Annotated in this window: 43 protein-coding genes and 1 pseudogene; 17 read left to right on the forward strand and 27 right to left on the reverse strand. The window is 44.7% G+C overall.

The window, feature by feature from the left end; translation table 11 throughout:
- Positions 1–370 precede the first annotated feature (370 nt).
- The 3 genes from QUA99_RS21980 to QUA99_RS21990 form a co-directional block, all read right to left on the reverse strand.
- Complete coding sequence (locus QUA99_RS21980) at positions 371–565, reverse strand: hypothetical protein (protein ID WP_333240961.1); 195 nt, start codon at positions 563–565, stop codon at positions 371–373.
- Positions 566–639: 74 nt separating this feature from the next.
- Positions 640–957 carry a hypothetical protein gene (locus QUA99_RS21985; RefSeq protein WP_333240959.1) on the reverse strand — a complete coding sequence of 106 codons (318 nt, stop codon included), beginning with the start codon at positions 955–957 and terminating at the stop codon, positions 640–642.
- On the reverse strand, positions 935–1,414 hold the full coding sequence (locus QUA99_RS21990; RefSeq protein ID WP_333240956.1) for an excisionase family DNA-binding protein: 480 nt from the start codon (positions 1,412–1,414) through the stop codon (positions 935–937). The genes QUA99_RS21985 and QUA99_RS21990 overlap by 23 nt, the downstream gene beginning before the upstream one ends.
- Positions 1,415–1,525: 111 nt before the next feature.
- Between QUA99_RS21990 and QUA99_RS21995 the strand changes: the two genes are divergently transcribed.
- Entirely contained in the window at positions 1,526–1,867 is a 342-nt protein-coding gene (locus tag QUA99_RS21995) for a DUF433 domain-containing protein (RefSeq protein WP_333240953.1), read from the forward strand.
- Positions 1,868–2,171: 304 nt separating this feature from the next.
- Positions 2,172–2,534, forward strand: a complete 363-nt coding sequence (locus tag QUA99_RS22000) for a tetratricopeptide repeat protein (RefSeq protein ID WP_333240951.1) — start codon at positions 2,172–2,174, stop codon at positions 2,532–2,534.
- Positions 2,535–2,632: 98 nt separating this feature from the next.
- On the opposite strand, the gene QUA99_RS22005 is transcribed toward QUA99_RS22000, so the two are convergent.
- The 3 genes from QUA99_RS22005 to QUA99_RS22015 all read right to left on the reverse strand — a co-directional run bounded on the left by QUA99_RS22005 (position 2,633) and on the right by QUA99_RS22015 (position 5,748).
- Entirely contained in the window at positions 2,633–4,042 is a 1,410-nt protein-coding gene (locus QUA99_RS22005) for an NAD(P)(+) transhydrogenase (Re/Si-specific) subunit beta (RefSeq protein WP_333240949.1), read from the reverse strand.
- A complete protein-coding gene (locus QUA99_RS22010) occupies positions 4,039–4,332 on the reverse strand; it encodes an NAD(P) transhydrogenase subunit alpha (RefSeq protein ID WP_006633295.1) in 294 nt (97 codons plus the stop codon). The genes QUA99_RS22005 and QUA99_RS22010 overlap by 4 nt, the downstream gene beginning before the upstream one ends.
- Before the next feature lie 267 nt (positions 4,333–4,599).
- Entirely contained in the window at positions 4,600–5,748 is a 1,149-nt protein-coding gene (locus QUA99_RS22015) for a Re/Si-specific NAD(P)(+) transhydrogenase subunit alpha (RefSeq protein WP_333240946.1), read from the reverse strand.
- A gap of 619 nt (positions 5,749–6,367) precedes the next feature.
- Here QUA99_RS22015 and QUA99_RS22020 point away from each other — a divergent pair.
- The 3 genes from QUA99_RS22020 to QUA99_RS22030 all read left to right on the forward strand — a co-directional run bounded on the left by QUA99_RS22020 (position 6,368) and on the right by QUA99_RS22030 (position 10,297).
- Complete coding sequence (locus QUA99_RS22020; protein WP_333240945.1) at positions 6,368–6,880, forward strand: DUF2808 domain-containing protein; 513 nt, start codon at positions 6,368–6,370, stop codon at positions 6,878–6,880.
- Positions 6,881–7,271: 391 nt separating this feature from the next.
- Positions 7,272–8,543: an MFS transporter gene (locus QUA99_RS22025; protein WP_333240942.1), complete on the forward strand. Its 1,272-nt coding sequence runs from the start codon at positions 7,272–7,274 to the stop codon at positions 8,541–8,543.
- A gap of 176 nt (positions 8,544–8,719) precedes the next feature.
- On the forward strand, positions 8,720–10,297 hold the full coding sequence (locus QUA99_RS22030) for a DHA2 family efflux MFS transporter permease subunit (RefSeq protein ID WP_333240941.1): 1,578 nt from the start codon (positions 8,720–8,722) through the stop codon (positions 10,295–10,297).
- Between the two features lie 104 nt (positions 10,298–10,401).
- Here QUA99_RS22030 and QUA99_RS22035 read toward each other — a convergent pair whose 3' ends face one another.
- Both QUA99_RS22035 and glyQ read right to left on the reverse strand, forming a co-directional pair.
- The gene (locus QUA99_RS22035) at positions 10,402–11,184 is read right to left on the reverse strand and encodes an ATP-binding cassette domain-containing protein (protein ID WP_333240938.1); all 783 of its coding nucleotides are present in this window, start codon (positions 11,182–11,184) and stop codon (positions 10,402–10,404) included.
- Between the two features lie 158 nt (positions 11,185–11,342).
- The gene (gene glyQ / locus QUA99_RS22040) at positions 11,343–12,221 is read right to left on the reverse strand and encodes a glycine--tRNA ligase subunit alpha (RefSeq protein WP_333240935.1); all 879 of its coding nucleotides are present in this window, start codon (positions 12,219–12,221) and stop codon (positions 11,343–11,345) included.
- Positions 12,222–12,412: 191 nt separating this feature from the next.
- Between glyQ and QUA99_RS22045 the strand changes: the two genes are divergently transcribed.
- The 3 genes from QUA99_RS22045 (at position 12,413) to QUA99_RS22055 (ending at position 15,834) form a co-directional block, all read left to right on the forward strand.
- On the forward strand, positions 12,413–13,402 hold the full coding sequence (locus QUA99_RS22045; RefSeq protein WP_333240932.1) for a caspase family protein: 990 nt from the start codon (positions 12,413–12,415) through the stop codon (positions 13,400–13,402).
- Between the two features lie 27 nt (positions 13,403–13,429).
- Positions 13,430–15,514, forward strand: coding sequence for an NACHT domain-containing protein (locus QUA99_RS22050; protein WP_333240929.1), 2,085 nt, complete (start codon positions 13,430–13,432; stop codon positions 15,512–15,514).
- A 197-nt stretch (positions 15,515–15,711) separates the two neighbouring features.
- Positions 15,712–15,834 carry a hypothetical protein gene (locus QUA99_RS22055; RefSeq protein ID WP_333381151.1) on the forward strand — a complete coding sequence of 41 codons (123 nt, stop codon included), beginning with the start codon at positions 15,712–15,714 and terminating at the stop codon, positions 15,832–15,834.
- 594 nt (positions 15,835–16,428) lie between these two features.
- On the opposite strand, the gene QUA99_RS22060 is transcribed toward QUA99_RS22055, so the two are convergent.
- On the reverse strand, positions 16,429–16,755 hold the full coding sequence (locus QUA99_RS22060) for an XRE family transcriptional regulator (RefSeq protein WP_333240925.1): 327 nt from the start codon (positions 16,753–16,755) through the stop codon (positions 16,429–16,431).
- A 56-nt stretch (positions 16,756–16,811) separates the two neighbouring features.
- On the opposite strand from QUA99_RS22060, the pseudogene QUA99_RS22065 reads away from it, so the two are divergent.
- Positions 16,812–17,942, forward strand: a pseudogene (locus QUA99_RS22065) (Rpn family recombination-promoting nuclease/putative transposase).
- Positions 17,943–18,116: 174 nt separating this feature from the next.
- Here the strand turns inward: QUA99_RS22065 and QUA99_RS22070 are convergent.
- From QUA99_RS22070 to QUA99_RS22100, 7 genes are all read right to left on the reverse strand, one after another.
- On the reverse strand, positions 18,117–18,404 hold the full coding sequence (locus QUA99_RS22070; RefSeq protein ID WP_333240923.1) for an NfeD family protein: 288 nt from the start codon (positions 18,402–18,404) through the stop codon (positions 18,117–18,119).
- A gap of 113 nt (positions 18,405–18,517) precedes the next feature.
- Positions 18,518–18,805, reverse strand: coding sequence for an NfeD family protein (locus tag QUA99_RS22075; protein WP_333238460.1), 288 nt, complete (start codon positions 18,803–18,805; stop codon positions 18,518–18,520).
- Positions 18,806–19,721: 916 nt separating this feature from the next.
- The gene (locus QUA99_RS22080; protein WP_333240921.1) at positions 19,722–20,192 is read right to left on the reverse strand and encodes a GNAT family N-acetyltransferase; all 471 of its coding nucleotides are present in this window, start codon (positions 20,190–20,192) and stop codon (positions 19,722–19,724) included.
- 68 nt (positions 20,193–20,260) lie between these two features.
- Complete coding sequence (locus tag QUA99_RS22085; RefSeq protein ID WP_333240918.1) at positions 20,261–20,902, reverse strand: type I restriction endonuclease; 642 nt, start codon at positions 20,900–20,902, stop codon at positions 20,261–20,263.
- Positions 20,903–20,945: 43 nt separating this feature from the next.
- The gene (locus tag QUA99_RS22090; protein WP_333240917.1) at positions 20,946–21,995 is read right to left on the reverse strand and encodes a DUF1611 domain-containing protein; all 1,050 of its coding nucleotides are present in this window, start codon (positions 21,993–21,995) and stop codon (positions 20,946–20,948) included.
- Positions 21,996–22,083: 88 nt separating this feature from the next.
- Positions 22,084–22,866: a Uma2 family endonuclease gene (locus QUA99_RS22095; protein WP_333240914.1), complete on the reverse strand. Its 783-nt coding sequence runs from the start codon at positions 22,864–22,866 to the stop codon at positions 22,084–22,086.
- A 35-nt stretch (positions 22,867–22,901) separates the two neighbouring features.
- A complete protein-coding gene (locus QUA99_RS22100) occupies positions 22,902–23,981 on the reverse strand; it encodes a dipeptide epimerase (RefSeq protein WP_333240912.1) in 1,080 nt (359 codons plus the stop codon).
- A gap of 121 nt (positions 23,982–24,102) precedes the next feature.
- Here QUA99_RS22100 and QUA99_RS22105 point away from each other — a divergent pair, with 121 nt between their 5' ends.
- Positions 24,103–24,816, forward strand: a complete 714-nt coding sequence (locus QUA99_RS22105) for a hypothetical protein (RefSeq protein WP_333240911.1) — start codon at positions 24,103–24,105, stop codon at positions 24,814–24,816.
- A gap of 48 nt (positions 24,817–24,864) precedes the next feature.
- On the forward strand, positions 24,865–25,311 hold the full coding sequence (locus QUA99_RS22110) for an NADAR family protein (protein ID WP_333240908.1): 447 nt from the start codon (positions 24,865–24,867) through the stop codon (positions 25,309–25,311).
- Between the two features lie 506 nt (positions 25,312–25,817).
- Here the strand turns inward: QUA99_RS22110 and QUA99_RS22115 are convergent.
- Positions 25,818–26,522 carry a hypothetical protein gene (locus tag QUA99_RS22115; protein ID WP_333240906.1) on the reverse strand — a complete coding sequence of 235 codons (705 nt, stop codon included), beginning with the start codon at positions 26,520–26,522 and terminating at the stop codon, positions 25,818–25,820.
- 617 nt (positions 26,523–27,139) lie between these two features.
- Here QUA99_RS22115 and QUA99_RS22120 point away from each other — a divergent pair.
- Together QUA99_RS22120 and QUA99_RS22125 are read left to right on the forward strand one after the other, a co-directional pair.
- Entirely contained in the window at positions 27,140–27,349 is a 210-nt protein-coding gene (locus QUA99_RS22120) for a hypothetical protein (protein WP_333240903.1), read from the forward strand.
- A gap of 166 nt (positions 27,350–27,515) precedes the next feature.
- A complete protein-coding gene (locus QUA99_RS22125; RefSeq protein ID WP_333240901.1) occupies positions 27,516–28,211 on the forward strand; it encodes a Uma2 family endonuclease in 696 nt (231 codons plus the stop codon).
- 132 nt (positions 28,212–28,343) lie between these two features.
- Here the strand turns inward: QUA99_RS22125 and QUA99_RS22130 are convergent, their stop codons facing one another.
- Complete coding sequence (locus QUA99_RS22130; protein ID WP_333240899.1) at positions 28,344–29,060, reverse strand: Uma2 family endonuclease; 717 nt, start codon at positions 29,058–29,060, stop codon at positions 28,344–28,346.
- Between the two features lie 153 nt (positions 29,061–29,213).
- On the opposite strand from QUA99_RS22130, the gene QUA99_RS22135 reads away from it, so the two are divergent.
- On the forward strand, positions 29,214–30,662 hold the full coding sequence (locus QUA99_RS22135; protein ID WP_333240897.1) for a 16S rRNA (cytosine(967)-C(5))-methyltransferase: 1,449 nt from the start codon (positions 29,214–29,216) through the stop codon (positions 30,660–30,662).
- Positions 30,663–30,685: 23 nt separating this feature from the next.
- On the opposite strand, the gene QUA99_RS22140 is transcribed toward QUA99_RS22135, so the two are convergent.
- From QUA99_RS22140 to QUA99_RS22165, 6 genes are all read right to left on the reverse strand, one after another.
- The gene (locus tag QUA99_RS22140) at positions 30,686–33,286 is read right to left on the reverse strand and encodes a PBP1A family penicillin-binding protein (protein ID WP_333240895.1); all 2,601 of its coding nucleotides are present in this window, start codon (positions 33,284–33,286) and stop codon (positions 30,686–30,688) included.
- Positions 33,287–33,539: 253 nt separating this feature from the next.
- Entirely contained in the window at positions 33,540–34,550 is a 1,011-nt protein-coding gene (gene chlG, locus QUA99_RS22145) for a chlorophyll synthase ChlG (protein WP_333240893.1), read from the reverse strand.
- A 783-nt stretch (positions 34,551–35,333) separates the two neighbouring features.
- Entirely contained in the window at positions 35,334–36,038 is a 705-nt protein-coding gene (locus QUA99_RS22150) for a helix-hairpin-helix domain-containing protein (RefSeq protein ID WP_333343530.1), read from the reverse strand.
- A 165-nt stretch (positions 36,039–36,203) separates the two neighbouring features.
- Positions 36,204–36,551, reverse strand: a complete 348-nt coding sequence (locus QUA99_RS22155) for an NINE protein (RefSeq protein WP_333240887.1) — start codon at positions 36,549–36,551, stop codon at positions 36,204–36,206.
- A gap of 81 nt (positions 36,552–36,632) precedes the next feature.
- Positions 36,633–36,845 carry a hypothetical protein gene (locus QUA99_RS22160; protein ID WP_333240884.1) on the reverse strand — a complete coding sequence of 71 codons (213 nt, stop codon included), beginning with the start codon at positions 36,843–36,845 and terminating at the stop codon, positions 36,633–36,635.
- 185 nt (positions 36,846–37,030) lie between these two features.
- Positions 37,031–38,623, reverse strand: a complete 1,593-nt coding sequence (locus QUA99_RS22165; protein ID WP_333240881.1) for a type II CAAX endopeptidase family protein — start codon at positions 38,621–38,623, stop codon at positions 37,031–37,033.
- A 241-nt stretch (positions 38,624–38,864) separates the two neighbouring features.
- On the opposite strand from QUA99_RS22165, the gene QUA99_RS22170 reads away from it, so the two are divergent.
- The 3 genes from QUA99_RS22170 (at position 38,865) to QUA99_RS22180 (ending at position 42,621) form a co-directional block, all read left to right on the forward strand.
- The gene (locus tag QUA99_RS22170; RefSeq protein ID WP_333240878.1) at positions 38,865–40,226 is read left to right on the forward strand and encodes a histidine phosphatase family protein; all 1,362 of its coding nucleotides are present in this window, start codon (positions 38,865–38,867) and stop codon (positions 40,224–40,226) included.
- A gap of 216 nt (positions 40,227–40,442) precedes the next feature.
- Positions 40,443–41,756 carry a dihydroorotase gene (locus tag QUA99_RS22175; protein WP_333240876.1) on the forward strand — a complete coding sequence of 438 codons (1,314 nt, stop codon included), beginning with the start codon at positions 40,443–40,445 and terminating at the stop codon, positions 41,754–41,756.
- 109 nt (positions 41,757–41,865) lie between these two features.
- A complete protein-coding gene (locus tag QUA99_RS22180) occupies positions 41,866–42,621 on the forward strand; it encodes a 4'-phosphopantetheinyl transferase superfamily protein (protein ID WP_333240873.1) in 756 nt (251 codons plus the stop codon).
- 334 nt (positions 42,622–42,955) lie between these two features.
- Here QUA99_RS22180 and QUA99_RS22185 read toward each other — a convergent pair whose 3' ends face one another.
- From QUA99_RS22185 to QUA99_RS22195, 3 genes are read right to left on the reverse strand one after another with little or no spacing between them, the layout of a single operon-like run.
- Positions 42,956–44,287 carry an adenylate/guanylate cyclase domain-containing protein gene (locus QUA99_RS22185; RefSeq protein WP_333240871.1) on the reverse strand — a complete coding sequence of 444 codons (1,332 nt, stop codon included), beginning with the start codon at positions 44,285–44,287 and terminating at the stop codon, positions 42,956–42,958.
- A complete protein-coding gene (locus tag QUA99_RS22190; protein WP_333240868.1) occupies positions 44,284–44,676 on the reverse strand; it encodes a response regulator in 393 nt (130 codons plus the stop codon). Before QUA99_RS22190 ends, QUA99_RS22185 begins: the two co-directional genes overlap by 4 nt.
- A 22-nt stretch (positions 44,677–44,698) precedes the next feature.
- Positions 44,699–47,452: an ATP-binding protein gene (locus QUA99_RS22195; protein WP_333240867.1), complete on the reverse strand. Its 2,754-nt coding sequence runs from the start codon at positions 47,450–47,452 to the stop codon at positions 44,699–44,701.
- Positions 47,453–47,821: the final 369 nt, after the last annotated feature.

Here is a 47,821-nt window from a genome sequence, read left to right on the forward strand (position 1 = left end):
GATTTTTGGCTGGCATACACTATAACTAATGATTGCTTATTTTTTTATATTATACAATCTAGCTGCGTCTCAGCTTAATCTTCCAGGATCGGTTCTGCTTCGTCATAATCTAGGCCGTCTAGTTGGCGGATGTTAAAAGGTTGATCTGACATAGTTGAAAATTTTTTAATTTAATTGACCTTAGCTCTAAGGTTAGTACAATTTTTGCCTATCTATTAATTCTTTAGAATCTTATTATATTTATTTGAAAATCTCTGTTCGCAGGTATATTTGACTAGCACCGATCGCCCGTGACTATTTAAACCAAGCTAGCATTGTATAGGGCGATCGCCCATCTCCGCAAAAGAGCGATCGCCCTTTCATCATCCATCTACAAAATCTTCTCATAATAACGTTGAATCTGATCGGCAAAAACCGGAACTTCTTCCCTCAACCTGACAAGTAATTCATCAACAGTCAGCGGTGGATTTTTCAAATCCTCAGCTTGCTGCGAAACCAAATTAGCCATCAAATCCGGTGCAACCTCATAAAGTCGATTCAGAAAAACATCAGGGTGCAGCGCCACAAGACCCCAAGAATTGAGAGAATCTGGGGGAAAATCTCGGAGGTTAGACGTAACAATAACTTGAGCTTTCGCAATTACCGCAGCCGCCGCGACATGGCGCCCGGATCGTTAGTCATCTGCTGAATCAAATCCTCCGGGACTTCAACCATTGCATTGGGAAAAGCTTCCTTAAGTGCAGCCTCGAAACGCGCAGCCTTCTGACTCGTCATCCTTCCAGTATTAACAAGATTGCGAGTTGCACCCGCTAAAATTTCTTGCGACCAATACAGATCGTACAGCCCATCTTCGGCAGCACGAAATAGCGTGTCGCGCAAGTACATAGGAAAAATCACGCAGGAATCCAAGACAACAGGATAGGGAGTCAGCCTGCTAGCTGTATACTCTATTCTCATTGAGTTCCTCTTCTTGGCTCAACTCAGCTAATTCTCTCAAAATCTCGCGGCGTTTCACAGTGCGCTGGTTTTTATAGGCCATTAAATCAGCTAAAAAAATCCGCCGTTCCGAGCCTACCTTCACATACTTAATTGCCCCTTCTGCCAACAATTTTAGCAGAAAGGGTTGCGATACATTCAACAAAATAGCAGCTTCTTCAACGGTCATATCTTGTTCGACAGGCACTAAAGACACGGCTCGACCAGCAGCCATTAAATGTGCAGCTTGACGCAATAATTGATAGAGAGATTCAGGAAGTGCGATCGCCTCGCGGCCAACTTGCACAAGATTCACTTTTAATGTCTCAGAATCACCATTTTCTATCTCGTTCTCTAGCACTTTATCCAACAATTTAATAACTTCTGTTTCTTCCTCTGTGGGAAAAACAGGATCTAGGAGTATTTTTTGTCGGTTCATGGGTATGCTTCATAAATTGGTTTAATGCTATTATAGTATCAACTCAAGCTTGTAGCCAATGTGCTACACTCAGTATACACTCAAGACTCACAGGGAAAATAATAAACTATTATGCAATTAGAAGATTACTTTGAATTTTTAACACCAGAAGATATCCGCATCAAAGGAACTCGCGTAGGTATCGAACACGTTCTCTACGAATACATCTACCGCAACCAAACTCCAGAAGCCATAGCTCAAAAATTTCAGACAGTGACTATGGCTCAAGTTTACGCTACGATTTTGTACTATCTGGAAAATCAAAAAACTGTAGGTAAATATGTAGGAGATTGGTTAGAATATTGCCTGAAAGCTGAAGCTGAGTACGATCGCAATCCATCACCATTTGTCTTGAAAATGCGTCAGCTTAGGGAACAAAAAAATAAATCGCAACAATTAAATCGAATTTATTAGTTATCGTTATTTAATGCTATTATAATATCAAATCAAAGTTGTAATAAATTGCCTTTTGTTACCATGCAACCCGATAACAGTGATAGCAGTGAATCTACCAGCGAGCCGCCACGCAAAAGATGCGAATATAGTGGAGAATTCTTGTCTCCAGATCCTACGAGTAACTTTAAAATTTGTGCTTATAAATGCAAGGGTTACGCAGCTTTAGCAACATTCCCTTGGCCAAAAGATCGCCCCTGTCCTCAATCTTTTGACGAAAACTTTCCAGGGCCGTAAAAGTTCACATAAAAAACGGAGAACCAAAATGTCAGACTTAGAAAAAGGTCTAGCCGCTTTTAATAACGAAGATTATACCCAAGCCTTTACCTTGTTAAAACCACTAGCAGAACAAGGAAATGCTGCATCCCAGTGCATAATTGCCAGTATGTACCATTTAGGATTAGGTCGAGAAAAGATGATATTAGAAGCAATTAAATGGTACATCAAATCCGCTGAGCAAGGCTATGGTGTTGCCTCAAACAACTTAGCAGGAATTTATCTTTGCGGTGCTGATGGTGTAGCAGCCGATCGCACTGAAGCAGAAAAATGGTTTCAAAAAGCCAGAGAACAAGGATTTTCACATACACCGATTTCCAGTGAATATGTGAACCAAGCTAGCATTGCATAAAACAACGCCAAAACAAACCCAAAACAAAAACCCGGTTTCTCCAAGAAACCGGGTTTAATCGTCAGCGTTAATCCGCCTTCATCAGCGGTTGCAAAATCCTACAACTGCTTCACCTCAGAAACCAATTTGGCAACCACATCCTTAGCGCTGCCAAACAACATCATCGTCTTATCCTTGTAAAACAACTCATTATCTACACCGGAAAAACCAGCACTCATCCCGCGCTTAATCACGATCGTATGCTTGGCCTTATCAACCTCCAAAATCGGCATCCCGTAAATCGGGCTCGCCGTATCGTGACGCGCCGCCGGATTCACTACATCGTTAGCCCCGATTACCAAAGCCACATCAGTTTCGTCAAACTGCGGATTGATGTCGTCCATATCGTACAACTGCGGATAAGGCACGTTTGCTTCCGCCAACAGCACATTCATGTGCCCCGGCATCCGCCCAGCCACCGGGTGAATCGCGTATTTCACGTCAACACCCATTTTTTCCAAACCGTCGGCTAACTCGCGTACCGAATGCTGGGCTTGCGCTACAGCCATTCCGTAACCGGGAATAATTACCACCGATCGCGCATAACCCAACATCATCGCACTTTCTTCGAGATTGATGCTGCGAACAGTTTTGTCGATCGCACCAGCAGCCCCAGCAGCAGCCCCAGCACTACCGCCACCGCTACCAAAGGCGCTAAACAGCACGCTAGAAAGCGATCGATTCATCGCCTTGCACATGATTTGCGTCAAAATAATCCCCGACGCGCCCACCAATGCACCGGCGATAATCAGCATATTGTTCATCAAAATGAACCCAGCCACACTCGCAGCAATCCCCGAATAAGAGTTAAGCAGCGACACTACCACCGGCATATCGCCGCCGCCAATCGGTAGCACAAACATGATGCCCAGAATATTGGAAATCGCCACCAAACCGAGGAATACCGGCACATTTTCGGGATTCGTCAGCATATAACCGCTGCCGGCTAAAAGTGCGATCGCCAGCATGGCATTAAACGGCTGTTGCAGCGGAAACGTCATAGGCGCACCCGGCAGCAATTCTTGCAGTTTTGCAAACGCCACAAGGCTACCAGTGAAAGTAATTCCGCCAATGAGCACACCCAAAAGGATCGTGATTGTCGCGTCTGGAGTTGGCGATTGGGGGATGCTGAGATAGCGCCAGAATTCGCCCACAGCAACGAGTGCAGAAGCCGCGCCCCCGAAACCGTTAAGCAAACCCACCATCTGCGGCATATCCGTCATCGCCACGGTATTCGCCATAATCGTTCCCAAAATGGAACCGACGATAATGCCGACAGCAATCAATTCGTAGCTGACTACTTGCTTTTCCAGCAACGTACCGACGATCGCAATTAACATCCCGATCGCAGCTAACACATTTCCTTGACGCGCGGTTGCAGGGGAACCCAACTGTTTCAAACCGACAATAAACAAAGATGCGGCAACTAAATAAGCTAGTTGAATGCCACTGGGCAGAAAATCGCTCACGCTTTAACCTCTTTTTTCTTGAACATTTGCAGCATTCGATCGGTTACTAAGAAACCGCCGACTACGTTAATTGTGGCCAGGGCGATCGCGATCGTCCCCAAAATCGAAGTAACAGTCACATTGCCTTGGCCTGAAATCAGAATTGCACCTAAAACCGCAATTCCCGAAATCGCATTGGAACCCGACATCAAAGGTGTGTGCAGCGTCGGCGGGACTTTATTAATTACTTCAAATCCCACAAACGACGCTAGAGTAAACACCACTAAACCTGCAATCAATCCTTCTGCCATGACAATTGGTAATTGGTAATTGGAAATAACTCTTTCCCGGTTTCGTCCCCCAGTCCGCCAGGGAATGAATTCCCTGGCTCAAAGCCAAAGTCCTCTGAAGAGGACTAATAGACATCTCCAATAATTCTTGTGGAACCGGCCGGAAAGCCTGTTCAAAAAAGCCTTTTTTGGAGATATTTAATCAGTTCTTCAGTCCTCATAGCGAGGACTTAAGCTTTGAGGCAGGGGTTTCAACCCTTTCCGGACATTGCCTTGTAACGAGAGAATCTAACTGACGGCTGAAGCCTCAGCCGTCAAAGCAGCCCGCACCCGGTCGTTGCTAATTTCGCCATCGCGGGCAACGCAAGCACCGGCAATGATATCGTCTTCAAAATTCAAATTGAGCTCCTTATCTTTCAGCATCAACTGAACTAAAGCCGAGATATTCTTCGAGTAAGTTTCGCTAGCGTGTATCGGCATCGACGAGGGCAAATTAATTGGACCGATCACATTCACGCCGTTCCATTCAACATCTTTCCCCGCTTCAGAACACTCGCAATTGCCGCCTTGTTCGGCCGCGAGGTCAACAATTACCGATCCCGGTTTCATTTGAGAAACCATTTCTCTAGTAACTAAAATAGGTGCTTTTCTGCCGGGAACTTGAGCAGTTGTAATCACTGCATCGGAAGCGCTGACGTGTTGGGTGAGCACTTGGCGGCTGTATTCTTTAGCCGCTTCCGATAATTCTTTTGCATAGCCCCCTGCTGCTACTGTTTCTTCCTTGAGTTCGACATCAAGAAATTTAGCGCCCAAGCTTTGCACTTGTTCTTTTGTTTCCGGGCGGATGTCAAATGCTTCCACAACAGCGCCCAAACGGCGCGCAGTGGCGATCGCCTGCAAGCCAGCAACGCCCACACCCATTACCAAGACTTTCGCGGGGCGAATCGTACCCGCCGCCGTTGTCAGCATCGGAAAATACTTCGGCAAAGCAGCGGCTGCGATCAGTACCGCTTTGTAACCGGCGACGTTAGCCTGAGATGACAGCGCATCCATGCTTTGAGCTCGGCTGGTGCGCGGGATCATTTCCATGCTGAATGCCGTTACTTTGCGATCGGCCAAACGCTGCACTAAAGCCGGATTTCCCAGAGGATTCAAAAATCCGATGAAAACACCTCCTTCCCGGAGTTGATGAACTTCTGATTCTTGCAATTCCCCGATTTTCACGACGACATCGGCTTCGCCCCACAGCCTAGCGGTATCGGCGATAACCTGAGCTCCCGCTTCTTCGTAAGCAAGATCCGAGAAAAAGGATTTTGCCCCCGCACCGGCTTCCAGCCAAACTTCGACGCCTTGTTTGACTAATCGGGCTACAGCGTCGGGTACTAAAGCCACCCGGCGTTCCCCTGCTTCTATTTCTTTTGCGATCGCTAATTTCATACACTCTCCTTATTTAAGCTTTCCCAGGACGGTTGAAACCGCGCCTACACAGACATGGCGTTTGAAACCTCGTCTACACGAGACTTTACCTGCCTCGGCAAGTTTCTTGAAGTGCGATTTTGAATCGCCCGATGCCTTGCTTTACATGGGAGTCGCCGTTGCCCTAAAGTTCTCTCGTTGATACTAAAGCCGATCGCCCAAATTCGACCCGTATCTTTAACTTATCTTATACATTCAAATTCGCTAAATTGTTAAGTTTGCAGCCGATTATGATATAATATTCTGTCTGCTATTTCTGTAGTTTGAATGTCAGTTATCAGTATTACGCAAAATTACGCAAAAAATAATTGACGATCGAGCAATTGGTTCCGAGGTTCCCAGATTCAGCGTTTCGCAGACTTAGGATGGAGGCACAGAAAAGCCTCGGGTTCTAACCAGCCCCCAGATTCATTCTCAAAGCAGACGGGAGTAAATCTAAAATCTAAAATCTAAAATCTAAAATCTAAAATCGGCTCGCCCTCATCAAATTGCTGAGACATTCGATATATTGTAGGCACGATCGCAAATTTCGGGGGATCGATATTTAAGGTTCACCAAGAGTTTAATTAGAGGAGTTGTTATGCGACGATTATTTTCAGCACTAGCGGTTACAGGTTGCTTGGTGGCTGGCTTGCCCGCCATCAGTTTAGCCCAAGGAATGCCTGGATTCACGATTTTCGGAGGCCCCGAGCGCGCCAATCAGTTAAACTATCGCTTGGATTACGGCAAAGCGGGGATGAGCGGCGATAGATATCGGCTGCGAATTCCTTCCAAGAAAGTAAGTTTGGCGATCGCCCAACTCAACATTTCCTATCCAGACTACTACAAAGGCGAATTCGACCAAAAAGACATTAAAGTGCGCGTCAAAGATAAAACAATAGAATTGCAAGAAGTAATCTGGGACAAAGAAAATCGTTTCATAGAAATTTATCCCAAAGATCCAATTGCCGCCGGCAACAATGTTGAGGTTGTACTCTCCAACGTCAGAAACCCATCTCCCGGCGGAATGTACCATTTCAACGTCCGCATCCGCACCCCTGGGGACGTTCCTTTGCTGCGTTACCTGGGTACTTGGCTGTTGAGCATTGATTAGAAACAGCGGCATCAGGTTGCGAGAATAAAATGCTCGTTTCCTGGTTTTGGAGAACCGAAAATAGAACCTCCGGCTCATATAGCAATCCTAAACGATCGGTAAAATGAGTTTAGGGACAATCCCGCCGTACCATTTGTGTCAACTTAGGATTGAAACCCATAATAAATGTCGTTTGTAGTCGAGTCTATATCTCCCTAAATCCCCCTTAAGAAGGAGGACGAAATATCGCAATCTTATCCCCCCTTATTAAGGGGGGCTAGGGGTATCTCGCAGTTCGATACAAACAAGAGAAACAGAGGGTTTTAGTCTTAATTTGACACCAAGGCGGCGGGGAAACTACCCCTAAAAAATATTGACAAATCCAATAGGATTGCTCTAGCCGTACTCTTGCATGAATCTACTAGCAAAAATCAAAACAATAAAACTTCCTCCAGCGCTGCGATCGAGAAATTATCGCCTGTTTTTTGCAGGACAAGGCATCTCGCTGATTGGCAATTGGATGACGCAAGTCGCTACTGTTTGGCTTGTCTACAATTTGAGCGATTCACCTTGGATGCTCGGCGTGGTGGGATTTACAAGTCAAATCCCCACATTAATTTTACTGCCTTTTGCAGGAGTTTTAATCGATCGCTGGAACCGCCACCGAGTCATTATTGCCACTCAAATATTAGCGATGGTTCAATCCTTAGCGCTAGCATTTTTAGCGCTAACAGGAGTCGTTAACATTTGGCAGATCCTGGTACTGAGTTTCTTTCAAGGCGCCATTAATGCCTTTGACGCGCCGGCACGGCAAGCTTTTGTGCCGGAACTTGTAGAAAAGAAAGAAGATTTAGCAAATGCGATCGCCATTAATGCTTCGATGTTCAACGCAGCCAGACTAATCGGCCCAGCAATGGCAGGTTTGCTGATAGCGACAGTCGGACCAAGTTATTGTTTTCTCATTGACGGACTCAGCTACATTGCTGTAATTGCAGGCTTATTAGCGATGCAGATCAAACCCCGTAAAATTGCAGCAACTAATACCAAACCCTTACAAAGATTAAAAGAAGGATTCGTTTATGCCTTCGGGTTTCCCCCGATTCGAGCAATTTTACTGCTATTATCATTAGTCAGTTTTGCCGGAATGTCGCACACAGTTTTAGTCCCAATTTTTGCCACCAAAATCCTGCACGGCGACGCCCAAACTCTGGGCTTTTTGATGGCTGCTTCGGGAGTCGGAGCCTTTGGGGGGGCGATTTATTTGATTTCGCGCAAAACTGTAGTTGGCCTCGGCAAATGGATTGCGATTTCACCTGCAATTATGGGATTCGGACTGATAGGTTTTGGTTTGTCCCGCGTCTTGTGGCTGTCATTAATCATGATGTTGTTCGTTGGCTTTGGTTTCATTTTGCAATTTGCAGGAGGAAACACATTTTTGCAAACAATCGTTGAAGACGACAAACGCGGAAGAGTGATGAGCATATACACCATGGCATTTTTTGGAGTGACACCCTTTGGGAATTTAGTTGCCGGAGGATTGGCAAATTATATCGGCTCTCCCAATACAGTCATCATTGGAGGTATACTTTGTGTTTTAGGCTCCATAGTTTTTACCAAACAGTTGCCAGCTTTAAAAAACTTAGTCCGACCACTGTATCAAAAAATGGGTTTAATTCCGCACTAGCGATTTAGCGGATCAGCAAAAATGCCAACATTAAACAACATTCCCAAAGCTAATATCTGACTGTAACTCTAGCAATCCTCAACTATATGTAAAATTCTCTCTTCTCTTTCTCTGCGCCCTCTGCGCCCTCTGCGGTTAAAACATCCAAATTAATTACCCAACCAGAGGTTAAACCAATGGCAAATACAACTGCAATACCACAGCAGAGCGATCGCGTTCCCTTAAAAACCTGGATCGGCGTCATGGGAACAATACTCGGCGCTTTCATGGCAGTTTTGGACATCCAAATCACTAACGCATCTCTCAAAGATATTCAAGCAGCTTTAGGCGCAACCTTAGAAGAAGGTTCTTGGATTTCCACCGCCTATTTAGTCGCAGAAATTGTAGTAATTCCGATTACGGGTTGGCTGTCGCAGGTGTTTTCTGTCCGTCGCTACATTTTGGTAAATGCCGCTTTCTTTGTATTCTTTTCCATGTGCTGCGCTTGGGCGTGGAATTTGAATTCAATGATTGTATTTCGGGCTTTGCAGGGATTGACGGGCGGCATTTTAATTCCGATGTCTTTTACATTTTTGATGACAAATTTACCGCCCAAAAAACTGCCTGTCGGCATGGCACTGTTTGCACTGACAGCTACTTTTGCACCATCCATCGGACCGACATTGGGAGGGTGGCTGACTGAGAATTACGGCTGGCAATATGTCTTTTATCTCAATTTGGTTCCAGGGCTGCTGCTGCTAGCTGCTGTGTGGTACGCAGTTGACCCTAAGCCGATGCAATTGTCACTGCTAAAAGGGGGTGACTGGTGGGGAATTGTCTCGATGGCGATCGGCTTGGGTTCCCTGCAAGTTGTGTTAGAAGAAGGCAGCCGCAAGGACTGGTTGAGTTCGAATTTTATTGTGCGTTTAAGCATAATTGCAGCAATATTTCTCAGCGCTTTTTTCTGGATTGAATTAACTCGAAAACAACCGTTTATTAACTTGCGATTGCTGACTCGCCGCAATTTCGGCTTAGCAAGTATTGTGAATATTTCCTTGGGGGTGGGATTGTACGGTTCGGTGTACATTTTGCCGCTGTATTTAGGTCAGATTCAGCAGTACAATGCCATGCAAATTGGCGAGGTGATTATGTGGGGTGGGGTGCCGCAGTTATTCATCGTGCCGATGGTGCCGAAATTGATGCAGCGAATCGATATGCGACTGATGATTGGTATCGGTGTGAGTTTGTTTGCGGTGAGTTGTTTTATGAATGCCAGCATGACTCACGATACGGGTATCGATCAGTTGCGTTGGTCGCAATTAGTCCGGGCTATGGGGCAGCCTTTAATTATGGTGCCGCTGTCAACTATTGCGACTGCTGGTATGGAGAAACACGAGGCTGGTTCGGCTTCGGGTTTGTTTAATATGATGCGAAATATGGGAGGTTCGATGGGGATTGCGGCGTTAGGAACTTTGGTGACGCAACGCGAGCAATTTCACTCGAATAGATTGGGGGAATCTGTTTCTTTGTACAATCCGGCAACGCAGGAGCGAATTAATCAAATGACTCAGTATTTTGTGAGTCGCGGTGCAGATTTAAGCGTGGCAAAAGACCAGGCAATTAAGGCAATTGATAATATTGTCCGCCGTGAAGCTTATGTAATGGCTTTTAATGATTGTTTTTATTTTGTGGGAATTGCTTTGCTGTTAAGCGGGATTGCTATTTTGGGTTTTAAAAAGGCGAAAGCGGGTGCGGGTGCTGGGGGAGCTCATTGATTCTGTATGGCGCGGAGTGCGCTGCATCTTTGGGGCGGGCAGGATGCCCACCCACAAGAATTTTAAGAGTTTTCAAAATGCCAACTAAATGTTTTTTAGCTTATTCACCATTCTTGTTGGGCTTCTGCTTCTGCTTGAATTAAATTTTGCCGCAGTTGCACCCAATTTATTTGATGGGAGGGCAAGTCTTCGATGAGCTTTCCGCGCTGTAAATGCAGAATTTGCGTGCTAAATTGCTCGGCTAATTCTAATTGATGGTTTACCATTACAATTGTGGTTTCGCCGTTTGTTAGCTGTATCAATACTTGCAAAAGGTGGGCGGCTTTTCCTGCGTCTAGGGCGGATGTGGGCTCGTCTAAAAGCAAGATTTTTGGTTGCAGGATGATGCCGCGGGCGATCGCCACGAGCTGTTTTTGGCCTGTGGAAAGCTGCAATTCGGTGCGATCGAGCCATTCTTGGGGTATGTGCAGTTGTTCGATCGCCCCGTTAATTCTCTGAGCAATGTTTGATGCAGTCACGCCCCGCAGCTTCAAAGGATAAGCCAATGCTTCTCGCACCGACATTCCCAAAAGCTTGGATTCTTGCAGGATGAGGGTGATTTGTTTGCGGAGTTCGATCGCAGGTATTTGGCGATATTCTGTATTTTCCAGATAAATCGAGCCGCTGGTGGGACTGCTGAGCCGATTTAGCAGTCGCAACAGCGTTGTTTTGCCGGCACCTGAAGGGCCAACAATTGCCACGCGAGATCCCTTGTGTACCTGAAACGAGATATTTTCCAATAAGTAGCTTGAGGCGATCGGTGTTTTCAAGCTTACACTGTCAATTCGCAGTTGAGGATTTGTTTCTGTAAGATAAGATGAATTAGGATTTTCTGAATAATTAGGCATTCATATTAAGTCCGCTAGCGTGTCTTCATAAACCCAGTTTCTGTATTTGTAGGGTGCGCGCTGCGCACCTTACGCATACATACCACCTCGAAGATTTTGGTGGGCTTGATTCCTAATTAAACAAACCGAGTATTTTAGGCAATCAAGCGTAATTATTGTCAAACTTTTACAGCTTTTTCTAAAGGAAAACCCAGCTTTTCGCGCTGTTCCAAATAAAGCTGAGCAACTCGCCGCGCCAAATTGCGAATTTTGGTAATGTAGCGGGTTCTTTCCGTTACCGAAATCACGCCTCTAGCGTCGAGCAAATTGAAAGTGTGAGAACATTTTAGCACATAATCAAGACTAGGCAAAACCAATCCTTTTTTTGTCAATTGTTCGGCTTCTTGCTCGTACAATCCAAATAGAGTAAACAGCAACTCTGGATTAGAAGCTTCAAAGTTATAAGTACACTGTTCTATTTCTCCTTGCAGGTGAACCTCGCCGTAAGTGATGCCATCTTTCCACTGAATTTTCGTCATCGCATCGACTTCTTGGAGATACATTGCGAGGCGTTCTAGTCCGTAGGTAATTTCAATGGAAACGGGGCGACAGTCTATGCTACCGCACTGTTGAAAGTAGGTAAATTGGGTAATTTCCATGCCATCGAGCCAGACTTCCCAGCCGACGCCCCAAGCTCCGAGGGTGGGCGATTCCCAGTTGTCTTCTACGAAACGAATGTCGTGGTCTTCTGGGCTAATTCCTAATGCTCTGAGGGAGTCTAAATAGATGTCTTGGATATTGGGAGGAGAGGGTTTAATTAAAACTTGATATTGATAGTAATGTTGGAAGCGGTTGGGATTTTCGCCGTAGCGTCCGTCTGTGGGGCGGCGACAGGGTTCGATGTAGGCGACTGACCAAGGTTCGGGGCCGATTGCTCTGAGAAAGGTGTGGGGATTCATGGTTCCTGCACCTTTTTCTGTGTCGTAGGATTGGGCGATCAGGCAGCCTCGATCGCTCCAGAATTTGTTTAAGGTGGCAATGACTGATTGAAAATTCACTGGTTTAAATATGGTTAGCGAGTGTCTAAGCTTATTTAAGCATATACTTGCATGGTGATATACCGAATTTTTTTCAAGATTTAGCTGAAGAAACAGAAAGCCTATTTCCGGTAGTTGTGTTATGTTAATCTTTAGGGAGCTCTACAGATAGACCGCAAAATTTCGATCGGTACAGATAATGAGATAAAAAGATGACTGAACTATTTAATCAAGGCTATGCGTTGCTCGTTGGTGTTGGGGAGTGTGCTTATCAGCCCTTGTCTCTGCCTGTGACGGTTAAAGATACCCAAGCAATTTATGCGGCGCTGATCGATCCTGAGTTATGCGCCTATCCTAATGATGGGGAGCATATCCGGGTGCTGAATAATAAGGAGGCTACCCGCAGTAGGATTTTAGATGGCTTGAAGTGGTTGAAAGAGAAGGCAGAAATAGAACCAGAGGCTACTATATTTGTGTACTATTCAGGTCATGGCTGGTTCAAGAAGGATGACAATAGCTTTTATCTGATACAACATGACGTTAAAATTGGGAAACTAGAGGATACTGCGCTATCAGGGAAAGCCTTTACAGAAGCATTACGAGAAATTCAGGCCCAACGCTTGCTCGTTGTCATTGATAGCTGTCATGCAGCAGGAATGGCAACGTCTAAAGATGTAGAGGAAGCTGATGCGGAATTGTTGAATAAGTTTGACGATTTTCAGCGTATTGCACCATCTAAAGGGTTAATTGATACCTTAAAACAAGGTAAGGGAAGGGTTGTATTTACTTCGTCTGAAGGCGATCAAAAGTCATGGATTAAAAAAGATAAATCCATGAGTATTTATACATTTCATTTTTTGGAAGCCTTACAAGGTGCAGCAAATAAACCGGGCGATAGAGAGGTAAAAGTATCTAATTTGATGAATCATCTGAGCAAAGCTGTGCCTGAGACTGCACGTAAGTTGTATGGAGCCGAGCAAACGCCTCACTTCGACATGGATGCAGGCGATTTTATTATTGCCAACCTTCGCGGAGGTAAGGGGTTGCCGAATAAAGGATGGGACCAAGTTAAGCCCGAAGCGACTGAGAAGAACGATCGAATTGTCAAGAATATTCAGCAACGTGGGAAATCTAATATCATTATTGAGAAAGTTAGTGATGTCAAAAATTTTCACATCGGTAATGTCAATCACAAAAGCTAACTTCTAAAGCGTAAAGCAGAATCAGTAATGGAAATTCCTGAAGACAAACTCAAGCAAATTGCAAATCGGCTGGAACAGAGAGAACAAACCGATGAGGATATTACCGTTTTGTGCCAATGGCTTCGGGCTAGCAATCACCAGCTATCGCTCCAAGTCGGTGAGTACAATGTCTATATTGGTGAAGGACAGAATATTCACATTGGCCATCGCACTTATAACCAATGGGATAAACAAGCTGTACAAGCTCTGATGCAATCGGTTGAAGGGAATCAACAAGCTATTAAAGACTTACTTAAAGAACTGCAAAAACCTAAATCTAAAAAACAACGTTCGCCTGCGGAAGAAAACTTACGGAAACAGGTGGGAGGCAGCATTGGAGAACGTCTAAAAGAATTACCGTATAAAGTTAAGTTAATCAACCTAGACAAGCAATGCCAGCAATATCTAGTAAAACACCCTGACAATGTAGAACTCAACAGTGAGTATCAAAGAAAAATACGGGAGGATGGGAACATCTTGAATATATTCGATGATGCACAAGGGCAACTTCTAATTTTAGGTGAACCAGGATCGGGAAAAACAACAACAATGCTTGTGCTAGCAGAAGCATTGCTTGAACGAGCAGAGAAGCAAAGCGATGCTCCTATTCCGGTTTTACTGAAACTTTCATCTTTTAAAAAAGAGGAAAAAAACCTATTTAATTGGTTGTTGGAAGAGTTGAGGAAACAGTATTCTTGCGGACTAGATAAAAACATTATAAATAAAAAAGTTATCAAGGAATTATTGAAAGGTAAGAAGCTTTTGTTAATGCTGGATGCTCTCGATGAATTAGAAGAGAATAATCGAAAATATTGTGTAGAAGCCCTCAATCAGCTATTAAGAAATCGCGAATACGTAGTATGCAGCCGTCGGCAGGAATATGAAATTTTAGAATTTCAACTAGAAATGAATAGAGCAATTTGCTTACAAGCTCTCAGCGAGGCACAAATTCAAGAATATTTAAGAGACAGGCAACGCGAAGAATTTTGGCAAACTCTAAAAGACCAAAAGGAATTACTAAATGTACTGAAACGACCACTTTTTCTTAAAATAGCATGTGATGGCATGCAAGAAATATCTATTAATGATTGGAAGAATTTCACTTCTTTGGAGGAGCGTCAACTATACTTGTCAAGAGCTTATATCCGATGGTGTTTAAGAAAAGAAGGTAAAGACTCGAAACTAGAAAAAATACGCTGGCTTATATGGCTTGCTCAGCAATTGCAGAACCACGGTCAAACCGAATTTTTTATTGAAAGGATGCAACCTTCTTGGCTACCTCCTGCAACTCTGAAGTGGTATGTTTTACTCGTTCGACTAAGCATAATTTTAATTTTATTACTACTTCTCATGGGAGGCATTTATATCGATTATATCGATAGTAATTTCAATAGTTTAAAGATTGTTAGGTATAGTATATATATTATTGGGAGTTTGGTCACAGCAGTATCAGCTAGTTTACACCAAAAGATAAATCTTTTTGAAGACAACATAGTAAATGCTATATTTGGCAAGCACAACATAAATTTAAGTAATTTCCCTCCAACCATTGTATTTGTTATTTTATTTGCTGTTGGATTAGTGATATTTTTGAGTTTAAGCACTATTCCACATTATGTGGTTAAATTAATCTGTATTATTCTATTTTGTGGTTTATTAATGGTTGGGATGGCTCGCCTAAATGGGCATGAATTACAACAAAAAACTCGTCCCAATCAAGGAATTAGGAATTCAGCTATAAATGCAGGTTGTGTAGCGATACCTATAGCTATTACTGTCGCCACTGGTCTTTCTATTAAGTTTCCTTTCAAGTTGTTTAATTTACAATTTCTATCCAGTCTATTGATGATTGGTCTACCTGCCGGATTAATATGTGCCCTTTTATATGGGGGTTTAACCTGTATTCAGCATTTCATACTACGTTTGATTCTTCGGTGTCATGGGCATCCGTGGAACTATGCCAAATTTCTGGACAATGCTGTAGAAATAAAATTGCTCCGGCGAGTTGGTGGTCGCTATGAGTTTATTCACTCCTTATTAAAAGAGTGCTTTGCTATACTCCCCGATATGTAGAAAATTAAATATAAAATTTTGCAATATGTGGGTAATATAGGTTTACAGCTTGTAAAATATTGCTTAAGATAAAAACAACCAGGTGTGCTGCTTTTATAACGTAGATTAAGCGAAAAGTGAGGTAAAGATGAAACTTAAGCACTATTTAGGCGCACTTTTGATGGCAGGCTCTGTGGTAGCTATCTCCTTTCCTGCAGATGCGAACCCTGGGATACGGTTCTCTCAACGGTTCTCTAAACGGTACGCTGCACCGCTTGTTAAGCGGTACGCTGCACCCCTTGTTAAGCGGTACGCTGCACCGCTTGATAAAATTACTATAATTAAGCCTAATCTTAACAGAAGAATTGGTTTGATTTCCCCAGATCAAGCAAAACTAATAATCGACGATATCATCATCCGCTCGGAAGTTCTACTGAGGATATCCACGCCAGACATTACCTCTGAGTCACCACAATTAGCAATTCCTCCTTCTGTAGTAGCCAGTCCTCCTTCTGTAGTACCAACACAACCAACGGGAAGTGAACAGGAGGCGTTCATGCAAGATATAATACACCGACCAGGAATCGTAGTAGGGGGAGCAATAATAATGGTTTCTAGTGGAGTTGGGCATCTCAATTCACCAAATGGAAATAGTGAAAGGACACCGACCCCATCATCGCTCAAGCAAAAAATGATCCCAATAATGATAGAATTACACAAGGGAGATAGTAAAAGGATTAGTGAAAGGATACCGATCCGATTACCGTTCAAGCAAACAATTGTAGAAATTATACTCCTTCTCATCTAAGTGAGGTACAGAAAAAGCCTCGAAAATCCTCTCATTCACATAATAGGGTGCACCTCATGTTTGTGAGAACCGCTATAGCGATCGCCTCTGCGAAAAAAATCAACAGGGCGATCGTTTCCCCAAAGCCCTATAGCGATATCGCAATTTCAGCAGATTGATTTTCCCCATTACGAGGACAAAGATGTAAGGTAATTTCCGTATCGAGTCGCTTCAGGAAAATCAGTAGCTTGCCCTCGCTGAACCGTTGAAACTCTCCGTTCATTAAATGAGATACTTCTGGCTGTGGAATGCCAAGAAGTTGACTAACTTCGCGTTGTTTCAAGTTGCGTTGTTTCAGGAGATGGATTACTTGAATTCCTATTTTGCCTCGCATAAAAAGTTCATCTGCATCCTTCAGACCGAGGTCAGCGAATACGTTGCCACTGCTTTCTTCAAAAAGTGGTTCTTGTGTCATGGTTGTTTCTCTCTTGTCATGGTATAGTACCCATCTTCGATTCCCATCGACAACTCATGAAAACAGACACCATTTTCTACAGCCTGTTTCAAGAATTTCCCAGCTTCTTCTTTGAACTGATCGATCGCCCTCCAGACGAAGCCACCGCCTATGAATTCACCTCCCGCGAAATCAAACAACTGGCATTCCGCATCGACGGGTTATTTCTCCCCAAAACCGAAGAACCAGAAAAACCATTTTACTTGGCTGAAGTTCAGTTTCAACCCGATGCCGACTTGTACTACCGCATCTTCGGCGAACTCTTTCTCTAGCTGCGACAATACAAACCACTCAATCCTTGGCGCGTGGTTGTCATCTATCCCAATCGCCGCATCGAACACGAACAGATGCTGCAATTTCAGGAACTCTTAACCAGTCAGCGCGTCCAACGGATTTACCTCGATGAATTGCCAGAAGCCGCAGATCGATCGCTGGGAGTCAAAGTTGTTAAACTGGTAATCGAGCCAGCAGAGACAGCAGCAGAACAAGCACGGCAGTCGATCGCAATCGCCCGACAACAGTTGTCCGATCCCACCGTTCTACGCGATTTAATTAACCTCATCGAAACAATTATCGTCTACAAACTCCCCCAGAAAAGCCGCGAGGAAATTGCCGCCATGTTGAATTTAAGCGAACTCAGACAAACTCGATTTTACCAGGAAGTCAAGCAAGAAGGCTTAGAAGAAGGACTCGAACAAGGTAAGCGGCAGGCGAAGTTAGAAGCCATTCGTCGGATGATAGCGTTTGGGATGAATTTAGAGACGATCGCGCAATTATTAGATTTGTCTCTCGAATTTGTTCGGCAAACAATTAACAAAATCCAACGGGAATCGATGTCACTCCCCGAACAAAATATCGACTCGTTTATCGAACTATTAACTCAGCAGCGATCGCTCTTCTCGGCCGAACAATTAACCCAACTAGCGCAGCTAATTGAACCCTTATCCGATGAGATAGATGTCCTTTCACAAGCGATTTCATCCTGGGCTGAAAATTACCCTTCAATTCAGGAAGCTCAAGCCCAACTGCTCGAACCACTACCGCCGGTTAAAGCATCAGAACAAGCAGCAGTCACCGGAGAAAGTAGCGAATCTCAACTTCGCGATCGCCTCAACAAACAAGCTCTCAAAAATGCCATTTTATTGTAGCGCGAGCTGCCATATTTCTACTGGCAAATAAACAGAGGCAGATCTTGCTGTCTTGCGTCAGGTGTTGAGTGGAAGCGATCGCCAAATTGCCACTAAAAAACAGAACAGTCAGAACCCCGACTTCTGGAATAAGTCGGGGTTCTGACAGTGAAAAAGTTGAGATTACTTTCTAGTTTAGTCTGCGGGAGCGAGGGAAACTAACAGAGTGATATTGTCAACGCCGATGACATAAACGGTGTCTCCCGGTGTGAGGGTGATTTGGCGATCGCACCGTGCGGGCCACCAGCTACCTTGGAAGCGGACGCGACCTGTTTGATTCGGGTAAATCGATTCATCAACCACTGCTTCTTCGTTGAAGTAGTGGAAATTGGTGTTGATGTAGTTATCCATTAAGAGATTGTTTTCTGTGCTGTAGGTGTGAGTAGAAAAAATAGAACCGAAAGCTTTTACTACGTTAAACATTTTGTTGACTCCTTTTGTGTTAAAATATATCGAAGTTTAATCGCCTATTTTGTGTTCTTTGAAAAGTAGCATTTCCTGGTTGAAATTGATTACCAGGTTGTTCATGCTCTGATTTAGTCTGCGGGAGCGAGGGAAACTAACAGAGTGATGTTGTCAACGCCGATGACATAAACCGTGTCTCCAGGTGTTAAGGTGATTTGGCGATCGCACCGTGCCGGCCACCAGCTACCTTGGAAGCGGACGCGACCTGTTTGATTCGGGTAAATCGATTCATCGACCACTGCTTCTTCGTTGAAATAGTTAAAATTGGTGTTGACGTAATTTTTGATGAGCATATTGTTAGCGGCGCTGTATCCTTGGGTAGAGAAAATCGAGCCGAAAGCTTTTACTACGTTGAACATGATATTTACTCCTGTGGTGTTAAAATATATGGATGTGTAATTGTCTGTTTATGCTATTTAAGAGGCTGCATTTCCTCGGTTGAGATTGATTGCCCTAATATTTCATTCTTCTTACCTTGCGTCGTTCTATCGGGATAAAAGGCAAAGAATTTTTGAAATGTTGAGGGGGTTTTAGAAGCGGTTGCGGGGAGTCTAAATCCAGTAATTCCGAGGTATTGAATTACGGATTTCGTTGTTGAACCGTTGGTAGGATTTACCTTAAGGGTAGATGTGGTTAGCTACATTAGAGATTGTCTGATTCCGCATTACTGGTGCTGTGAAAATGTTTTATTTTTGGGTTTTATGTTTTGATTGCGTTGTGACTCACTTGCTTTACACTTACTAATTTGCCAGGAGTCGAATGTCTTTGGTGCGATCGCCTGTCCACTTTTCGAGTCTGGTACTGGCACAGGACACTGTTAAAGCCGCAAGCAACGATTTTGCAAAGGTTTTTGCCTATAGAGCGGACTTGTAGCTGTGCCAATTTAGCTAAGTGGACTACCGCGAACAGTGAATTATGAATTTACCTAGTCTCGATCGCCCAATCCGGAATATCCATAAATATCTAGTCCGTAACTTACGCACCAAACCTCTAGAAACCCGGTTTCTGACACCCTGTGCGCCATTAGGGGCCCGTAAGCGGATCTGTGATACAAGCAAGTAAACTTGGCAACTCACCCACCCTCCCCATGCGATATTGATTTGTACCTACCTATTTAGGCCTAGAAAATAGGCGATCGACACTGACGCAGATATCACGAGGCGGTAGGAGTTTTTGATCGATGCAGGTCGATCGCACCCTGTTATCCAATTATTGAACAGGTCGAACTTAAAATCCATTCATAAATTCAGAATCTTAAATTCATAAAAGTCATAATTATAGACAACCTGCTTGATACTGCATAATTGTTACAGGAATTCTGAATAAAGTTTTAGCTAATTGAGACAAACCGAACTTGAATTTAAGCGACTGCGGCAATTCTTGTACGGAAACTTCTACGAAGCCAAAGCGAGTATAAAATGATGCGAGTCGCTTTCCCAAACATTCTAAATATAGCGGTTCTGTAGCTTGTTGAATTAAATATTTTGCGAGGTAGCTTCCCAAACCTCGATCGCGCCAATCTTTCGCCACCACCAAACTCCCCAATTCTTGCGCGCCCGCAAAGTTCCGCAACTGCCCGCAAGCTGCCAATTTCCCACCACATTCGATGACCCAGAATTGCTGCCAGCGCAACTGAGTTGGATCGAGTTTGGCGCTCCACACTAACTTTCTAATTGATTTGATATCTTGAGCTGAAGCTGGGCGGATAACGCATTCAGACGGCAACGAAAAAAAACTTTCATTCATTATGATTTCATAAAAGGAGCTTTAGTAAATTTATTCTTATTTTCCGAGTCGAGTTCCAGGTGGTGTATTTAAGTATAACTGCTGTCACTGGAAATTATACCAGCTAGCCGCTTCAAAATGCGAAAAACTTCGTAAAGTTCATTTCCAGGATTCGCAATATCGAAAAGTTTAGAGACGGCATACTGCGGTGTGTCTCGTTTGGTCATTTTGATAAATCGAAAGCTGCTACCATTTGTCAGAAGCCCAAATGTTACTGGTTCTGGGCTGGGGTCATTCAGCATATAAAATAGTAACTGAGGAAGTCCAGCTTCAACGGAATATTGAGAGCGTTTGGCTTCGATCGCAACTACCCAAAAAGATTTCAGCAATAGCAGGACATCGATGCTACCCCTGACAATTGTATCTTCATCTTCAATAGTCAGTTCTACTGATTTTTCTGCCTCTATGTGAAAGGGACTCAAGTAGAAATCTGCTAAAAATAGCAAGGGAGCCAGTACCACCATTTTTACGGTATCTTCCAGCATCGCGTACTTGACACTGTTGATATAACCTGCTTTTACGTTGTTGAGCGCTCGCTTTTTGTCATCGCTAATTTCCGGTAAATCGTCAATCCACTCCCGGAAGAATTGCTCGTCTTCACAAAGTTGAAAATCAAATTTTGTTTCGACATCTAGCAGGGTCAGTGTTTTTGCTTGAATGCTTTGTGTCATAGTTTTATCTAGTTATTTATTAGTTGTAATTTATTGTAGCATATCAACTGTCGAGCGCCTCCCACAAAACCTCCGCGCCAAACCGCACCGGATCGGTACAAGGCAATCCCGTTTCTGCTTGAACTTCAGCTATTGCTAACAGCGCATCTGCCTCGTTTAAGTGATGAGTGTTGAGAGCGATCGCGCTCACTTTTCCCCCTGCAAAAGCACCCGCAGCAGCAGCCACCATTTCGTACAATACGACCACTTTTGATAACCTAGGAATCGATACGTGCGGGTGATTGCGAATGCTAGTTTGTCCGGCTCTGTGGGCTAAAATTAAGTGAGTTGGCTGCGAACCCCGCAACAGCGGCAGAGTCGCCGTCGAACCCGGATGCAATAGCGAACCTTGCCCTTCTACGTGCAGAATATCGCATTCAGAACCCAATTTTATCGCCATTTGTTCGACAGCACCAGCCGCGAAATCAACTCGTACTGCATCCAAAGGAAGACCTTCATTTCCGATCATTAAACCAGTTTGTCCCGTTGCCAAAAATTTGGAACGCAAACCCCGCTGCAAGCAAGTGCGGTTCAGTTCCAGACTGGTTGACATTTTGCCGACGCTCATATCTGTGCCGACAGTTAATACGCGGCGACAGCTTAATTTAGCGGCGGCGGCAGAGGCGATCGCACCGACAGATTTCGGTTCCTGACGCACGTCCCAAATCCATTGATTTTCGGTTAAAGGAACTGTTATCAAAGGTGCAAGTTTCGCGTGCAAACCGTTGACAACTGACAAACCTGCTGCTACCGCTTGATTAATTTCTGGCAGCCATTCCGCAGGCAAAACACCGCCGGAAGGAGCGATACCAATTAGCAGAATATCCGGCGCAAATTGCAGTGCTTCTGCAACGGAATCAACTATCGGTACTTGTTGAGGAATGCCAGTTAATTCAGGTAAAGATTGTCCAGCACATTGGCGGTCTATTACCGCTACAATTTGTGCTTCGCTGTAGCGCAAAAAGGCTAAACCTGTTTTGCCGGAAGGGCCAATAATTCCTTCGTGGAGCAGGATGGCAACTTTACCATTTTTGATCGGATATTTTTTAGTCATTGATTCACTTTTGAGACGGGCAATTTTAGATTTTAGATTCTCTTTAAAATCTAAAATCTAAAATCTAAAATCTAAAATCGATTGGGTGTTAGCTGTGATTTTGGTTCAGGGTAAGATCATTCGGATCTTCTCCCAATTCTCGCAATCTGGCCTCTAGTCGCGAGGCTCGCTGGCGTTCCTGTTCTGCTTGCTGTTGAGCGGCTTCCGCTTGCTGTTGAGCAGCTTCCTCCGGCAACAAAACTAAATTGCCCGATTCATCGAAAAAACGCACCCAAGTTGCTGTTTCTCGATCGACAATTCCTTCCCAAGTACCCAACCAAAAACCTAACGTTTCGCACCACAGCCAACCCCGCTCGTCGGGCACTAACGGCTGATAGCGCAGGTTGGCATCTAAACGCCATCCTTGCAAAGAATTCGGCTCGAAAGGATCGAAAACAAAGTAATCAGGAGTTCTAAAAACCTGCTCGTAAATATCCTTTTTTTTGCCTGTATCCTGATTTGCCGTTGACGGCGACAGCAGTTCCACAATGACATCCGGGTAACGTCCGTTTTCTTCCCAAACTACCCAGCCTTGTCGGGAAGTATTGCTGTCTACACCCAAAACTGCGAAAAAATCCGGGCCTCGGAAATCCTGATTCCGAATCTGTTTAGCGCTGTAATAAATAAACATATTGCCACCGACAAAAAAATCGTTCCGGTTAGCTAAACCTTGTTCTAAGGAACGGATTAAAACGGTCATTGCTATACGGTGGCGGTTGCTTTCCATTTCTGCACCATCATCAAAAATTAAATCAGTCGGCGGCTTGTGTTCTTCAAAGAAAAGCTTGGCTTCTCTATTAATTTGCTCTCCTATTGATTCTACTGGTATCATACATACTATCTCCAGATTAGTTTTGAGCGATACTTCTATTCTACAATGTCAATTCGCCGCACTCCCAATCCCGATCGCCCGTTTGGCAGCAAACACCCATTTTCGACGATCGCACCTGTGAAAGGATCGTCTATTAAATTTAAGTGACTGTCCAAATCCAAATAGTCAGCTAGCGGTGAAAGTTGTGCTGCTGCAGTATTTGCGATCGCGCTATCTGAATAGCAGCCGAACATTACTTGCAAATTGCAGGCTTTTGCTGTGTGAATCATCCGCATTGCTTCGGTCAATCCGCCTGACTTCATCATTTTGATATTGATGCCGTGCACGCAGTGCGCTAACTTGGGTATATCGGAACTATTAAAGCAACTTTCATCAGCAAAAATTGGCAGGGACGATTGACGGTACAGTTCTGAGAATTCATCCATATCGGCGACGGGTGAAAGCGGCTGTTCTACATAATTTATATTGTATTTTTCCAGCCAGCGACACATTTCGATCGCGCTGGTCAAACTCCAACCGCCGTTAGCATCAACACTAATTTTAAGGTTAGCTGGTGCTTCATCTAGCACTGCTATTAACATAGCTTTGTCGGCTTCTATTCCTTCTGGATTTCCTAATTTAACCTTAACGGCGCGGTATTTGATGCTTCCTGGATCGGTCGCATCTTTGCCAAACCAATCGCGCACTCTTTCTCTTGCACCAGACGGCGAATTAATGCCGATTGTGACGGAGGTGGGGACAATGCGCGATCGATCTAATCCCCACATTTTCCACAGTGGCAAGCCTGCTTTTTTGCCCAGCCAGTCGTGCATTGCCATGTCGATGCCGGCGCGGGCGGCTGAGGGTAAGTTGACCTCTGTTAATACTTGTTCGATTTTTTGGCGATCGAACGGAGTAAACTTTTCTAGCAGCGGTGCAACTTCCTGCAATGCGACTAGAAGAATTTCGGTAGTTTGGGGCCGAGAACCTGTGGAAAAGGGCGATGCTTCTCCCCAACCTTCGATTCCTTCGTGTGCTAATTTTACCCATAAATTCGTACTTTGGGCTGTTGTACCGCGGCTGATGGTAAGGGCAAACCGTTTGCGGAGAGTGACGGTTTCAATTTGAACGTGCATTGTCAGTGATTGGTTATTTTTTGTAGATAAAAATCCGAGGTGGCGGATTGCGCCACTCTTGCCATTTTTAACTTTTTACTTTATAGTTTGATTTTGCTTGTTCTAGTTTATCAAAAACTTGATGAAATTCATTATTTCTGTTTCGCCGAAGAGAGTTGCTTTCTCTCTCAGCATTTGGGTGATCTTCTTTGCTGTTGCTGGTTGCATCGTACAAGTTCTGCGTTACGGTTTTAACTATCGCCAACGCTGGATTAGTTTGTTTAATTTAGACAGCGAAATAAATTATCCTTCGTGGTACTCGTCATTTACTTTGCTGTTTTGCGGGATTTTGCTCGGTATTATTGCTGCTGCTAAGAAGAAGCAGGGCGATCGGTATTTTGGACACTGGAAAACGCTGGCGTTCATGTTTGTACTTTTTTCTGTAGATGAAATATTGAGTTTGCACGAAATATTAATTATTAACGACTTGCGAGAGGCACTGCATTTAGGGGGATTTTTTTACTTCATTTGGGTAATCCCGGGGGCAATTTTTGTTGCATTTACTGCGCTGGCTTATCTCAAGTTTCTGCTGCACCTACCCCGGAAAACAAGGGACTTTTTTCTACTGGCAGGCACTATATATGTGGGTGGAGCACTTGGCATGGAAATGGTTTGCGGCTATTATGCAGATGCGGTAGGTCAGCGAAAATTGATATACGGTTTGCTGGCTTCTGTTGAGGAAATTTTGGAAATGGTAGGGGTGATCGTATTCATCTACGCCCTGCTGTCTTACATCGGTTCCTATCTTGAAAGTATTGATCTGCGGTTGAAGATAGTGGAGAATCAAGAGAGGTAAAGCTGACGATAGACCAAGGTAATTCAAGCGGTTGAAATCGAAGACATTATGATTATTTACTTCTACACCTGTGGCAGCGATTACGGCTGTTTTTCTAATTTTTCCAGTCATGGATTCGAGTTAGACGGAGAATACTGGCCGACTAGCGAGCATTATTTTCAAGCACAAAAGTTTCCGAATACACCTCACTGCGAACAAATTCGCCAAGCAAAAACGCCGAAAGATGCAGCAAAAATGGGACGCGATCGCTCTCGTCCCCTCCGCAAAGATTGGGAAGAAGTAAAAGATGATATCATGAGAAAAGCCGTACTCCGCAAATTTGAAACTCATGCCGAAATTAGAGAAATTTTACTCGCTACTGGCGATGAGGAAATAGTGGAAAATTCCCCTATAGATTACTATTGGGGTTGCGGTAAAGATGGCAGCGGCAAAAATATGTTGGGCCAGATTTTAATGGAAGTAAGGGAAGTATTGCGAAAACGCACGTCAGAGTAAAACTGAACTTAAATTTCCCAAACTAAAGCAGGACTTATTTAATCCTAAGTCCTGCAATGCTCCTCAGCGAGCATTTCCTCAATTTTCTTAAACACTGAACTGAAAAATCGGTCTGAGCAACTGTCAAAACCTGTGCCAATCTCGTCAGGCTGTTCTAGTAGAGGGTTTCGCCTCTCCTCAGAGACTGCGAAGCAGGGGAAACGGTAAAAACCCTGCACCACTTTTTTTGTTTTAACAACTACTCTTAACCGGAATTAACCTTGAGCGTCGCAAGTACAGCATTGTTAGCCAGTCGCCTCCCGGACACCGTTCTCCTGAGGTTGGCGATTCACAGGTCAAACAGCAAAACACCTGTTCTGGTTAAAGTTTGTTTTTTATTTATGCTGTATCTTTCTATTGTGTGCGATTTGTGGAAAGTGTTAGCTGTTGTACAGAATTCTTTACAATTTTTGCCTCGGTAGCCTTTTGCTAAGGGGGGAAGGGAAGGCACTTGTTTAAGTTTTGACCTATTTGCGTGCTGTCGCGGTTAGTTGCCGCATTTGCTGTTGAATTCGGTTAAATTTTTTCTGTTCTTCGTTTAGCAAAGTATTGTCGATCGGCGATCGCATATCCCACTGCAATTCTGACAAAAACAACAAACAGCCGGCCATAATTATGCCTGTGGTTAGATATTGCCAAGGAGCAACTAATGTTAACAGAGGGATGCTAAATAAATGAGTTAGTCCGATCGCGATAAAAGTGCGCGATCGCAAACCCAATCCAGTACAAAAATAGCCGATCGCGCTCAACCCCAACCACAAATCGCATAGATGCAGCAACAAACTTCCCCAACCGGCAAAAATACTGCAATCGGTCAGAACCAAACCAGTTATCATCAAAATCGCCCAAGAGTAAAGAATCCAGCTAACTCGCTCGACTCTTACCCAAAACAAAGTCAAAACAGCCATTCCCGCAGTGCCAACTAAAGTCAAAGTTGACCACAGAATCGCCTGAAAGCTCCAACTGAGGGGGACAAACTGAGCCGTAAAAAAAATCCCCCCTGTCACAAAACCCCAAAGCAGAAAAGTCTGGTCGATGCGGGTATAAAATCCTGAGAAAAGAGTAATATTTCTAATTTGCCAGTGGAGTTGCAACAGGCCTTCGCGGTCTTGTACGTCGAGATGTTCCTGTTTGCAGCGGATTAGGGGTTGGGAGGCGTTGAAAAAGGTCATCCAGTGTTGGGGAAAGTATGAAGTTTGGTGTATTGTAACAAATCTTAAGGAATATTTTTCTGATTTTTTCTTGTTCCCAGGATCTGCCTGGGGACGTAGATGTGGAGGCTCTGCCTCCCCCCAGTCTGAGACTTGCGAGGCAGACCAAGAGTGATATCGGTTCCCAGGCAGAGCTCGGGAACCAGTTAATCTGCTGATTAATTATTGATTGTGCCTGCTGTTCACACCACAGATTCAAAATAGCTTGCCACTCCTGCAGCAGCCTTTTTGCTTCTGTCAAAAGGATCTCCGTGCTTTCTGGTTCTGCATCTTCTCTACCTGTGGGCCATAGTTCTGTAATTAATATACGATCGGTATAAAGTTCAGCATCTATACAATCGCCAGTCACTTCAGTTACTTTTACATCCCTCATATTTTTGCTACATTCAATTTTCTCAATAATTTCTAGGTATATTTGTCCTTTCGTAGACCGAGCTTCTTCAAGAAAAGCTGCTAGGAGATAACTCCGAGGGGGTAATTCTCGATCAAAAATAGCGATCGTTCTTCCGTTACAATTTTCCACCATGAATTTAATTGTTTATTCTCGTACTAATAGACCTGCATGGATCGGTAGCTGATTGAAGCCTCTGCGTTTTCGGAGCGAACAGAGTAGCCTATTATGCGATCGGCGTCCCCAAGCTACTTACGAACAATTCCAAATTCCCATCCGCCTGCTGAATGCGGCTGTCCGCTATAAGGAAACAAAGGGCGACAGACGAGTTTTGCTAGAACTTGCCATAGAAGAACGCAATTTATTAGAACCATTGGTGTCAACAAAAGCCGAATAAGTAAAACAGGACTTACGCACTCCGACAAAGAAACCGGGTTTTTTACCTAATCTGCCGATTGCAACGAAGTCTTTTCGTGAAAAAACCGGTTTCTGGGCCCCCTGCGTAAGTCCTATAAAATAGATATAAAATACAAATTGATGCTACTAGCAACGGAGTCATCCCCATGACAGCAACAATTCCCACTCAAACTTTGCCAGAAATCATCTACCCAGACAGCGATGGAAAACCCATGTCTGACAACACGAAACAGTTCCAATTAATCGTAAAAATTCAAGGCGGAATAGACGCCTTATTCAAAGACAACGAAAATGTGTTTGTAGCAGGTGATTTGCTGTGGTATCCCGTCGAAGGAGATAACAAAACTCGCCAAGCACCTGATACTATGGTAGTCTTTGGCAGACCCAAAGGTGACAGAGGTTCATACAAACAGTGGCTTGAAAATAATATTGCGCCGCAAGTGGTCTTTGAAATCCTTTCGCCTGGAAACCGACTGGGTGAAATGTTTAAGCTGTTTAAGTTCTACGAAAATTATGGAGTAGAAGAATATTATGTCTACGATCCAGAGGATAATGAGTTAATAGGTTGGCTGCGAACTGACGGAGAACTCAACTATATTGAATCAATGGAGGGTTGGGTAAGTCCGCGTTTGGAAATCCGTTTTGAAACTGTATCGGGAGATTTAGAAATTTATCGTCCCGACGGACTAAAGTTTTTGTCTTATGTGGAGTTGTCAAGACAAATGGAACAAGCGCAGCAACAAATCGAACAAGAACGACAGGAGAAAGAGTTAGTAAAGCAAAAAGCCGATCGCCTTTCAGAAAAACTCCGAGAAATGGGGATAAATCCAGAGGAAATTTGAACCTTTTCTAGTCCTAGACGCACGGGTAGTCAGAAACCAGTTTTTTTGCCTGAGAAGACACGTTACAGCGGAAAAACTGCCAAAAACCCGGTTTCTTTGGTTGAGGCGGGTTTTGTTTGTGTAGACGCCGTTTCAACCGCCGAGAAACTTAACAAACTCCCCATGTTCAGCCGAATTAATCCCCTCCTGCAACACCCTCATCACCTGCGCTAAATCACCCTCCAACAAAGCCGCCACAGCCAACCGCAAACCAGGAAAAACTACACTGTGTACAACACCATTCTCATCAGGTTGAATAGAAACATACTTACCTTTATCTAGCCTAAACCAATACAAACGTTTTTTGTTAATCTGCCAAACAATATACTCCTGCACCCCATTTCGCCGATAAGCCTTTTTCTTATCGTGCAAATCGTAAGACGCCGTACTAGCAGCTATTTCCACAATCAATTCCGGCGCACCTTGCACGTAATCATCATCAGTAATGCGCGAATTTCCGCCATTTTCAATTCGCAGCAAAGCGTCTGGCTGCGGTTCATTATCGCCATCTAAAAGTACCGTTGCATTGTCGCCCAGCCGAACACCGGGAGTAGCAATCCGATAATTCCACAGCCAGCCAATAATGTTACTGTGAGGTTCAGCATGAGGTTCAAAACGTACTGGCGATGGCATATACACAACTCCTTCTATTAGTTCAGCTTTCTTAACGTGCGGCATGGCGAGATAGCGATCGTGAAATTCAGGCTGCGAAAGCCGATCGCCATTTTCCAGCGGCAGCATTTTTTCTGCATCTTCCGAAGGAGTTTGTTGGTCGAGATTTTTTGTATTTTTTACAGATGTTTGAGTCATAAGATATTACCTTTTAATCAAGGGTACAGAAACTCGAAACAGGAAATGGTAAAATAAATAAGCAGTTATTTAGATTGTAGTGCGCCAAGGCGGACTTTGTTTGTGTAGACGCGATTTCTTCCCATCGCCGAGTATTTTTATCAGTAACTAACCATGCAAAATCCCCGCCAAATAGCCTTTCTCGCACTCCGCGAAGTCCACCGCCGCGGTGCATTCGCAGATGCCGCCCTCGATCGCGCTTTCAGCAATTCTCAACTCAACGACCTCGATCGGCGTTTAGTAACAGAATTAGTTTACGGTAGCGTCAGGAGAATGCGATCGATCGACTTCATCATCGACAAACTAGCAACAAAGAAATCCTCCCAACAACCGCCCGAACTCCGCACCATATTACATTTAGGTTTATATCAACTCGAATATCTCAACCAGATTCCCCCCTCCGCCGCCGTCAACACCACCGTTCAACTAGCAAAAGAAAACGGATTTTCAGGACTTAGCAGTTTTGTCAACGGTTTGTTGCGAAAGTATACCCGTTTAACCGCCCCAACCCCCCCTTACCAAGGTGGGGCTGGGGGGGGTGTAAATTCCCCAGAGCAAGCAGAGACTAAAACCACCTCTAACTCCCCCCCTTACCAAGGGGGGGCTGGGGGGGGTTTGAATTCCCTAAAATTACCCGAAAACCCAGTCCAACGCCTAGGAATTCTGCACAGCTTCCCCGAATGGCTGGTGAAATTGTGGATCGAACAAATAGGCGAAACCGAAACCGAACAACTCTGTCAATGGTTCAACCAATCTCCCACAATTGACCTAAGAATCAATCCCTTAAAAAGCTCGATCGCCCAAATCGAAGCTGCCTTCAAATCCCACAACATCTCAACTAATAGAATCCCACACTTACCACAAGCATTAAGACTAAATGGCAGCATCGGCGCAATTCAAAACCTCCCCGGATACAGCGAAGGTTGGTGGACAATCCAAGACAGCAGCGCTCAATTAGTCACCCATTTACTAGCGCCCCAGCCAGGGGAAACCATTATCGACGCCTGTGCCGCGCCGGGGGGAAAAACCACCCACAGCGCCGAATTAATGCAGGATACAGGCACAATTTATGCCTGCGACAAAACCGCCAACCGACTCAAAAAACTTAAAGAAAATGCCGACAGACTCCAGATGAAATCCATTAAAATTCATACCGGAGACAGCCGCCATTTCCCAGAGTTTGTTAACCTCGCAGACAGAGTTTTATTAGACGCACCTTGTTCCGGCCTCGGAACCCTCCACCGCCGCGCCGACGCCCGCTGGCGCCACACGCCCGAAAACATTCAACAACAATCTCAACTGCAATCGGAATTGCTAGCAAATGCAGCGACATTTGTCAAGTCCGGCGGCGTATTAGTTTATGCAACTTGCACAATTCATCCCTTGGAAAATGAAACAGTTATTCGATCGTTCTTAGACAGCAATCCTCACTGGCAAATAGAACCGCCAACAATTGATTTACCCGTACAGCCATCACCGGAAGGATGGGTGAAAGTGTGGCCGCACAGACATCACATGGACGGCTTTTTTATGGTGAGGCTAAAGCACTTGAAAAAGCAGTAAAGTCCTTACTCCAAACCGATAGTTTAATATCCAGGTTCTTGATAAGCAGGTTCTTGATAAGCAGGTTCTTGATAGGCAGGCTCTTCATAAGCAGGTTCTTGATAAGCCGGCTCTTGCGGTGGGTAATACTTCGGTTGAGGATTGGGATTGTAAGGTACGATCGCACCATCTTCATTCACAATCATCCCCCGAATAATCTTATGAGGCTGCACCGGTTTGGCCTTAATACTGCCTTTCCGGCCCTCCAACTCCGGCAACTTCGGAAACTTCTCAACCGGCATTCCCTTAACGGCTTGACTCATAAAATCGCGCCAATTATACGCCGCCGTACCGCTAGTTCCCCAAGTCGGATAATTGTCATCATTCCCCAGCCAAATCCCCGTCACAACCTGTGGAATGTAACCAATAAACCACAAATCCCTGACATTTTCCGAAGTACCAGTTTTGCCTGCTACAGCGCGATCGTTTAACGCAGCAGGCCCCCCCGTACCGTCTTGCACAACGCCCTCCAACATCCAAGTAGTAATCGCAGCACTATCCTTATCCAAAACCCGCTTCGGTTTAAAATTAGCCTGATAAATCACATTTCCCCGCTGATTAATCACCCGCTTAATGCCGTGGGCTTCAATAAAATTCCCTTGCGATGCTAAAGTACCGTAAGCATTGGTCAACTCCAGCAAATTTACCTCCGAAGAACCCAAAGCCAGGGAATAAATCGGACTCAATTTAGACTTAATCCCCATATCGTTGGCTAATTTTATCGCCGGTTCAAACCCCACATCCATCAACACCTTCACAGCTACGACATTCACCGAACTCGTCAAAGCATCCGAGATCGATCGCCAACCGCTAAATTTTTTGCCATAATTATTCGGTTGATACCCGTCGATAATAATTGGTTCGTCTTCGTAACTGTCATAGGGAGAAAAACCAGCCGCCATCGCTGCTGCATAAACCAACCCTTTAAACGTCGATCCGGGCTGCCGCAAAGCCTGCGTAGCACGGTTAAACTGACTTTCCTTAAAATTTCCGCCACCCACCAGGGCCTTAACTTCCCCAGTTTTAGTGTCCATAGAAACTAAAGCCGCCTGTTCAAAACCCTGACGGCGTCCATCAACTTCGATCGCATTTTTAATAACTTCTTCCGCTATTTTCTGCCACTTCAAATCCACCGTCGTCTCAACAGTCAAACCGCCAGCTTCCAAAGCATCCTTAGAAACATAGCGCGGCAATTCCTTCCGAATGTAACTAGCAAAATAAGGCGCGACTACTTTAAATCGCTTCGGCGCACTTGGTTTAACTGCAATAGGTTCCGCCATCGCCTCCTTCGCCTGAGCCTCTGTAATTACCTTCGCTTCCTGCATTTGTTGCAGCACAAGATTGCGGCGTTTCTTAGCAATATCGGGATTAACCAAAGGCGAATATTCGCTCGGTGCCGGCGGCAAACCCGCCAAAGTTGCCATTTCTGCCAATGTTAATTTATCGACTGTTTTGCTAAAGAAAACCCAAGCCGCATCGGCCACACCGTAAGCATCCGAACCCAAATAAACCAGATTTAAATACCGTTCTAAAACTTGGTCTTTACTCAACTCTCGCTCTATTTTCTGAGCTAAAAGAGCTTCCCGGACTTTCCGCTTAATACTTCTTTCCTGATTGAGAAAAACAACGCGAGCCAATTGTTGCGTAATTGTACTGCCGCCCTGCACTACATCTCTTTCTATCAAATTAGAAACAATGGAGCGCACAATACCTTGATAATCCACCCCGCGATGTTTGTAAAAACGGCGGTCTTCTATGGCAATAAAAGCTTTAACCAACTGTTCGGGAATTTCTTTAAGTTTCAGCTTATCTCTAGTTGCTGGCCCCGACTGCAACAAAATCGTATTATCTGCTGCCTTAATTGTCAGCGTTCCGTCGCGGTTAAACGCTGACAAATCGTTAACATCCGGCAAACCTTTGTCTAAGGTGTACAAAATCCATAAACAGTAGATTAGAGCGCCCCCGCCTATACTGGCCACACCTAAACTTATCCAAAATCTAGGGGGGCGGGATATCCGTTTTTTAGTTTTTTCCTGCGGTGCGCTAATTTCCTGCGGTGCGCTAATTTCCTGTAGTTCCGTATGTCTCTGCAGTTTGGTGTTCGGCGATTCGCTATTTTCCGGCAATTCGCTACTATCCGATTTTTGGGGTAATTTAGTTCCCAGCAAACTTAATCCCGGCCGCAACAATTCTTTTCCCTTGGTTTGCAAGCTGGTAACTTGAGGTTCAATTTCCAACCAAGCAATTAAGCGCTTCAACCCTTCCCAATCGCGCTTGACTATTGGATATCGAGCGTATTCTGGCTCTAAATATTCTGACTCTAAATATTCTGACTCTAAATATTCTGACTCTAAATATTCTGACTCTTCTAGAGGTGCAGCATCTTCTGATACCACATACTCCGCTCGCTCATCCCTTGTCCGTGTATAAAATTCCGCCTCCGATTCCGGCGAGTTGAGCTTATTGACCTTCGCAGCCTTCGGCAGTTCTCGATCGGAATTACCGCTTATTGCGTTAGTGACTTTGCTCAATTTATCTTTAATATTTGAGAAAAATTCTGCCACGTTCAGACCTTCAAACCTCATCAAGTCCGATTAAAAATTAAAAATTTTAAAAGCTAGCTTTCTTCAATTTTTAATTTTTAATTCGACATTTTTTCTTCACTAACACGCTGCCTTGAATTAGATTTTTTGAATTAAAAACTCTTTAATTCACCGCTCAAAATTCAAAACTTTTCTTAACCCTGCGGAGTTTGGTATTTTTTTTTGAATTGAATTAGATTTTTTGAATTAAAAACCCTTTAACTCAAACCTCACAACTCAAAGCTTACAACTCTGCTTAACTCGCATGACCGAGTGCCAAGGCTGCTACCAGCATACCCAAAACCAGGAAAGGCTGAGCACTTGCCTGATATTTAACATCATTTTCCAGGGGATTGCGCAAAAAGTACATATCCTGAAAAGTGATTTGGGGAATTATCAGCAGCAGGAGAATTACCGCGTAAAGGTTTTGGTGGATGCTAATCAGGTAGCCTGCAATCCCAGCTTGAAATATGTCGATCGTCAACACGCAAATCCAAGCTGCGGTGTCGATGCCAAACATCACTGGCAAAGATTTTAACCCTAATTGCCGATCGCCTTCGACACTTTTGAAATCATTGACGATCGCAATTCCCAGCCCTGCCAAACTGTAAAACAGGGTCAAAATCATAATGGTCGGATCTAGTGTACCAAACAAAGCTTGACCAGCCCACCAAGGCAGGGCAATGTAACTAGCACCCAGGGCATAATTTCCCAACCAGCCATTCTGCTTGAGTTTCAGCGGTGGCGCAGAGTAGATGTAAGCTAGAAACACACCGACGAGAGTCAAAACAGTCATTGTGGGGAATTCATGACCCGCCCACAAGTCTAGAGCATAAGCCACCGCAAAGCCTGCGGCTAATAATACCAAAATTTGCGTTACTACTTGGGGAATCGAGATCATCCCGGAGGGAATCGGACGGTAGGGTTCGTTAATGGCGTCGATGTCGCGATCGTAAAAATCGTTCAAAGTTTGAGTGTACCCGGTCAGCAACGGCCCTGACATCAACATGCAAGCTGCTGCAATTAAGAAATTTTCTAGGTTCCAAACATAGTTTCCAGAAGACGCCGCCCCGCACACCACGCCCCAAATTAAGGGAATCCAGGTAATCGGTTTCATCAGTTGCAGGCGAATTTTCCAGATGGATGTTTCCCCGCTAGCGGCCCCTTTCATGCCCAACATTTGCCGAGTTTTGGCAGTGCGGTTTTCGGTAGCAGCACTTTCCGGTGCGGCTTCTGGGGAGATTTGGGATGGAGGAGAGTCAGACATAAGTTTGATGTTAGCGGTACTGCTGCGATTGTGTCGTTCTGGGTTTCAATAATAATTCTGATAGGATACCACTGATATTTCAGGCATCGTCTTGAAAACTTGCCCTAGCTTGGAGTTGATTCTGGGGGGCAATACCGATTTTACCAGCGCATCTTAATATCATTATGATGCAAATGTCAAGAGTCGAGAATTGTTTTAATAATTTCGCTGGACCCGCCAGAGTCGGGGGATTTTTGCCAGCAGTTGCATTTAATGTCAATTACCAGGAGGCGATCGAGTTTTTTGCCCTGCTACCCTTGAATCATCTCATCTGACCCAAACCGGTGGCAGAAACTCAATATGTCTTCTACAGGACTTACGCAACGGGCAGAATTAGTAAGGTGTCCCGGAACCGGAAACCCTCGATCGTCAGTTCTTAACTTCGTCTGACGCGGCCTACAATTCGATTCGAGTGTGACACGCTTGCCTGATATCGTTCCCGGTCGCACTCATACACGATATAGAGGAAACCGCGCCGTGCCCTTGGACTACCCGGATTAATTGTAGTCCAAGGGCACTGCCTTTGCAAAAGCTGTGGGTAATATTAATACCGATGCTAGCGGATTTGAGATTAGTCCTATTCTATTTTTGCAATCAAATTTTCTCAGTCGATGTTTGAATCATCGCGAACCCGGAACTTTTCCACCGTAGTTTTCATCCATCTCAGGTAATCTGTATCATACAATTTTTGTCCGTCAACTTCTAATTTTGCGGTCATAAGCTGTTCGTGCTAACAACTGTAAATTAACAAATATGGCGGTAGGAATCAAAAGGCAATCCCGTCCGCCGCTTGACTTCGAGAACTGATTTGTAAGCGCCTTTTCTCTGCCTTTCTCTAACTATTTTTTCGGCAACAGCCCGATCTAAACCGCTGGCGATTAACTCTTCGGGCGAAAGAATATTTAACCGTTTCCAAGTAAACTGCAATTCTTTTTGATAATTGTAGCTGAAGCAAATCATCGGGGCGATACGTCTGACGTGACTTTCGGGAATTCCGGCTATTTCTGATAACTCTTCGGCGTGGGTGAAAATGTAGCCTTCGTTTTGCAAAGATTCAATATCGTTAGCGTAGACGATCGGCAAACCCAAGATTCTGACCATATCGTCTTTGGTACACTCGTTAATATCTATTTTGCCGCGCACGTTTGCCAGTTCTTCGGCATTCGTCGCAGTTGCCGGAACCAGTAAACCTCTGGGTGCGGTTTTGATCAGATAGCGCTTTTTCAAACTAAAAGCAGTGACAATTTGAGCGATCCAAACGATCGTACCCAAATTAGTTGAAGAAGATACCGCTAGTGCTGCTAAAGTAATGCCAACACCCCAGCCCATCCAACTGCGAATATTTGACTTTTGGCCTGCATAGGCGATCGCCAATCCGCCGAAGTAGGGAATAAAAGCATACCACACCCAATTTGGAGTTTTACGCAGCCAGTATAAATCTTGAGACACTTTAATTTTATCCTTAAATAGTTGTGATCTCACACTTTCTTATTTCACTCCCACTTTTTTAAGAGTGGGCTTTCTTCTTCCTTCTTCCTTCTTTCTTCTTCCTTCTTCCTTCTTTCTTCTTCCTTCTTTCTTCTTCCTTCTTCCTTCTTCCTTCTTTCTTTTTAATTACAATTCTCGCAGCAGTTTTTGGCGTTTTTCTTCATATTCTTCGGCGGTAATTGCGCCCATATCGTAAAGTTTTTTCAATTCGCCGATCGCCCCTGTTACATCTTTTGCCGCTCTGAGGGCATACCCAGACGGCAACGTGCCGCCATTGTACTGAACCTGAAAAGCTTGTTCCGACATCAGCAGCAGGCCGATAAAATCGAAAAATGCGATCACTGAGGGAATTAATGTCCAAGAAAATAGCAAGTATAATACCCCTGCTAAGTTGTTGCCCAAATAAAATTTGTGAACTCCGAAACCTCCTACAAAGAAAGCTAACACAACAGCTACGGTTTTATCTTTTACCATTTTTTTATTTCCCCAGTTTTTTATTTTAACTTCCGCGATCGACCTTTAACGATCGACATAAGTAATCTTGCTAATTTTTACTCATTTATTTGGGTGTTTGCGAAACTTAGACATCGCAAAATACAGCAAAACTATACCTACTTGAGCCTGTAGAATGACCAAGTAGCCTCTCAAGAAATAATTGAGTTCGCTGCCTGAATTGAGAGAAAATATTAAAATGCCTAAGGCTGCGTAGGGTGCCAAACGCATCCAACTCGGCGTTCCCTCTAACTTGCGGCTGTTGAAATTGCTCATTGGGGCGACCATCCACAAAAACCGGACAAGGTATTACTTCTATGTTAAAACAAGTTTTTCCGTTTAACTTCAATATTGGCGACCAAATTTAATATCAGGTGCGCCCCGCGCACCTGCCGAACTCGCCATTTCTCAAACTTGTGAAAAAAGCAAGGTTAATTCACAATTATTAACAACCGCCCCAATTAACTCGCGCCGCCGCCCAAAAGAAACAGACTCAGGAGAGTACCGCTGTTCCAAAGACTGTGGAGAAGCATGGGAGCAAGGAGATTGCGCGATCGCGTGTACACAAACCCCAAAACCGCACCCAAAGTCGCCAAAGGCAGAATCTCAGAGACACTCAAGTGAGCCACAGCAAACAAGAAAGCAGAAGCTGCGATCGCCCCCCAAACAGGCAAATAGCGAGTCAGAGAAGGCAGCAGAAAGCCCCGAAACACGATTTCCTCAAAAACCGGAGCGGCGATCGCCGCAGTGCCGAAAAACACCGCCAAAGCCACGTTGTCCCTACCTTCAAGAACGATCGGCAAAATCGGATTGCTGCCACCTTGTCCCTGCCACAATTGCTGATTGATCAGCGACACCAAAACTACCAAAGGCAAAGCAACAAAATAGCCGCCAAAACCCCACAAAAACCAATTTCCCCGCCAATTAATCCGAAACCAACCTTCCGGCAAAGGCAAAAAAGACTTGACCGAAAAATACAGTACCGAAAGCCCCCCAGCCGACAGCAACAAATAAGTAGCAAAGATATAAAAAGCCTTATCGCGCGGGTCAAAAGTAGCAGGATTGAGTTTTAAAACACCTAGAGAAACAGGCAGCAACAAATAGGGAATCAAGATTTGGCCGACAAAGAAAAAGCCGACCACAAGCACCTGCCAAACAATCTCACCGTCCCAAGGCACATCCCAAGTCAAGCTCGCATTTCGCGCCAACACCGGCCCGGAATCTTCTGTATCTAACTGCTGCCGCTGCAACAACCACTGCACGGTCAAACCAACCAGCAAAACCGTGCCAATAAAAAGTGCGATCGCCGGAACGCCAACTATAATTGCCAACTTTTCTACAGCTTGCTCGGCCGTTGCTTGCTCTGCTGCTTGCAGCGCCACCAGGTCTTTAGAACGTTCTTGCAGCTTGTAAAGTTGAGCGAGAGCGCGATAGCGAAACCAGCCATCCAAAGACTTTTGAATGCGCGGCTCTGCCTCCGGCAGCAGTTGACCCGGATTGCTCCAAATTCCCGTTAAAACTTGAGCAGTTACCGCCGAAACATCGTCATCAATTTTAGTTTTGTAGCGCTCAACTAAATTTTTCCAAGTTTGCAGAGCCGCCTCAGTTTTACCGCTGCTTGCCTGCAAAATTCCCAGGCGCAAGTCAAGTTCGTTTAGCAGCACTGACTGTTGCTCGATCGACTCTGACAAAGCCTTGTTTTGAGCCAAATTCACAGTAGTATTATCAGACTTGGAGGCAATCGCAGACTGAATTACTTTAAATTGTGATTGAGTTGTTTCGAGAGTTTTGCGAGTCGAGTCCCGCGCTTCTTGATATTGCGTCAAAGCCGTATTTAAAGGATCTGCACCGACAATATTGTTGCGCGCCGAACTTAAATTAGCACTCTGATTATTTTCTCCTTGCCACTCGGAGGCGTGAAGCAGCAAATTTGTCTGGTAGAGTTCCAGCCGACTTTGAATTTGCGGCTGGTTCCAACTAGCAACCAAAGATAAACCGACCAGGGCGATCGCGATCGCCGTTAAAATACCTAAAATCACCCGCTTCAGTGTCATTCCTGCTTTTCCATCCCCCGCGAATCTGTGGCTAAATCTTTTCCGTATTTAATCATAGGTCGTTGCAGACGAGAGTATCCCGACACCTGGTAAAATTTCACTGGCTCATCTTTTTGACTCGCCTCAACAAGACTTACGCCACAAATCCTTGACCCGCCATGTATGGGTAAGGCGCGCACTGCGCACCCGCTGCGGGGTAGCAGGCTAAATCTAAAATCTAAAATCTAAAATCTAAAATCGAATGACTCGCATTATCTTAGTCCGTCACGGCAAAAGCACATACAATCAAGAACGCCGCATCCAAGGCCGCCTCGATAAATCGATTTTGACAGAAGCAGGCCGCAGCGCCGCCCTGCAAGTAGGCGACACACTCAGCAGTATCGCCTTTGATGCCGCCTATACCAGTCCCCTGCAACGAGCCAAAGAAACAGCGGAAATCATCCTGTCGCGCTTGACAAATCCGCCACAACTCCAGCCAACTGATAATTTGATGGAAATCGATTTGCCTCTGTGGGAAGGAATGCTGCGCCAAGATGCTATAGACAAATTCCCCGAAGCATATCAGCAGTGGCAAAGACAGCCAGACAAATTTTCCATGAAACTGCCATCTGCTGACGGAGACATCGAACACTTTCCCGTATTGGCAATTTTTGCTAACGCACGTCATTTTTGGCAAGAACTTTTATCGCGCCACCAGGACGGCACAATTCTAGTAGTAGGTCACAACGGAATCAACCGCGCTCTCATCGCCACCGCATCGGAAATTACCCCGGATTACTATCAATCAATCCAACAGTCAAATTGCGGAATTAGCGTCATTAATTTTGGAACTTCCCCTGTTACTAACGACGAACTCGGAGAGCCAAAAAAGAAAGTTGCAGTTCAATTAGAATCGCTGAATTTAACTTCCCATACCGGGGAAATCTTTCCCAAACCGAGGGACGGACACCAAGGGCCGCGCTTGTTGCTGGTACGTCACGGCGAAACCGACTGGAATAAAGCAGGTAAATTTCAAGGGCAAATTGACGTACCTCTCAACGATAACGGCCGCGAACAATCCAGGCGAGCAGCAGAATTTCTCAAGGATGTAAAATTAGATTTTGCGATCAGCAGTTCGATGCTGCGCCCGAAAGAAACTGCGGAAATTATTCTCCAATATCACGGCGGTTTGCAACTGGAACTGCGCGATGAGTTGAGAGAAATCAGCCACGGACTTTGGGAAGGAAAATTTGAATCAGAAATCGAAGAATCCTATCCGGGTTTGCTCGAAGAATGGAAAACATCTCCTGAAAAAGTCCAAATGCCCGAAGGAGAGAATTTGCAGCAAGTTTGGCAGAGGGCGATCGCATCTTGGCGAGAAATCGTACAATCAGTTTCTGGTACTGGGATTGTCGTTGCTCACGACGCCATTAACAAAGCTATTCTCTGCCACCTATTCGGTTTGGAACCCGAACATTTCTGGAAATTCAAACAAGGAAACGGAGCCGTTAGCGTGATTGATTATCCCCACGGCCCGGATGGTTTGCCGGTATTACAAGCGATGAATGTCACAACTCATTTGAGCGGCGGCGTTTTTGACCAAACAGCAGCCGGAGCACTGTAATTAGTAAAGTCCTGGGCGCGAACCCGTAGCGGAAGGAACGCCCACCGCTACGGGTTCGCGCCTGAAAAATGTTTGAATTTTGATAACAACCGCGCCCGACGCTTAGGAAGTTCTTAATTCCTGAAACTAATGCGGTGGATTGCTTCTTCCTTCTTCCTTCTATCCTTTACATCCGTTACATAATCCGTTGCCGAACTTCCTTCTTCCTTCTGCTATATGAGCCGCGAACTGCTACAAAATGTACGAGTGCTAGATCCTGTTTCAGGGAGCGATCGCATCGCTGATATTCTAATTACCGAAGGCCAGATCGAAGCCATTGCAGAAAAAATTGCTGAGTTTCCCGCTGACACCCAAGTGCGGGATTGCCGGGGACTGATTTTGGGGCCGGGGTTAACTGATATCTACAGTCACAGCGGAGAACCGGGTTTTGAGGATCGGGAAACCCTGGAATCTTTGATGCAGGCTGCAGCGGCTGGCGGTTTTACGCGAGTGGCGATTTTGCCAGATACCTCGCCGCCTGTTGACAATTTGGCCGGTTTAGCTTTGTTGCAGCAACATATCCGCAATTTGTCGCCCGGGCTGCCCCGCTTGTATTTTTGGGGCGCGCTGACAGCGGGCGTGAAAGGGCAGCAGATGGCCGAGTTGGGCGAGCTGGCCTCCTCTGCGGTGGTGGGTTTTGCGGACGGTTTGCCGCTGTCTAATCCGGCTCTGGTGAGGCGTTTGCTGGAGTATATCAAGCCTTTGGGCAAGTCTGCTGCTTTGTGGCCGTGCGATCGAACTTTGGCAGGAAAGGGTGCGGTGAGGGAGGGTGCGATGTCGGTGCGGTTGGGTTTACCAGGAATTCCGGCGAGTGCGGAAACTTCGGCTTTGGCGGCAATTCTGGAGTTGGTGGCATCTGCGGGAACTCCAGTGCACATTATGCGCGTTTCTACAGCCCGCAGCGTGGAATTGATTCGGGATGCGAAGGCGCGGGGTTTGCCGGTGACTGCGAGTGTGACTTGGATGCACTTGCTGTTGAATGTCGGGGCAATTTCAGGAAACTCTCAAGATGCCGGCGGGAAAAATGCTCTGACTGCTTCGTTGGCTTACGATCCGAATTTACGTCTGGAACCGCCCTTGGGCAATCTCAGCGACCAATTAGCGCTGATTCAAGCTGTGAAAGATGGCGTAATTGATGCGATCGCGATCGACCACAATCCGCATACTTATGAGGAAAAAACTGTGGCTTTTGCTGATAGTCCGCCCGGGGCGATCGGTTTGGAATTAGCTTTGCCTTCACTGTGGCACGGACTGGTAGAAACCGGCGAATTTTCGGCTTTAGAACTGTGGCGAGTGTTGAGCGCAGGCCCTGCCGTTTGTCTCGGACAAACCCCCCCCATGGTTGCACCGGGAGTCTCTGCTGAGTTGATTTTGTTCGATCCGGAAATGAGTTGGACTGTTGACGGGCAAAGTCTGAAGTCGCGATCGGCAAATACGCCTTGGTTGGGACAGCAATTAGCAGGAAAAGTTGTACAAACCTGGATTAATTGACCCTTGGGATTGGGAGCGTTTAACGAACCGCGAAGGCGCGAAGGGCGCGAAGGAAGAAAATGATCGGTAATTTGGTACGTGGAAGCTTTTGATAAGGCAGGTTAAATACATGATTGCTGTCGTTCCTTCGTGGAATTCCCCACCGCAAGACTTGACATTGGATCTGGGCGAAATTCATGTTTGGCGCGTGTCTCTGGCTCAAACAGAATCTTGCTTGCAGAGTTTACAAGAGACTCTCTCTACCGACGAGCGGACAAAAGCCGAGGGTTTTCACTTTCCCAAAGGTCGATCGCAATTTATTGTGAGTCGTGGCGCGCTGAGAGCGATTCTGAGTCGCTATCTTAACATAAATTCTCACGTTTTGCGCTTTGACTACAATCCCTACGGCAAACCTTCTCTCATCGCCGCCCAAGGTGGAAATACTCTCCGTTTCAATTTATCTCACTCAGGGAACATGGCTCTAATTGCGATTACCAAAAATCGAGATATTGGTGTCGATATTGAAGGAATCAATCCCACATTTCCTTGTCTGGAAATTGCTGAAAAGTTTTTTTCACCCTTAGAACACTCTGTGTTGCGTTCGCTCCCAGAACATCTCCAACCCAGAGCTTTTTTTACCTGCTGGACTCGCAAAGAAGCCTATATCAAAGCAGTCGGTAAAGGACTTTCTATTCCCCTGAATCAGTTTGATGTCACCCTCGCACCAGGAGAACCTGCCGCGCTGTTAAATGTTGAAGACAACCCCGAAGAAGCATCGAGATGGTCTTTAATTGAATTAATTCCGAGTTCAGATATGGTGGCGGCTGTTGCGGTTGCAGGAGATTGCTCGAAACTTCATTGTTGGCAGTGGACGGGGGAGTTTTGAGTTATGGTTCGTATCATTTGCCAAAATAACCTTGGCTTCGACTCAACGGAGAGAACTTAAAAAAGCAACTCTAGGCAAGATCCCAACTCATATAAAATATAAAAATTAAAATCTAAAATATAAATTTTTATGAGACTGTTCTATTCTGTAGGATGCCGGACCCTCGATGCTAAAAAACCAGGTTTATGAGTGTATTTCTCCTTACTCAAACCAGGCTCTCCTAAAGCGCATTTCTCACTTAGAGACTCAAAAAACCTAATTTTAATTTAATTTTAGTCAATAAAAAAATGCTTATTACTGATTACGAGTCCTCGCTTTTTGGTCGCGTAATGTATTAAATAAAGTCCGATCGACTTTTGGGCAATATTACCTGCAATTCCTGACAGCGTTGCAGATAATTTTGCGCCACCCGATCCAGGGGATTCTTTCGCAGGCAATCAGCAAACTGTTCTGCGGCTTCTTGATGTTTAGCAGCAGCGTAGTTGTACAGCGCTTCTAAAAATACGGGCAAAGTTGCTAATTTGCCCTCTTTCACTTCTGGTGCATCTGCATCAAAGACTTCGTAAATCGTCAGCAAATCCGATTTACCTTTCACTCGAACACAGCCGATATTTCGGATTGCGTAACTTGCTGTATCGCTCAACTCTAAGAAAGTATTTTGAGTAATCAGCATCGACACACCGTAACTTTTCGTCAAGCTTTCCACCCGCGAGGCTAAATTCACCGCGTCGCCAATCACCGTACTGTCCATCCTGTTAGTTGACCCCACTGTTCCTAACATCAATGAACCCGTATTGATGCCAATTCCAATTTTAATAGGTTCGTAGCTGCAACTAATGCGATGTTGATTGTATTTATGGAGACTGTGCAGCATAGCAATTCCTGCCTTGACTGCATCGTCTGCACTGTAGCCAAACAACGCCATAATTGCATCGCCAATATATTTATCAATAAAGCCATTATTTTTAATAATGCTTGGCTCCATTCGACTCAAATAAGAATTAATAAAATTGAAATTTTCCTGCGGTGTCATTTTCTCAGAAAGAGCCGTAAAATCCCGAATATCGGAAAACAATATTGACATTTCCTTTTCTACGCTCTCGCCGAGTAGAACGTCGCTCAAGCTATCGTGGCTTAGCAGCGAGACAAATTCATTCGGCACAAAGCGTTTAGCAGCTTCTGTTAATTTTAATTGCTGTGATAGGGCAAATTCTAGTTCCTGATTGATTTTCCGAAGTTCGGCATTTTGTTCTGCTAGTTTTTTATCCTGACTGTAGCTGTAGACGGCTTCTGTCACAGTCAATTTCAAGTCTTCAGTTTGCCAAGGTTTGCCGATGTAGCGGTATAGTTTTGCCTGTTTGATGGCATTTCCTACCGCCTCAATAGTCGCCTGACCAGTTAGCATCACCTTGAGAGTTTGGGGAGAAATTTCGTGAACTAGCCGCAACAATTCATCTCCTTTCATGTCAGGCATCACGTAATCCGAGATAATTAAAGGGATTTCATACCCGTCTTCGAGCAATTCAGCAATTAACTCTAGGGCATCTTTACCTCCTTCGGCAATTTCAATCTGATAAGTATTGCCTAAAGTCTCTTTTAATTCAGCTTTAAGACTTTTCAGAATAGTTTTTTCATCGTCAACGCAAATAATGACTTGTTTGATCATAGCGATAAGGCAGTTTTAATGGTTTCGATTAACTCTGATTCCGACCAAGGTTTCTGCAAACACCGATGGAGGTTGGCTTTGTCAAATGCCCTGTTCACGGCCTCTTCATCGGCTTGACCTGTTAGCATAATTTTTACTATGTTCGGGAATTTTTGATGAACTATAACCAGAAATTCATCTCCTTTCATTCCTGGCATTAGCCAATCCGATACAATCAAGATAATTGAAACTTCTTCGTCATTTAATTCATCAATTAACTCTAAAGCCTCGGCTGGATTTTCTGCTAGCTCATACAAGTAAGCATTCCCAAAGGCTGATTTTAGTTGAGTTTTTAGGCTGTGTAAAACTACTTTTTCGTCATCAACACACAGGATGATTGGTTTAGACATTTTTGCTGGCTCAACTAATTGTTTACGGGAGAGTAACAGGCAGAATAACCGTAAAGGTAGTTTTGCCGCAAACGGATTCAACTTCTATTTTACCGCGATGTTTGTCAACTATCTTTCTGACTATATCGAGACCTAGACCGCTGCCTTCTCCGGGGGGTTTCGTTGTGAAGAAGGGATCGAATATTTTGGGCATGACTTCTGGAGGAATTCCTTTGCCACTATCTGTAACGCTGACTTTGATATAGTTGCCTTCCTGAACGATACCTAGAGTTAATGTGCCTTTATTGTCCATCGCTTGCAGGGCATTGTGAATCAGATTTGTCCATACCTGATTTAGTTGGTCTACATAGCACACCACCGGCGGTATTTTTGGGAAATTGCGGATCACTTCTACGCCGTGTTTGAGGTTATTTTGATACAGGGTAAGTACGGTTTCTATGCCTTCAGTTATATTAGATTGAACCATCGCTTCTGATGAGTCGTAACGGGCATAAGTTTTCAGGGCAAAGACGACTTTAGAAGCGCGATCGGCTGCGGTATTAATTGTTTGGGTTCCTCGCTGGATTTCTGAGAGTTTGTAAGCCATTTCTAAGATGCGATCGCGATCGACCTTTTGCAGCAGAGACAGAAAGTCGTCGGCCTCGTAAATCCCCATATCTACCAAGGTGTCGGCGATATCATCCGCTTCGTCAATGTCTTCGCCTTCGAGTTGACTAATTAAAGCCCGCTTTAACTTCCTTTCTTCTTTAGCTGTTAAAGTCATATCTTTTTGTAGCGAGCGATACATTAATTCGCGGAAATTTTCAGATTCTGCGGGCGAAAGCGACTGAAACAGTGAGGGCAAATTCGTGAGAGTTTGACCCAAAAATTTAGTCATATTTCCAGCACTCGATCGGATCGCACCCAGCGGAGTATTCAATTCGTGGGCAACTCCGGCGACTAATTGACCTAAAGCTGCCATTTTTTCCGATTGAATCAGCTCTTCCTGAGTAGTTTGCAGGTGGTCTAATGCTGTTTTGAGTTCTTGGGTTCTTTCGGCGACTTGGAATTCGAGAGTGCGGTTGTATTCCGCTACCAATTTTTCGGCTTGTTTGCGTTGAGTGATGTCGGCAAAAGCTGCGATCGCATAACTCACCTTTCCTTTGTCATCATAGATGGGCGTTCCCCAAACCTCGATCGGAATAATCCTGTCAGGCTGGTGAATTTCCATATCGTCAACGTTAACGCTGGCCCCTTTAAAAGCATTGATAATTGGATCTTTTTCGGCGGGATAAATTTCGTTAGTACCTGCTAGATAAGCTTGATAAATCTCTCGAATTTCAGACGCATTATTAGCAACTTTATCTGTACCTAATAAATCCAGAGCGCGAGAATTAATATAATAAGGTTTGTCGCTCAAATTTGCGACAAATATCCCGATAGGAACCGCTTCTAAAATTTGGTAAAGTCTGCTTTTACTCTCAGACAATTCGGTATTCAAAGCTTGCAATTCCGCAAAGGATACTTGCAGTTGAGCCGCCATACTATTAAATGAATTTGCAAGTTCCCCGACTTCATCATCGCGGTTAATTATTACACTTTTACCCCATTCACCTCGCGCAATTTTTTTGGCAGCATCATTCAAAGACAAAATAGGTTTTGTTACCCACCTAGCCGTCACAATCCCGACAATTATCGCCACAATTAAAGCAGCAGCACACAACAAAATTGTTGCGGTATTATTGGCATTAATTTGTGCCATAAAATCGGCTTCGGGAACCACCACTACAATCAACCAATCCAATCCTTTGTCATCTTGCCAAGGCAGAACTTGTAAAAATTGTTTTTTACCCTGAACATCAAATTCTAGTGACTGCGAAGTTTTCAGAGATTGGAAATTGTTAAAATTAGTGGCTAAATATTGAGCCGTAGTTTTAGTAAAAGTATTTTTACTGTCAATTGCTTTAACTCGTTCGGCTCCGTAGTCTTTTTTGAATACGTGAAATGGTCTTTCTCCTGTCGAAGTTGCAACCAACATTCCCGATCGCTCGATAATAAAAACTTGTCCGTTTTTTCCAATTTTCAAGCTTTGCAAAAACTTGCCAATAGTGGACAGATTAATATTAGTTAGCAACACCCCTTGCAATTTTCTTTGTCGGTCGTAGAAAGGCATAGATGCGCCGAGATAAGCAGTCAGACCGGCCGTATTAGGATAAATTTCGCTCCAGGTGGGTTTGCCAGCAGCTACCGCAGCTTTGTACCACGGGCGAGTGCGCGGGTCGAAATTAGTTTTGTTGTTTAATAATGCGCCGATTTCCCCGGATTTATTGGTAGTATAGGTGCGAAAATCATAGTTACTTGCTGCTGTCGATACCCTCAAAGTCAGCGAGCCATTATCGAGCCTTTCTGCCCCTAAGTTGTCTCTTTGTTCTAAACCTAAACCCGTAAAAGTGAGCGTGTCAAATATCTGAAGCTGCCGCCAAAAATGACGCTGTAAAACAGGTAAATCTTGCAGGTTCAGCGTACCGATCTCGATCGCCGCAGCATTGATCTGGTTGACCTGATGGGGTACAGTCAGGTAAGTCCCCAGATTTTGTTTGACGCGGCTGCCTACTTCTGCCATCAGTCGATCGGCAATTTCATTGACTGCCTTTTGTCCGTTTTTAAATGAAAGATATCCTACCAGTCCCACCGCCGCGAAAATTTGCAAGACGAAGGGAACTATCAGAACAGTTCGCAGGGTGCGAGAGCGAGCAGTTTTGGCAGCGAAGCTACCAGCAGATTTAGTTCTGTTCATAATGAGAATCCTCGATCTTCATATCCTTGTGCGTTTTATTCACGGCGTCACAGTCATAAATTAACCCGGAATTAATGACTAAGTGCGGCAGATTCATCAAACGGCACGTATCCTAAAGGCACTTATTCTGAAGCCAGGAGGGAGGAGGCACTTATCCTAAAGCCAGGTTTTGGTCCAACTCCTTGATACAATTCTTGCCCTGAACCATAACCTTTTTTAACACAACCGACTGGAGCTAGTGTCCATGTAGGCGATGCCCACCTTGCATAGGGCTTGCTTAAAAAGTCTATATAGGAATGAGAATTAAATAACTTACAATTTATTGTTCTTGTGGGATGGGCGTCCCGCCCGTCCTTTCTGGACGGGCGG

It is taken from the genome of Microcoleus sp. F10-B2 (assembly GCF_036704965.1).
In the GTDB taxonomy this organism is placed as follows: domain Bacteria; phylum Cyanobacteriota; class Cyanobacteriia; order Cyanobacteriales; family Microcoleaceae; genus Microcoleus.

What these genes read in the sequence shown, in the direction of transcription:
- QUA99_RS21985 (WP_333240959.1), bottom strand. Translation starts at nt 957, where the DNA reads ATGAGAATAGAGTATACAGCTAGCAGGCTGACTCCCTATCCTGTTGTC.
- QUA99_RS21990 (WP_333240956.1), bottom strand. Translation starts at nt 1,414, where the DNA reads ATGAACCGACAAAAAATACTCCTAGATCCTGTTTTTCCCACAGAGGAA.
- QUA99_RS21995 (WP_333240953.1), top strand. Translation starts at nt 1,526, where the DNA reads ATGCAATTAGAAGATTACTTTGAATTTTTAACACCAGAAGATATCCGC.
- QUA99_RS22000 (WP_333240951.1), top strand. Translation starts at nt 2,172, where the DNA reads ATGTCAGACTTAGAAAAAGGTCTAGCCGCTTTTAATAACGAAGATTAT.
- QUA99_RS22010 (WP_006633295.1), bottom strand. Translation starts at nt 4,332, where the DNA reads ATGGCAGAAGGATTGATTGCAGGTTTAGTGGTGTTTACTCTAGCGTCG.
- QUA99_RS22015 (WP_333240946.1), bottom strand. Translation starts at nt 5,748, where the DNA reads ATGAAATTAGCGATCGCAAAAGAAATAGAAGCAGGGGAACGCCGGGTG.
- QUA99_RS22020 (WP_333240945.1), top strand. Translation starts at nt 6,368, where the DNA reads ATGCGACGATTATTTTCAGCACTAGCGGTTACAGGTTGCTTGGTGGCT.
- QUA99_RS22025 (WP_333240942.1), top strand. Translation starts at nt 7,272, where the DNA reads ATGAATCTACTAGCAAAAATCAAAACAATAAAACTTCCTCCAGCGCTG.
- QUA99_RS22030 (WP_333240941.1), top strand. Translation starts at nt 8,720, where the DNA reads ATGGCAAATACAACTGCAATACCACAGCAGAGCGATCGCGTTCCCTTA.
- QUA99_RS22035 (WP_333240938.1), bottom strand. Translation starts at nt 11,184, where the DNA reads ATGCCTAATTATTCAGAAAATCCTAATTCATCTTATCTTACAGAAACA.
- QUA99_RS22045 (WP_333240932.1), top strand. Translation starts at nt 12,413, where the DNA reads ATGACTGAACTATTTAATCAAGGCTATGCGTTGCTCGTTGGTGTTGGG.
- QUA99_RS22050 (WP_333240929.1), top strand. Translation starts at nt 13,430, where the DNA reads ATGGAAATTCCTGAAGACAAACTCAAGCAAATTGCAAATCGGCTGGAA.
- QUA99_RS22055 (WP_333381151.1), top strand. Translation starts at nt 15,712, where the DNA reads ATGCGAACCCTGGGATACGGTTCTCTCAACGGTTCTCTAAACGGTACG.
- QUA99_RS22060 (WP_333240925.1), bottom strand. Translation starts at nt 16,755, where the DNA reads ATGACACAAGAACCACTTTTTGAAGAAAGCAGTGGCAACGTATTCGCT.
- QUA99_RS22070 (WP_333240923.1), bottom strand. Translation starts at nt 18,404, where the DNA reads ATGTTTAACGTAGTAAAAGCTTTCGGTTCTATTTTTTCTACTCACACC.
- QUA99_RS22075 (WP_333238460.1), bottom strand. Translation starts at nt 18,805, where the DNA reads ATGTTCAACGTAGTAAAAGCTTTCGGCTCGATTTTCTCTACCCAAGGA.
- QUA99_RS22080 (WP_333240921.1), bottom strand. Translation starts at nt 20,192, where the DNA reads ATGAATGAAAGTTTTTTTTCGTTGCCGTCTGAATGCGTTATCCGCCCA.
- QUA99_RS22085 (WP_333240918.1), bottom strand. Translation starts at nt 20,902, where the DNA reads ATGACACAAAGCATTCAAGCAAAAACACTGACCCTGCTAGATGTCGAA.
- QUA99_RS22090 (WP_333240917.1), bottom strand. Translation starts at nt 21,995, where the DNA reads ATGACTAAAAAATATCCGATCAAAAATGGTAAAGTTGCCATCCTGCTC.
- QUA99_RS22095 (WP_333240914.1), bottom strand. Translation starts at nt 22,866, where the DNA reads ATGATACCAGTAGAATCAATAGGAGAGCAAATTAATAGAGAAGCCAAG.
- QUA99_RS22100 (WP_333240912.1), bottom strand. Translation starts at nt 23,981, where the DNA reads ATGCACGTTCAAATTGAAACCGTCACTCTCCGCAAACGGTTTGCCCTT.
- QUA99_RS22105 (WP_333240911.1), top strand. Translation starts at nt 24,103, where the DNA reads ATGAAATTCATTATTTCTGTTTCGCCGAAGAGAGTTGCTTTCTCTCTC.
- QUA99_RS22110 (WP_333240908.1), top strand. Translation starts at nt 24,865, where the DNA reads ATGATTATTTACTTCTACACCTGTGGCAGCGATTACGGCTGTTTTTCT.
- QUA99_RS22115 (WP_333240906.1), bottom strand. Translation starts at nt 26,522, where the DNA reads ATGACCTTTTTCAACGCCTCCCAACCCCTAATCCGCTGCAAACAGGAA.
- QUA99_RS22125 (WP_333240901.1), top strand. Translation starts at nt 27,516, where the DNA reads ATGACAGCAACAATTCCCACTCAAACTTTGCCAGAAATCATCTACCCA.
- QUA99_RS22130 (WP_333240899.1), bottom strand. Translation starts at nt 29,060, where the DNA reads ATGACTCAAACATCTGTAAAAAATACAAAAAATCTCGACCAACAAACT.
- QUA99_RS22135 (WP_333240897.1), top strand. Translation starts at nt 29,214, where the DNA reads ATGCAAAATCCCCGCCAAATAGCCTTTCTCGCACTCCGCGAAGTCCAC.
- QUA99_RS22140 (WP_333240895.1), bottom strand. Translation starts at nt 33,286, where the DNA reads ATGAGGTTTGAAGGTCTGAACGTGGCAGAATTTTTCTCAAATATTAAA.
- chlG (WP_333240893.1), bottom strand. Translation starts at nt 34,550, where the DNA reads ATGTCTGACTCTCCTCCATCCCAAATCTCCCCAGAAGCCGCACCGGAA.
- QUA99_RS22155 (WP_333240887.1), bottom strand. Translation starts at nt 36,551, where the DNA reads ATGGTAAAAGATAAAACCGTAGCTGTTGTGTTAGCTTTCTTTGTAGGA.
- QUA99_RS22160 (WP_333240884.1), bottom strand. Translation starts at nt 36,845, where the DNA reads ATGAGCAATTTCAACAGCCGCAAGTTAGAGGGAACGCCGAGTTGGATG.
- QUA99_RS22165 (WP_333240881.1), bottom strand. Translation starts at nt 38,623, where the DNA reads ATGACACTGAAGCGGGTGATTTTAGGTATTTTAACGGCGATCGCGATC.
- QUA99_RS22170 (WP_333240878.1), top strand. Translation starts at nt 38,865, where the DNA reads ATGACTCGCATTATCTTAGTCCGTCACGGCAAAAGCACATACAATCAA.
- QUA99_RS22175 (WP_333240876.1), top strand. Translation starts at nt 40,443, where the DNA reads ATGAGCCGCGAACTGCTACAAAATGTACGAGTGCTAGATCCTGTTTCA.
- QUA99_RS22180 (WP_333240873.1), top strand. Translation starts at nt 41,866, where the DNA reads ATGATTGCTGTCGTTCCTTCGTGGAATTCCCCACCGCAAGACTTGACA.
- QUA99_RS22185 (WP_333240871.1), bottom strand. Translation starts at nt 44,287, where the DNA reads ATGATCAAACAAGTCATTATTTGCGTTGACGATGAAAAAACTATTCTG.
- QUA99_RS22190 (WP_333240868.1), bottom strand. Translation starts at nt 44,676, where the DNA reads ATGTCTAAACCAATCATCCTGTGTGTTGATGACGAAAAAGTAGTTTTA.
- QUA99_RS22195 (WP_333240867.1), bottom strand. Translation starts at nt 47,452, where the DNA reads ATGAACAGAACTAAATCTGCTGGTAGCTTCGCTGCCAAAACTGCTCGC.